Annotated in this window: 52 protein-coding genes and 1 tRNA gene (1 of these 53 running past the window's edge); 8 read left to right on the top strand and 45 right to left on the bottom strand. The window is 49.0% G+C overall.

The features are described 5' to 3' along the window. The 9 genes in view from DFQ01_RS17645 to DFQ01_RS17605 are tightly spaced (at most 36 nt apart) and all read right to left on the bottom strand, a layout consistent with a single transcriptional unit that may run on beyond the window. Positions 1-234 carry the beginning of an ABC transporter permease gene (locus tag DFQ01_RS17645; RefSeq protein WP_110045223.1) on the bottom strand. Its footprint begins 549 nt before the window's first position, so the window shows 234 of its 783 coding nt (coding positions 1-234); the start codon lies at positions 232-234; the stop codon falls past the left edge of the window. Positions 235-260: 26 nt separating this feature from the next. Then, positions 261-1,298 (bottom strand): ABC transporter substrate-binding protein, encoded by a 1,038-nt coding sequence (locus DFQ01_RS17640; RefSeq protein ID WP_110045222.1) that lies wholly within the window; start codon positions 1,296-1,298, stop codon positions 261-263. A 36-nt stretch (positions 1,299-1,334) separates the two neighbouring features. Beyond that, positions 1,335-2,003: a YcnI family copper-binding membrane protein gene (locus tag DFQ01_RS17635; RefSeq protein WP_245946776.1), complete on the bottom strand. Its 669-nt coding sequence runs from the start codon at positions 2,001-2,003 to the stop codon at positions 1,335-1,337. A 16-nt stretch (positions 2,004-2,019) separates the two neighbouring features. Further along, entirely contained in the window at positions 2,020-3,693 is a 1,674-nt protein-coding gene (locus DFQ01_RS17630) for a copper resistance CopC/CopD family protein (RefSeq protein WP_110045220.1), read from the bottom strand. Continuing rightward, a complete protein-coding gene (locus tag DFQ01_RS17625; protein WP_110045219.1) occupies positions 3,690-5,114 on the bottom strand; it encodes a 4-hydroxyphenylacetate 3-hydroxylase family protein in 1,425 nt (474 codons plus the stop codon). The genes DFQ01_RS17630 and DFQ01_RS17625 overlap by 4 nt, the downstream gene beginning before the upstream one ends. 24 nt (positions 5,115-5,138) lie before the next feature. Then, the gene (locus DFQ01_RS17620) at positions 5,139-6,017 is read right to left on the bottom strand and encodes an ABC transporter ATP-binding protein (protein WP_110045218.1); all 879 of its coding nucleotides are present in this window, start codon (positions 6,015-6,017) and stop codon (positions 5,139-5,141) included. After that, on the bottom strand, positions 6,014-7,270 hold the full coding sequence (locus DFQ01_RS17615) for a 4-hydroxyphenylacetate 3-hydroxylase C-terminal domain-containing protein (RefSeq protein ID WP_110045217.1): 1,257 nt from the start codon (positions 7,268-7,270) through the stop codon (positions 6,014-6,016). Before DFQ01_RS17615 ends, DFQ01_RS17620 begins: the two co-directional genes overlap by 4 nt. A 30-nt stretch (positions 7,271-7,300) precedes the next feature. Further along, positions 7,301-7,645 (bottom strand): 4Fe-4S binding protein, encoded by a 345-nt coding sequence (locus DFQ01_RS17610; protein WP_110045216.1) that lies wholly within the window; start codon positions 7,643-7,645, stop codon positions 7,301-7,303. Further along, a complete protein-coding gene (locus DFQ01_RS17605; RefSeq protein ID WP_110045215.1) occupies positions 7,642-9,246 on the bottom strand; it encodes an FAD-dependent oxidoreductase in 1,605 nt (534 codons plus the stop codon). The genes DFQ01_RS17610 and DFQ01_RS17605 overlap by 4 nt, the downstream gene beginning before the upstream one ends. A gap of 524 nt (positions 9,247-9,770) precedes the next feature. Between DFQ01_RS17605 and DFQ01_RS17600 the strand changes: the two genes are divergently transcribed. Continuing rightward, positions 9,771-10,550, top strand: a complete 780-nt coding sequence (locus DFQ01_RS17600) for a cyanophycinase (protein ID WP_110045214.1) — start codon at positions 9,771-9,773, stop codon at positions 10,548-10,550. A gap of 50 nt (positions 10,551-10,600) precedes the next feature. Here DFQ01_RS17600 and DFQ01_RS17595 read toward each other — a convergent pair whose 3' ends face one another. The 16 genes from DFQ01_RS17595 to nrdR form a co-directional block, all read right to left on the bottom strand. Next, the gene (locus DFQ01_RS17595; protein ID WP_110045213.1) at positions 10,601-11,086 is read right to left on the bottom strand and encodes a nitroreductase family protein; all 486 of its coding nucleotides are present in this window, start codon (positions 11,084-11,086) and stop codon (positions 10,601-10,603) included. 23 nt (positions 11,087-11,109) lie between these two features. Then, positions 11,110-11,685, bottom strand: a complete 576-nt coding sequence (locus DFQ01_RS17590) for a nitroreductase family protein (RefSeq protein WP_110045212.1) — start codon at positions 11,683-11,685, stop codon at positions 11,110-11,112. Positions 11,686-11,871: 186 nt separating this feature from the next. Continuing rightward, positions 11,872-12,723: a helix-turn-helix domain-containing protein gene (locus DFQ01_RS17585; RefSeq protein ID WP_110045211.1), complete on the bottom strand. Its 852-nt coding sequence runs from the start codon at positions 12,721-12,723 to the stop codon at positions 11,872-11,874. Positions 12,724-12,869: 146 nt separating this feature from the next. Continuing rightward, on the bottom strand, positions 12,870-13,097 hold the full coding sequence (locus DFQ01_RS17580) for a DUF2798 domain-containing protein (protein ID WP_110045210.1): 228 nt from the start codon (positions 13,095-13,097) through the stop codon (positions 12,870-12,872). Positions 13,098-13,364: 267 nt separating this feature from the next. Continuing rightward, positions 13,365-14,069: a hypothetical protein gene (locus DFQ01_RS17575; RefSeq protein ID WP_110045209.1), complete on the bottom strand. Its 705-nt coding sequence runs from the start codon at positions 14,067-14,069 to the stop codon at positions 13,365-13,367. Positions 14,070-14,497: 428 nt separating this feature from the next. After that, positions 14,498-15,823 carry an LLM class flavin-dependent oxidoreductase gene (locus tag DFQ01_RS17570; protein WP_110045208.1) on the bottom strand — a complete coding sequence of 442 codons (1,326 nt, stop codon included), beginning with the start codon at positions 15,821-15,823 and terminating at the stop codon, positions 14,498-14,500. A gap of 43 nt (positions 15,824-15,866) precedes the next feature. Continuing rightward, positions 15,867-16,415 (bottom strand): OsmC family protein, encoded by a 549-nt coding sequence (locus DFQ01_RS17565; RefSeq protein ID WP_110045207.1) that lies wholly within the window; start codon positions 16,413-16,415, stop codon positions 15,867-15,869. Between the two features lie 215 nt (positions 16,416-16,630). Continuing rightward, positions 16,631-18,481, bottom strand: coding sequence for an ABC transporter ATP-binding protein (locus DFQ01_RS17560; protein ID WP_110045206.1), 1,851 nt, complete (start codon positions 18,479-18,481; stop codon positions 16,631-16,633). Beyond that, positions 18,468-20,237 carry an ABC transporter ATP-binding protein gene (locus DFQ01_RS17555; protein WP_110045205.1) on the bottom strand — a complete coding sequence of 590 codons (1,770 nt, stop codon included), beginning with the start codon at positions 20,235-20,237 and terminating at the stop codon, positions 18,468-18,470. Before DFQ01_RS17555 ends, DFQ01_RS17560 begins: the two co-directional genes overlap by 14 nt. An 86-nt stretch (positions 20,238-20,323) precedes the next feature. Beyond that, positions 20,324-20,734 carry a MarR family winged helix-turn-helix transcriptional regulator gene (locus DFQ01_RS17550; protein WP_110045204.1) on the bottom strand — a complete coding sequence of 137 codons (411 nt, stop codon included), beginning with the start codon at positions 20,732-20,734 and terminating at the stop codon, positions 20,324-20,326. 387 nt (positions 20,735-21,121) lie between these two features. Then, positions 21,122-21,349 carry a DUF2798 domain-containing protein gene (locus DFQ01_RS17545; protein ID WP_110045203.1) on the bottom strand — a complete coding sequence of 76 codons (228 nt, stop codon included), beginning with the start codon at positions 21,347-21,349 and terminating at the stop codon, positions 21,122-21,124. Positions 21,350-21,418: 69 nt separating this feature from the next. Further along, complete coding sequence (locus DFQ01_RS17540; protein WP_110045286.1) at positions 21,419-21,970, bottom strand: MarR family winged helix-turn-helix transcriptional regulator; 552 nt, start codon at positions 21,968-21,970, stop codon at positions 21,419-21,421. Between the two features lie 177 nt (positions 21,971-22,147). Next, on the bottom strand, positions 22,148-23,629 hold the full coding sequence (locus tag DFQ01_RS17535; RefSeq protein ID WP_110045202.1) for an Lsa family ABC-F type ribosomal protection protein: 1,482 nt from the start codon (positions 23,627-23,629) through the stop codon (positions 22,148-22,150). A 303-nt stretch (positions 23,630-23,932) separates the two neighbouring features. Further along, the gene (locus DFQ01_RS17530; protein WP_110045201.1) at positions 23,933-24,829 is read right to left on the bottom strand and encodes a hypothetical protein; all 897 of its coding nucleotides are present in this window, start codon (positions 24,827-24,829) and stop codon (positions 23,933-23,935) included. A 1,436-nt stretch (positions 24,830-26,265) separates the two neighbouring features. Further along, positions 26,266-26,341 (bottom strand) — tRNA-Ala (locus tag DFQ01_RS17525). A gap of 122 nt (positions 26,342-26,463) precedes the next feature. Further along, entirely contained in the window at positions 26,464-26,961 is a 498-nt protein-coding gene (gene nrdR / locus DFQ01_RS17520) for a transcriptional regulator NrdR (protein ID WP_110045200.1), read from the bottom strand. A gap of 114 nt (positions 26,962-27,075) precedes the next feature. Here nrdR and DFQ01_RS17515 point away from each other — a divergent pair, with 114 nt between their 5' ends. Further along, the gene (locus DFQ01_RS17515) at positions 27,076-27,291 is read left to right on the top strand and encodes an alpha/beta-type small acid-soluble spore protein (protein ID WP_110045199.1); all 216 of its coding nucleotides are present in this window, start codon (positions 27,076-27,078) and stop codon (positions 27,289-27,291) included. A gap of 135 nt (positions 27,292-27,426) precedes the next feature. On the opposite strand, the gene DFQ01_RS17510 is transcribed toward DFQ01_RS17515, so the two are convergent. The 6 genes from DFQ01_RS17510 to DFQ01_RS17485 all read right to left on the bottom strand — a co-directional run bounded on the left by DFQ01_RS17510 (position 27,427) and on the right by DFQ01_RS17485 (position 34,788). Continuing rightward, positions 27,427-28,014 (bottom strand): lytic transglycosylase domain-containing protein, encoded by a 588-nt coding sequence (locus DFQ01_RS17510; RefSeq protein ID WP_110045198.1) that lies wholly within the window; start codon positions 28,012-28,014, stop codon positions 27,427-27,429. A 14-nt stretch (positions 28,015-28,028) separates the two neighbouring features. Next, positions 28,029-28,625 (bottom strand): dephospho-CoA kinase, encoded by a 597-nt coding sequence (gene coaE, locus DFQ01_RS17505; RefSeq protein ID WP_110045197.1) that lies wholly within the window; start codon positions 28,623-28,625, stop codon positions 28,029-28,031. A gap of 26 nt (positions 28,626-28,651) precedes the next feature. Continuing rightward, positions 28,652-29,365: an MntP/YtaF family protein gene (locus DFQ01_RS17500; RefSeq protein ID WP_110045196.1), complete on the bottom strand. Its 714-nt coding sequence runs from the start codon at positions 29,363-29,365 to the stop codon at positions 28,652-28,654. Between the two features lie 157 nt (positions 29,366-29,522). Further along, positions 29,523-30,419, bottom strand: coding sequence for a DNA-formamidopyrimidine glycosylase (gene mutM, locus DFQ01_RS17495; RefSeq protein WP_110045195.1), 897 nt, complete (start codon positions 30,417-30,419; stop codon positions 29,523-29,525). Positions 30,420-30,679: 260 nt separating this feature from the next. After that, a complete protein-coding gene (locus tag DFQ01_RS17490) occupies positions 30,680-33,511 on the bottom strand; it encodes a glycoside hydrolase family 78 protein (protein ID WP_110045194.1) in 2,832 nt (943 codons plus the stop codon). 14 nt (positions 33,512-33,525) lie between these two features. Then, entirely contained in the window at positions 33,526-34,788 is a 1,263-nt protein-coding gene (locus DFQ01_RS17485) for an MFS transporter (protein ID WP_110045193.1), read from the bottom strand. Positions 34,789-34,986: 198 nt separating this feature from the next. On the opposite strand from DFQ01_RS17485, the gene DFQ01_RS17480 reads away from it, so the two are divergent. The 4 genes from DFQ01_RS17480 (at position 34,987) to DFQ01_RS17465 (ending at position 39,157) form a co-directional block, all read left to right on the top strand. Then, positions 34,987-35,970, top strand: coding sequence for an AraC family transcriptional regulator (locus tag DFQ01_RS17480; protein WP_110045192.1), 984 nt, complete (start codon positions 34,987-34,989; stop codon positions 35,968-35,970). A 420-nt stretch (positions 35,971-36,390) separates the two neighbouring features. Then, entirely contained in the window at positions 36,391-37,938 is a 1,548-nt protein-coding gene (locus DFQ01_RS17475) for a spore germination protein (RefSeq protein WP_110045191.1), read from the top strand. Beyond that, a complete protein-coding gene (locus DFQ01_RS17470) occupies positions 37,935-38,987 on the top strand; it encodes a GerAB/ArcD/ProY family transporter (protein WP_110045190.1) in 1,053 nt (350 codons plus the stop codon). The genes DFQ01_RS17475 and DFQ01_RS17470 overlap by 4 nt, the downstream gene beginning before the upstream one ends. Then, positions 38,960-39,157: a Ger(x)C family spore germination C-terminal domain-containing protein gene (locus tag DFQ01_RS17465; RefSeq protein ID WP_174812581.1), complete on the top strand. Its 198-nt coding sequence runs from the start codon at positions 38,960-38,962 to the stop codon at positions 39,155-39,157. The genes DFQ01_RS17470 and DFQ01_RS17465 overlap by 28 nt, the downstream gene beginning before the upstream one ends. Positions 39,158-39,446: 289 nt before the next feature. Here the strand turns inward: DFQ01_RS17465 and polA are convergent, their stop codons facing one another. The 10 genes from polA to DFQ01_RS31950 form a co-directional block, all read right to left on the bottom strand. After that, complete coding sequence (polA, locus tag DFQ01_RS17460) at positions 39,447-42,119, bottom strand: DNA polymerase I (RefSeq protein ID WP_110045188.1); 2,673 nt, start codon at positions 42,117-42,119, stop codon at positions 39,447-39,449. Between the two features lie 169 nt (positions 42,120-42,288). Then, positions 42,289-45,315: an S-layer homology domain-containing protein gene (locus DFQ01_RS17455; RefSeq protein ID WP_110045187.1), complete on the bottom strand. Its 3,027-nt coding sequence runs from the start codon at positions 45,313-45,315 to the stop codon at positions 42,289-42,291. Then, a complete protein-coding gene (locus DFQ01_RS17450; RefSeq protein ID WP_110045186.1) occupies positions 45,312-45,545 on the bottom strand; it encodes a hypothetical protein in 234 nt (77 codons plus the stop codon). The genes DFQ01_RS17455 and DFQ01_RS17450 overlap by 4 nt, the downstream gene beginning before the upstream one ends. Before the next feature lie 83 nt (positions 45,546-45,628). Then, a complete protein-coding gene (gene phoU / locus DFQ01_RS17445) occupies positions 45,629-46,285 on the bottom strand; it encodes a phosphate signaling complex protein PhoU (protein ID WP_110045185.1) in 657 nt (218 codons plus the stop codon). A gap of 21 nt (positions 46,286-46,306) precedes the next feature. Continuing rightward, the gene (pstB, locus tag DFQ01_RS17440; RefSeq protein ID WP_110045184.1) at positions 46,307-47,080 is read right to left on the bottom strand and encodes a phosphate ABC transporter ATP-binding protein PstB; all 774 of its coding nucleotides are present in this window, start codon (positions 47,078-47,080) and stop codon (positions 46,307-46,309) included. A gap of 61 nt (positions 47,081-47,141) precedes the next feature. Further along, positions 47,142-48,020 (bottom strand): phosphate ABC transporter permease PstA, encoded by an 879-nt coding sequence (pstA, locus tag DFQ01_RS17435; protein ID WP_110045183.1) that lies wholly within the window; start codon positions 48,018-48,020, stop codon positions 47,142-47,144. 1 nt (position 48,021) lies between these two features. Continuing rightward, the gene (pstC, locus tag DFQ01_RS17430) at positions 48,022-48,978 is read right to left on the bottom strand and encodes a phosphate ABC transporter permease subunit PstC (protein ID WP_110045182.1); all 957 of its coding nucleotides are present in this window, start codon (positions 48,976-48,978) and stop codon (positions 48,022-48,024) included. 23 nt (positions 48,979-49,001) lie between these two features. Then, positions 49,002-50,033 carry a PstS family phosphate ABC transporter substrate-binding protein gene (locus DFQ01_RS17425; RefSeq protein WP_110045181.1) on the bottom strand — a complete coding sequence of 344 codons (1,032 nt, stop codon included), beginning with the start codon at positions 50,031-50,033 and terminating at the stop codon, positions 49,002-49,004. 205 nt (positions 50,034-50,238) lie between these two features. After that, complete coding sequence (locus tag DFQ01_RS17420; protein ID WP_110045180.1) at positions 50,239-51,162, bottom strand: PstS family phosphate ABC transporter substrate-binding protein; 924 nt, start codon at positions 51,160-51,162, stop codon at positions 50,239-50,241. Between the two features lie 290 nt (positions 51,163-51,452). Beyond that, positions 51,453-52,655, bottom strand: coding sequence for a methyl-accepting chemotaxis protein (locus DFQ01_RS31950; protein ID WP_110045179.1), 1,203 nt, complete (start codon positions 52,653-52,655; stop codon positions 51,453-51,455). Between the two features lie 265 nt (positions 52,656-52,920). On the opposite strand from DFQ01_RS31950, the gene DFQ01_RS32210 reads away from it, so the two are divergent. After that, positions 52,921-53,109, top strand: a complete 189-nt coding sequence (locus DFQ01_RS32210; RefSeq protein ID WP_110045178.1) for a DUF6254 family protein — start codon at positions 52,921-52,923, stop codon at positions 53,107-53,109. A gap of 278 nt (positions 53,110-53,387) precedes the next feature. Here DFQ01_RS32210 and DFQ01_RS17405 read toward each other — a convergent pair whose 3' ends face one another. The 3 genes from DFQ01_RS17405 to DFQ01_RS17395 are packed head-to-tail and all read right to left on the bottom strand — an operon-like array spanning position 53,388 to position 55,553. Continuing rightward, the gene (locus tag DFQ01_RS17405; RefSeq protein WP_110045177.1) at positions 53,388-54,110 is read right to left on the bottom strand and encodes an amino acid ABC transporter ATP-binding protein; all 723 of its coding nucleotides are present in this window, start codon (positions 54,108-54,110) and stop codon (positions 53,388-53,390) included. Then, the gene (locus DFQ01_RS17400; RefSeq protein WP_110045176.1) at positions 54,107-54,754 is read right to left on the bottom strand and encodes an amino acid ABC transporter permease; all 648 of its coding nucleotides are present in this window, start codon (positions 54,752-54,754) and stop codon (positions 54,107-54,109) included. Before DFQ01_RS17400 ends, DFQ01_RS17405 begins: the two co-directional genes overlap by 4 nt. Before the next feature lie 10 nt (positions 54,755-54,764). Next, on the bottom strand, positions 54,765-55,553 hold the full coding sequence (locus DFQ01_RS17395; protein ID WP_217490349.1) for an ABC transporter substrate-binding protein: 789 nt from the start codon (positions 55,551-55,553) through the stop codon (positions 54,765-54,767). 158 nt (positions 55,554-55,711) lie between these two features. On the opposite strand from DFQ01_RS17395, the gene DFQ01_RS17390 reads away from it, so the two are divergent. Further along, positions 55,712-56,884: a M20 family metallopeptidase gene (locus DFQ01_RS17390; protein WP_110045175.1), complete on the top strand. Its 1,173-nt coding sequence runs from the start codon at positions 55,712-55,714 to the stop codon at positions 56,882-56,884. A 157-nt stretch (positions 56,885-57,041) separates the two neighbouring features. Here the strand turns inward: DFQ01_RS17390 and DFQ01_RS17385 are convergent. Then, a partial coding sequence (locus DFQ01_RS17385; RefSeq protein WP_146216894.1) for a transposase occupies positions 57,042-57,671 on the bottom strand: 630 nt, incomplete at its 5' end.

Genomic DNA, 57,671 nt, shown 5'->3' with positions numbered 1-57,671 from the left:
TGCGATGGCTAGCAAGAGGCCGGACAAGGAACGGCGCAAGCTTGCCGTCACATGCTTCCACAGCTCGCCGTTCTGGATGAGCTTACCGATCGCAACGACGACATCCGACGGCGGGCTTAAGTATGCGGAGTTAACGATGTCCAGTCGAGGCAGCAGCTCCCAGATCACGAAGAACGAGACGATCGCCAGGCTGCGATCGACAATTTTATTTAACCGTTTGGCTTTGCCGCTCATGAAGTCCCTCTCCTCTCCCCGGGAGCCTACAACGAAGCTTTGGTTGCAAACTCGTTAAATTCGTTCGTATAGACGTCCTTGACGGACACTTTGCCTTTCGGAATCTTGTCGTATTCTTCTAAGATATCGATGTAGTACTGAATCGGCTCTTCCGTCACGACCAGATCGTCCACGTAGGCGTACCGATCCACGTACTTCACGTCTATCCCGATTCGCTTCGCGATAATTTTCTTCGCTTCCTCCGGATTGGCGTTCACCCAGTTCGCCGTCTTCGCGATGGCCGATACGAAATCTCTTACCGCTTCCGGATGGTTCCGTGCGAACTTGCCGTTTACGCTGTATGGCGCCATTCCGCCAAGACCGCCGTCCAAGTCGTAGTCGCTCCATAATTTGACCAGCTTCTCGTTGTATTCTGCCTTGCCTGAGTATGGCGCGTGGATAATGGCAAGGTCGATGCCGCCCTGCTCCAACGTTTGCTCCTGCTTGTCGTCTGGAACGACGAGGAAGTTGATCTTGCTGATGTCAACGCCCTGCTCCTTGAACCACTTCTTGGAGACGAACTCGGCGCAAGCGCCGAAGCTATTGAATCCGATCGTCTTTCCTTCCAGATCCTTCGGCGTCTTGATCGAACCGTCGTTGCGCACAAAATATTTCATATGCGGCGCTTCCTGCAGCGTCTTGCCCCCCGCGGATACAACTTTAATGTCCGCGCCGCTGGCAATTGCCGATATGACGAGCGGCACCATCCGAGCGCCGAAATCAATGTCCCCTGTTCCGACGAGCGGAATGACTTGCGGTGCAGCAACCTTACCGACGTATTTCGGCCTTGTGCTCGTACCGTCGAAGTAACCAAGCTCATCGGCCAAATAGACAAGGTCAAAGCCGGGGTTGTCAGGATATTTGAATTCGACGATTTCCTTCTCTCCTCCCGCCCCTGCAGCTCCCGTATTCGCCGCTTCTTCTTTGTTCGTGGAATTGCCGCAGGAAGATAAGGCGACCGCAATCGTAAGAATCGCGGCAAGCTTCGTCCAATTTCTATTCCTTCTCCAAACCTTATTCAACATTTGCGTTCTCTCCTTCTATTAGACAATTGGTCTACATCACGAAGCCGTATGTTTGCTCCCACGCGAGCGCTGCGTCAGCAGCAATGCGATTACACCAATAAGGAGTGCGGCCAACGATATGTAAAAGGCAGACGACCTTAGCAGGCTATCATTGATGTCATTGCTCCCGCCGCCGCTTTCTACTGAGACGTGTTCCTCATGTTCTTGCTGAGCAACGGCCGCGCCGTGATGGTCAGCTTCCCCCGTTCCAGGAAGCACCTTCGTAACGGAAGCCGGCGTCTCCGCCTCGGCTCCGCCAGCCCATTCCACGACCGTGCCGTTCGCGTAGGTCTGTACCGCTTTCCACACAAGCTCCTGCGCGTCGTCTCCTACCTTGCCTTGCAGCTTGAATTCAGCAAACTCGCCATCCTTGAGTCCCGCGCCTTCTGCCGTCCAGACGATGGACGTTTTGGCTCCATTAGAGTCGTTGCCATATACATAGCTCCAGCCCGACAGCGGCTGGACGCGGCTGATCGCCACGCCGTCAGGGAATAACAGCTCGACCTTCGTCGTCTCCGATTCCAGCTCTGTCGGCACGCGGACCGTGAACACCTCGTAAGCGCCCTGCGTCGTTTCGTTGGGCGACACCGTTACATGCGCAGATGCCGTTCCGGCCAATGCCAGTATGAGCGCGAACAGAACAACCGCTCCGACCGTCCACTTCACCAAAATGTTCCTTCTGCTATTCTGCTTCGTTCTTACTATAAAAGGTTGTGTCCGTAACAATTTCGTCGAGCTTCTCATCCTGCACCCGCACCTCCAACTTCCACTTGCCCGGCAGCGACAAGTAGTTTCCTTCCGCCTCGTAATTGTAGTCGTACAGACTCAGCTTATTGCCGTCCGTCTGCATGATCGCTAGCGGCACGTCAATCGGTGGAATTTCCGGCTGATTGATCGATTGAAGCCGCAGCGTTACTTTCCTTGGCGCCTCATTCTCTTGTGCCGAAGCTTTCGCAGCTGTCTTACCCGATGCACTCTTCCATCCACCGATCGATACATGGAACTGGTTCGACACCCCGGCTTTGTTCGGCGTAATGATCGCTGCAAGATGTACGCCCTCTACCTTCTCATGCCAGAACACTGGACCTGTCGCCGCCAAAGGATTCAAGTAGGTAAACACGGCGGTAATGCCGACTATGACGAAGAACAAGCTGCCGTCAATCAACAGCCAAGTCGACCCGCGGCGCAATTTGCCACTTCGAAGTGATCGCCGGATACAAGCGCCCGTCATGATGACGAGAACGACTGCGCCTGTCTTGACCAGCATCAGCCTGCCCCATTGCGAGTCGAGCAAACGGTCGAAGCCGTCCGTATACAATGCAGCGGTCACGAGACCGCTGACGGCCAATATTGCAATCGCGATGAATGCTGCACGCGATAACAGCGCAGCGTCTGAGCCGTCACTTTCAGTCAGTCGCTTGACGCCGACGATTGCAAAGCCGAGCAATGCACCTGTCCATAGGCTTGCTGCAGTCAAATGCAGCACATCAAGTATGTATGTAAGCTGTGCAGCAGCATAACCGACAGCATGCCCGTTGAAGCCTTTAGCCGCGAATACGAGCAATATCCAACCGGCGTCTACGATCCGCCATCTTCCAGTTAACCAGAAGCCTAACAGCGCAACAGGGATTGCTATTGCGTACGACAACCCAATTGAGGTGCCAAACAGAAGGTCCAACCTTTCGGATGAATCAAAGCCGACACGCAGCTTGCCGTAGTCCTGCCATGCGAGCACCAGCAGTGCGAGCAGATGATACCCAACCAGCAGCATGCGGAACGTGTCGTAACGCCGTCTGTTCAGGTCGCTGATTCCCGGAGCGTACGCGCGTAAGCCCACCCACCCCGTTGCAACGAGCAGCCCGACGTAATATAAACCACGCGCGATCCAGTAAGGAACATTTTTGCCAAGCTCATGTTCGTCGTGCAAACGCGATGCCGATACATACTCCGTGTTCGCTTCTGTCGTCCTTCCGACCGTGAATACGTAAGAGGCACGAACCGGATGTCCGTCCGCCGACAATAGATGATAGGCGACCGTATAGCTTCCGTCCGAAAGCGATGGCAGCAATAATCGCATCGCCCGACGGTCAGGATCGAGAGCAGCTTCGTCACCCGTGACAGGCTGCCCTTTGCGGTCGTACACTTGAATAGCGAAGCCTTTGTTCTCTAGTCGCTCGTTGAATTGCAGCACGATGGCCGAGGGAGCTGCTTCGAGGCGGCTGTCCGGCGCTGGAGCCGCGTCCGTCAACGATGAATGGGCCGATCCGATGCCGCTAGGGAGCACCAACCAGATCGCCGATATGATCGCGAGGATGACAACGAGTCGAGGCGGCCTCCAGCGGAGCGGTTCGCTCATCCCGTTCTTCGACCCGCCTTCTCGAGCAGATGCTGCTTGTCGTACTCGACGTACTGCCCGGCATAAGTCCTCACCGGATCACCTGCGTAGAACCGCTCATAGAGCTCATGCCTAGCACCGAGGCGGCTGCCAACCAGCTCCCAGCTCAACTTCAGCAGCTTCACCCGCTCCTCCGCGTCCCGGTCTGCACCACGGTACACCTTCTGCAAGTGCAAGCCGAGTGGACCGTTCAATTCAGCGATGGTCGAAGGCACCTGAAGCATGCCTGCGCCAGACAATTGCTGCAATATTTCCAGCGCTCTTGGGTAGTAGCGGTTGCCTAAGTTCTTCGCAGTAACGATTGGCTCAAGCATAGGCTCCCACACGCCTAACGGATGAAGAGTCGCCCGATGCTCAGCAGATACCAGCAGCGCTCGTATGGACTCCAATTGGAAATACAGCTCCGCAAGCTTTTCCTGAACATGTGCGAATTTGCGGATGCCAATCGACTCAGCCAATTCGGTTCCAACCGCAGCTGTAAATTCGAGTTTACTCGTCAGTCGAACGATATTCTCGTGAAGACTGAGCGCTTTCCCCAGCCGATCCGAGCGAATGCTCCAGATCGCTTCCGGATCATCCTTAATAAACACTCTCTCCCACGGAATGAGTGCGTCGTCGAAGACGAGAACGGCGTCCATCTCGTCGAAGCGCGAGCTGAGCGGGTGATCCTCCTTCCGATTGGAAGCGAATGATTCGCGGCAGATCAGATGCACGCCTGGATAGCTGACCGGAACCGCGAACATGACCGCATACCGCTGCTCGTCGTTCGTTTTCTTGCTATGAGGCGACACGATGATTTCATCCATATAAGGAGCACCGGTCGCGATCATTTTGGCCCCTCTGACGATGATGCCATCTGCCGTCTCACGGACGATTCTCAATGCCGTATACAAATCGCCGAGCTCATGAGCCAGCTTCGTCCGATCGATCTGGGGGTCATGACCAGCTGCGGTCAACAGCAGATCGTTATCTCGAACGAACGCGTAGTAATCAGCCATTTTTTGCGGAAAATACGGCTGCTCCCCGCGGATGAGATTCCGTGCGATATACCAGCACGTCAACTGCGTGCGGTAGAAGCCGCCAACCCGGCTCATGACGCCAAACGTCGCGTCCGACCAGATTTGGAGCCCGCGGCTCCGTCTGAACAAATCGTCCTTCGACTCTGGAATGAGATAGGCAATATTAGCCTTAGCTCCGGTATCAGTCACGAAGGTGACTTGCGATTCGGTCGCCGCATTATCCTGTAAATCGAGTATGGCCGCTACAGACCGGACTGTGCCCCGGAACGCCGGATCGCTGCGGATATCGGGGACGATACCTCCGTCCAGCCATACCCGACGGCCGTCATTCAATCGATCGAGATATGCCTTGCCAGCCGACATATGCGTTCTCCTCCTCCTCTCCGGTCAGCCATGGCTTACTGCCTGCTCCGGCAATTGCTCTACCTCGATCTCTGCAAATGACTGTGGCTTGACAATGGCGGCAGGCTTGCCCAATTGCTGCGATTTGTCCACTTCATCCTTCAGAATTTCCCAAGCCCGCTGACGAAGATTGACGAATGCTTCCGAGTTGCGAATTTCCGCGGCGCGCGGACGCTCCAGCGGAATATCGATCAACTCCTTCACCTTGCCCGGCCTTGCCGTCATAACGGCGACCCGATCTGCCAGATAGATCGCTTCATCCAGGCTGTGCGTAATGAAGATAATCGTGTTCTTCTTCGCCTCCCAAATGCGGAGCAGCTCCGATTGCAATATTTCCCTCGTCTGCGCGTCTAGCGCTGCGAACGGCTCATCCATGAGCAGGACATCCGGATCGTAAGCGAGTGAACGGGCAATCGCGACGCGCTGCTTCATCCCGCCGGACAGCTCATGCGGATAACGGTTCTCGAAATCCTGCAAGCCAACGAGCTGGATGTATTCCCTCGCGATCGCCTTCCGCTCTTTCGACCGGACGCCACGGATTTGAAGTCCAACCTCAACATTTTGCAGAACAGTACGCCAAGGAAACAGCGCGTAGCCTTGAAACACAACGCCGTGCTTCTTGTTGACGCCATCGATCGGCACGCCATCCACCACTATTTCGCCGGACGTCTGCTTGGAAAGCCCTGCTAGAATAGAGAGCAAGGTTGATTTGCCGCATCCGCTAGGGCCAAGCACGGCGAGAAACTCCCCTTCTTTCACATCCAGGTCGAAGTCTGCCAATACGTGGATTGCATCCTTGTTCTTCGCTTCATTCGTCGATTTGAATTGCATTTGTACCTGTCTTGCCGATATTTTGACCGTCATGTTCGCACCTCCGCATCGTTATCGCTGTCTATCGATTGCACTGTCTGCCAGAATTCGAGATAACGGTTCCGAAGCCGCTGCACAGGGTATAGCCGATGCAGCTCCTGCGATTGCAGCAGCGGATCGCCGAATGCATGCTGCTCGCGCAGCTTTGTGACCGCTGCATCGGAGCTCCCCGCAAGCTGCCATGCCAATTGGAGCAGCGTAGGCTTGCCATTGTCACCGCTAGGCGCAGCCGACACGCTTGGATCGCTTAAGAAAGCGGCAGCTCCGATATGCTGTAAGACGTTCACCGCTGTGCCATAAAGCTCGCCACCTGCTTTGCGGGCTGATTGCAGCGGCGCAAGCGCTGGAAGCAGCACTCCTGCAGGACTCAGCGCAGCTCCTATCTCTGCCGCATGCAGCAGCGCCTTCAACGTCTCAATGCCTTGAATCAGCTCGCCGAGCTCTCCTTGGATATGGAGCTCGCCACTATGACCCGTTTGCTCCGCGAGCGCGAAGGCGACGCCCGCGATCAGCTCGATTGCTTCAAGCTGTCTGGAAGCCCACTGATAATCGGCGAGAGATTTGGTAAGAGGATGACTAAGCAGCCTCTTCAGACCTTCCGCATCCTGTCCGATCAACAACCTTTCTTGCGGGATTTTAACGTCTTCGTAGAGTGCAGTAACGCTGCCTCCGGTAGAAGTCGGAACGCCGCTCACGACAGGAAGCAGCTGCAGCCCCTCCGCATTCTTCGAAATAAGTGCCGCCGTCGTCGGTTCTGCCGCTCCTTCCTCGCGGACGAAGACGAGCAGCTCCTCCGCGAGCAGCGCGTCAGACCCGAACGTCTGCCTGCCATTTAGGCGAATTAATCCATCCGAATCTGTTCGGACAATCGGATGGTCCCCACTATGACGGGCGATCGGATGCAGCGAGGTCGTAATCACCGACAGCTGCCGTGCGCTTTGCCAATAAAGCTGCTTCCATGAGCTGGTCGTTCCGATCGTATACTCCTCTTCAACGTTCTCGCCCTCACCCCGCACATATCGCTCATGGGCGTACCATCCTGCAAGAAGGGAGTGAGCGTAATCGGACCAACCGTTCGCGAAGGCGCTAGAGCCTTCCGCTAGTCCGAAGAAACCAGACCGTTTTAACCGAAGCTCTTCTGGAGAACGCGGCAGCAAATACGCTTGCTCAAGCAACTGCTCAACCCTGTGCTCCCTTTGATCGTCGCCGAATTGCGGACGCGGTTCCAACTCTTGATTAATCGCCATGCTTATCGTCTCGCCTCTTCCTCTCGAATGTTAATGACCCGGCGTCTTCTGCATCGCCTTGAACATCAAATAAGATTGGTCGTTCGCCGCCCCAGGCGTTCGTCCTTTGCCCCAGCCTACCTGCTTACGATAGCTGCCCAATAAACCACTCTCGACTAACACCGACTCGGCAGGGGCCTCCACCGGATGATCGTGAGGAGACACGAATAAAGCATCCACTGGACAATACAGCTCGCACATGAAACAAGTCTGGCAGTCATCCTGCCTTGCGATAACCGGAATGCCGCTCGGTGATATGTCGAATACGCGAGTCGGGCACGCGCTGACGCATTGGCCGCACGCGATGCATCGAGTATTGCTAACGAGTTCGATCATCTCTCATGTACCTCCGTCGTTCGATGTAAGGCTGCTTCAGGCTTCACCCACACCTCATTCAAGCCTCCGGTCAAAATCCGGTAATGCTGGGCATCGTCGGTGCCGGGATAATCGAGCCGCTTATGCATGCCCCGCGACTCACGTCTTGCTAACGCCGACGCATACATCCACCTCGCGGTCGCCGTCATCGCCTGCGCTTCTCGCAGTCTTACTGCATCGGCGGCGTTCGCAGCTAAGGCGTGCTGCACCTTGCGCCATAGGCTGTTCAACCGTCCCAGCGACTGATTCAGCGTCGCTTCTGTCCGGAACAGGTTGATGTCGAACGGTTCGACCTCCCGTTTCACAGCAGCGACCCACTCCGACACATCGTCTGTGCTTGCGAGTGCGGACACCGATCCTTGGGCACTTACTCCCTTCAGTTCCCGTCTATCGCTTCTGCTGCCGAGACCAGTCGCATATGCGGATGCAGCTTCCCCTGCCCAATACCCCGAGGACATCGCCCATGCTGCGTTATGGCTGCCGCCTCCCGTGAATCCTCCGCATATGAACTGACGCGTCGCCGCATCGCCTGCTGCATACAAACCTGGAACTGCCGACGCGCACGATTCATCGATCAAATGAATGCCTCCGGTCCCGCGAACGGTGCCCTCTAGACGCAGCGTCACCGGAAACATCTGCGTGAAAGGATCGATGCCGAGTCGGTCGAACGGCAGGAAGAAGTTCGGCTGCGCCGCACGCATCCAACGCTGCATCTCTTCCGTCGCTCGGTCAAGGCGCGCATATACGGGCTGTGTCTTCAGCGTATGGGCAATGACTGAACGGCCTTGTTGCGAGCCTGCGCCTTCAATGATTGATCCGTCCTCGTAGTAGAAGGTCGCCCACGTATAAAAGGCCGTCTTCGTAACCGTTGCGAACGTCGGGCTAATCCCATAAGCGTTGGAGAATTCCATGCCGGACAAGCTGGCTCCCGCTTCCGCCGCGATGAGGTAGCCGTCCCCCGTCAGTACGTTGCAGCCAAGCGCTTTACTTAGAAAAGCGCAGCCGCCAGACGCGATGACGACCGCACCAGCCTTGACCGTCCAAGTCTCGCCGGTCTCGGTTCGCACGCCGCTCGCGCCGCCGACGCCATGCTCGTCAGCCAGCAGCTCCAGCGCCGGACTATGGTCCATAATGATGACGCCGGCTTTCTTGACCCGTTTGCGCATCAGCCTCATATATTCCGGTCCTTGCAGGCTGCGCCGATACGATTGACCTTCATCGTCGAGTGAATAGGGATACCCAGCCAGTGCCAGATCATTCATGTTGGCGTACGTTTGGTTAAGAACCCGCTTCATCCAACCGCGGTCGGCTAGGTATCCGCCAAGCGCTTCCCGGCTTTTCATCGCTGCCTCTTGCTGTTCCTCAGTTGGCTCGACATACCAGACGCCGGTTCCTGAAGGCGCAGTCGCCCCGCTCGTTCCGCAATAGCCTTTATCGACGAGAACGACGCTTGCTCCTTGAGCTGCTGCGGTGAGCGCCGCCCAAGTGCCGGCTGGGCCACCTCCGATTACCAACACGTCGGCGATCCGTTCCACATCGGATTGAATAGCTGCATTTCCCATGTTCAAACCCTCCTGTCTGAATTAATTAAAAGAGGCCTCGTCACCCGAGCTGGGTTACAAGGCCTCCGGTTTCCCGGTCGGTGCGGTGCTCGTATTGTGTTCTTCGAAGCAGCATCCTGCCTAGAAGCAGTATGCGAGTGCGAGACTATTGTGCCAGCACCACAGAATAGGGTATAGAGATACAAAAAACCGGAGACACGCTCTCTTCAAGAGGCGGAGTCTCCGGTTTTCCGGTATCCCTTTAGTTCCTATATGTTTAATATGAATTAATTACGAAGATCCTATCATGAATGCTAGCGAGCGTCAACGATTTGTTAGGACACGACCGATCTATAGATAGGATGAGACAAATCCCTTGTCAAGGGGAGCAAGCTATGTTACTGTAATTGCGACAATACGTATTAATCACATGAATATAGTTGGATATAAATTTGACCAGTCCACTGGAAAACATAACGGAATCGTTATGTTTTTTTTGTTTTTATACACCCTAAATTACTACATATGGAGAGGAAGCAGCACATATGACAGTAAACGGATTGTCCAACGGTTCCTTGGTTATAGCAGGTGGCGGTCGTCTTCCTGAGGGGATTATTAAGCGATTCATCGAATTAGCAGGTGGACCCGATCGTTCAATTGTTGTTATTCCTACTGCACAAGAAGAAGTAGACGTGACGAAGAAAGGGCACGAGATAAGTGCGTTCGAAGAAGCCGGCGTGCACAATATTACGGTTCTCCATACGAATGATCGGGAATTGGCCGATACGGAGGATTTCACAGCCCCCCTACGGTCGGCCGATGCCGTGTGGTTCACGGGCGGGCGGCAATGGCGACTTGCAGACGCCTATCTTCATACGGAGGTTCATCGCGAGCTTCATGCACTTCTCGAACGAGGTGGTGTGATCGGTGGATCTTCAGCCGGAGCAACAATTCAGGGCTCCTATTTGGTAAGAGGCGATACGAAGACCAATACGATACTAATGGGAGATCATGAGGAAGGCTTCGGATTCCTCAAGAACGTAACGATTGACCAGCATTTGATCAGAAGGAACCGGCAATTTGATCTTGTTCAAGTGATTGCCGCGCGTCCTGAATTGCTCGGTATCGGTATAGACGAAGCGACGGCTATCGTCGTACAGGGAGAAACCTTCGAGGTAGTGGGCAACAGCTATGTTTCCATTTACGATTCCAACTATTTGAACGATCATAACGGACAGTTTTATTTCTTGTCGCCGGGCGATACGTTTAACTTAGAGACGCGCGAAGCGCAATTATCGTACAACATTCAAGCGGCTTCTCTGTAGGACTCCACTGAACACCAAAAGCACACCAGCCATGGCGTGCTTTTTTCATTTTAAAGCGAACGCCAGTTCAATACTGCTGCAGATGATGTAGGGACCACTGCTGACGATTCATTGCAGAAACCCACCTCGAGAACCGCCACTATTCTTTCTTTGTCCATCACACCAAGCTGTTGGCAGTTTCTTCGATCATACATCCATTCATAGAAACAAACATTTGCACCTAACTTCTGCTCCCAAGCAAGCAGCCTGAAATTCTGAATGAGGCAGAATACAGCTGCCAAATTCTCATTCTGTTTATTTGCATCGTTCTCATTATTCATCGTGATGATTAAATATCCTGGCGCCTGTGCCTGGATAAAATCTAGTCCCCCCGTATTGTTGCGGCTAATATAAATAAATCTCCACGGCTCCCTGTTCCGATGATTCGGAGCCCATACTGCATGATTTAGCAGCTCAAGAATGAGCGCTTGTGGAACCGGACTCATATCCCATTGGCGATTGCTTATCCACTCATTACTTCTAACCATCAGTTTCATGGGTTGTGAAGCTCCTCTCATTGCTATCTCTCATTCCAGACGAATTCGGTCCAATTCCGTTCAGCGGGCGTACGCGAGCGACCCTTGGGTGCTTTATCGAAGTAACCCATCTGCACAATACCGACAAATCGTTCTCCCTCCTGTAAACCGATTCGTTTATAGAAACGTTCATTTTGAATCATCGGGTCTGTGATCCACACCATTCCTATCCGCTCCTCCCATCCGAGCAGTTGAAGGTTCTGCATGATACGGCATACAGCGCCATAAGTTTGATCATGAATGATGGGATTTGAATCGGTTTTTGCAATGACAATAAGGCTAGCTGGCACCTCAAGAACCCGTTTATGAAGGGCATCAGTCACTTTGCTTAGAACCAACTTCACGATTTTATTATCCTGTAATTTCTCCACCATATAGTCAGCCAGCCGTTCACGCGCTTCAGGTGTACCCACGTAAACATAACGCCAGCGTGCCTCTCCATCATAAGAACATAATCGTTCAGCTTGTTGCAGCAGCTTTATAATTAAATCCTGAGATACAGGCAAGTTGTTATATTTCCGGATACTGCGTCGTTCCCTGATTAACTGTTCCAACTGCATGTTTTCTCCTCCTACGCGTTCTGACGTTACTGCGGACAGTCACATCGTATTCGAAAGGAAAATCATCGTCAACGGAAAGCGGGAAGGTGCCATAAATAGTCCGGTTAATCACCTATTTTGTCTGGATATTGAATAAAGCCGCCCTCCCGTTGCTTACACGGAAAGCCGACTTTATAGATACACGCATCAATCTTGTTTGCGAAATTCAGTCGGTGAAACGCCGACATTCTTCTTGAATAAACGCCCGAAGTAAGAGGGGTCCTTGTAGCATAATTGATTTGCAATCTCATCAACTGATGCTGCGGAGTAGCGCAGCATACGCTTGGCCTCTAACAATTTACGTTCACGAAGCACTCCTCCTGCTGACTTTCCGAGCGTCTTACGCACCGATTCAATCAAGTGATTCGATGTGACATACAGCATCGAGGCATAATCAGACATACTATTCACCGATCGAAAATGGGATTCGACCAACGTAAGAAACTGTTTCGTTAGACGAAATCCGGCTTCTTCCTTATGGGTCTGCTCTAGACTTTCATTGATTCGACCTATTTCAATTAATAACAGCTGGACGTAGCGACATACCGCGGCCACTTGGTCCTTATGTGCTAACGATTGTTCTCGTTCCAATAAAAAGAAGAGATTCTGAACAACCGAATTTTGATCCGAACTAAGCGAGTAGAACGGATTCTCTCCCATCAAATGCAACGGAGATGGTGATGGCATTTCGGTAAGCATATCCTTGGAGAAAACAAGCAGGTATCCGCTGATCTGCTCATCCGAATCACTTTCCAACCAACCGTGCATTTGACCAGGGGAAATCAGACATAGTGTATGAGGTGCGAAGCTGTAGGTTTGAAAATCGATTTGCGCCTTCCCATACCCGCTTGTAACCAAAAAGATTTCAAAACAATCATGCCGATGCATAGCCAGATGCGAAGCGAGATCATAGTCATGCTGCTTCAAACTTAAAGAGAACAGTCTGAAATTGTACGCTTCTAACTCCTCAGCAGAAATAACAGGCAACGTTTTGTTCATGATTCACCTCTATATCCCATTCTATCTTTCTCCCACACAAAATCATATAAAATTAAGCACTGCCATTAGGTAACCCGATCCGAATCCTCCACGAAACCGCAAAAAAAGCACGCCAGCTTATTGCTTGTTGGCGCGCTTCATCTTCATTATACAAACCGAACTTTCTTCATTAACTTCCTGATCCCTTTAGGTAATAAATAGGCCGTAGGAAATGCAATCACAAATGAATTTCTCCACGCAGCAAGCCATTTACTAACGAAAGACTCGTCAAAACCGAGATTAATTAGACAATTAAAAAATGAAATGATACAAGACATGCCAAATGCCATCATAAAGGTAAACAGGATAAATTCGCACTTCTTATTCAGCTTCAAATGCTTGTTCCTCTGGATTCTAGTTAAGCCTGTCTTATAGTTAGATAATTGTAAAAAACCTTCACATTCCTAGCTTTTTCGATACTGGCGTTTAATTTTACCTATATTTTGTCCAAAAGCATAGTCTCCTCATGATCCAAATCACTCATAACAGCATTCGGTATCGCTTTCTATTCAACTCATCGCCGACTCCCCTATACCTTAAGTTCATTACCCGTTTCGCACTAAGGAATATCGCTTTGTTTCACTCTATTTTCAATATTGCCTTTAACCCCTCTGGAGATCATCTAGTTCACTTAATGTTATTACTTTACTTTTATTGTTACTATAAGTACATTCAATTGTTTCATTTCTACATTCGTAAGAAGAATGTGCAGCAATGTTTCTCCATTGGTTTATAGAAATATTCTTTAGTTTGTTTTGGTCCATACTCTTGAAGTACTCAAATGGTAGTATAAGCAAAGTCTCAACTATCTCATTTAATTTTGTATCTTTTACTACGTTTTTTTTATTTGCTACTTGAAATGCAAAATATAATAGATTTGATTCACGTTTCAACATGTGTTCAACGATCTGGTGAATCATGTTAAATCTATAAGCGGTTTTCTTCCTAAAAGATATCTTTTTATCTTTCAAAAGCCTTGCTGTCGAAGTATATTCCCAAAAAAAGTGCAGCGCCTCCTCTTGCTTTTTAATAGAATCTATAACAATATCATTCATTATTTTCGAATTTACATTATACGTTTTGATAATAAACTCTACTGCATCTATTAATGTTCCACTTAGTTTATCGATTTTATTTGGATTAAGCATAATCAGAAGCCTTATCAATTTGTAATTATGAAGTGAACGGCTCATATCCATTTTATAATTAGTTTGGAAATATTCTAGTACGAACTTTGTTACTGCTTTTGAAAAATCAGTGATCTTCTTTGGAAAAAGATCTTCTTCATATTCAAAATCTACCTTCATATATATAACTCCTCACAATATTGTATTGGTGGCTATATTAAACTAACACTTACAATTAGTTAGTTTTTCTATCCTCATATTATTTTGGGTCTGTGAGAACTCTCCGTGACTAGTTGAACCTTATAATTTCTACGTTGTTTATGAAAAAGATTTACATACAAACTCTATATTATTACATATAGATATTATTTGGTTCTTTATAAGTTCCAACGTCACCCACTAAAATGCGGAAATATGTATTCCGCATTTTAGTCATCATATCAAAAACATCAAAAAAATTCATTATTGTAAATAAACACAAAAGTAAACCTTTTGGGATCCATCGCCCCTCGGAAATCAACCAATAAACAACTTGTCCAACGGGGTATCATTATTAGCTACTCACCCAAAATAATAAAAAGCACGCCTATAATGGCGTGCTTCAAAATCTACGAAACTGTATAAGAAAGTGTATTCCGGTTGCGCGGAACCGGAAGTCCAAGGTTGCCGCGAAGCGTATTGCTCTCGTACTCTGTACGGAACAAACCCCGCTGCTGCAGGACCGGTACGACCAAATCAACAAAATCGATCAAGCCATTAGGCACGGCCGTATAGATATTGAAACCATCCGCCGCTCCCCCTTCGAACCATTCTTGTATTCGATCGGCCACCTTGTCCGGCGTGCCGAAAAACGCCGTACGAGGCGTAGAGACCCGAAGCGCTATTTGACGAAGCGTCAGCTTCTGGTCCCTGGCATCACGCTTGATCATATCAGTCGTGCTGCGGAAGCTGTTGCTGCCCACATCGCCGATATCGGGAAACGGCTCATCCAATGGGAATGCAGAGAAATCGAAGTGATCGAAGAAACGTCCCAAATAATTAAGGGCTTGATTGATCTCTACCAATTCGACGATCTCCTGATACTTGCGTTCGGCCTCTTCTTCGGTTCTGCCGACGATCGGACTCATACCCGGGAAAATCAAGATATCCTCAGCCTTCCGTCCATGCGCCACAGCTCTTGCTTTGACATCCTGATAATACGCCTTCGCCTCTTCGAATGTTCCATATGGCGTATAGATGGCATCCGCGGACTTGGCGGCGAGATCTCTTCCAGATTCCGAAGCTCCGGCTTGAAACACAATGGGATATCCTTGCTTGGATCGTCCTACATTTAGCGGTCCCCGAACCGAGAAATGAGTACCCTTGTGATTCAGGGTGTGCATTTTGGATGGCTCGAAGAAAACGCCCTTCGTTTTGTCCCCGATAAAAGCATCGTCTTCCCACGAATCCCACAAGCCCTTGACAACCCCCAGATGCTCTTCCGCTATTTCGTAGCGCAAGCCGTGATTCGGGTGCTCGCCCTTGCCGAAATTGTGTGCCGAGCCTTCCAATGACGAAGTGACTACGTTCCATCCGGCCCGTCCTCCGCTCAATTGATCGATCGATGCGAATTGCCGGGCAACCGTGAACGGTTCGCTATAAGATGTAGAAACCGTCGCAACAAGTCCGATGTTCGATGTAGCTCCAGCCAAATTGGACAGCAGCGTCAACGGTTCAAATCGGTTTAGAAAATGAGGATTGGATTTCTCGTTAATAAACAACCCGTCTGCGATGAATATAAAATCGAATTTGCCTTCTTCCGCCTTCAACGCCTGCTTCTTGTAATATTCAATGCTTACACTGGCATTAATCGGGATCTCCGGATGGCGCCAGAAGGCGATGCTGTTGCCCACTCCGTTTAATTCCGCCCCTAGCCTTAATTGTCTTCGAGACATCGATATCCTCCCATATATTCATGCGTAATGACCGCCGCAGCCTCTACAACACGGATTCTGAGCTCAGACGGTTCACAACCAATTGGCCTTCAATTTGCTGGGGATTGCGAAGCAGATTGAAGATCGGGCAGACCTGTTCGATCGCTTGATGGAACGCCCGCAGCGTTTCCTCTGATTCATCGGATTGTATAATCAGCTTGTATTGAATGTTATGAGGGTGAATCGGAATATGCTCGTAGCCAGGACGACCAGCCAGCGGGTGCATCTCTCCTGTTACTTCAACCTCAAGCGAGTGGAGAGAGACTTGTCGTTCGGCCGCTTGAATTAACGCGATGTGCGTCAAGCAGCTTCCCAGCACCCCAAGCTGAAGCTCTGGGGAGGAAGGGCCAAGATTATAACCTGCAAAATCCGGCGGACTGTCGCTGATCACTTGAAAATCGCGAATTCGGATTTCCCGAACACCGCTTCTTCCCGCTGCTCTTACCTTGGCACTGAACACAGAGCGAGCTTGATCCGGCTGTCTCTCTGCATTAGCCCTGCGCTCAAGCAGCGCTTCTCTTTTCTGCTGCAAATATTCATTAAGGGTTCCCATGCTTCTCCTATCCCCTTCCTATGCCTATGTACTCAAACAAATCAAATAATCCACCTAGAAATAGTTGGTTATCAATAATATAGAATGATCTAACGGCAGCGTCTAATATAAAAGATCAATACGAGCATCTTACATTTCTATACGAAGGCTTCGCCCATACAAAAAAGCACGCCAGCTTAAGGCGTGCTTTCTCTTGCTCCACATTGTCATATGTTCTAAGAAGCGGACTCGAATTGGCTGTTGTACAGATCGGCATAAAATCCGTGTTTGGCCAGCAGCTCCTCATGGCTTCCGGTTTCTAATATATCTCCGTCTTTCATGACCAGAATCAGATCCGCATTCTTAATGGTCGACAGCCGATGAGCTATGACGAACGAGGTTTTGCCGACCATCAACTGATCCATCGCTTGTTGAATCTGCACTTCCGTTCGTGTATCAACAGAGCTTGTTGCTTCATCGAGTATTAACATAGGCGCATTCTCAATCAATGCCCGAGCAATCGTTACAAGCTGCTTCTGCCCGACAGACAAATTGACTTTATCATTCAGAACCGTATCATAACCGTTCGGCAAAGCTTGAATGGTATGATGGATACCAACCGCTTTACATGCTGCAACTACTTCTTCATTCGTCACATTTGGTTTGGAATATATGATATTCTCACGAATCGTCCCTTCGAAGAGCCAGGTATCCTGCAGCACCATGCAGAACATTTGATGCACCTGTTCACGCGTTAATTGATGAGTAGGCAAACCATCAATCGTGATTTCCCCGCGATTGATCTCGTAGAATCGCATCAACAGGTTCACCAGCGTCGTTTTTCCGGCTCCTGTCGGTCCAACGATCGCAATTTTTTGACCTGCCTTGACATCTAAGGAGAAGTCTTTAATGATAAGCTTGTCATCCAGATAACCGAACGACACGTTCTTAAACGCAACATCACCTTTGACATGTTTAACTTTCAGCGATTTATTCGTTTCATCTTCAAGCTCTTCTTCTTCCATGAATTCAAATACACGCTCACTTGCTGCGGCAGTCGATTGTAAATTGGTCGCTGCTTGTGCGATCTGTGCAAGAGGTTGTGTGAATAGTCGAATATAGACCATAAACGCAACAATGGTACCGATCGAAATAACATCATTGGTCACAAGCAATCCACCGACAATACATACCGCAACATAGCCGAAATTTCCGATAAATTGCATGATCGGCATCATGATACCGGATAAAAACTGCGATTTCCATGCGTTGTCATACAGGCGATCATTAATCGCGTGGAATTTTTCTTTTGCTTCTTTCTCACCGTTGTACACTTTCACAATCTGATGTCCCGCATACATTTCTTCAATATGACCGTTAATATCTCCGAGCTGTTTCTGTTGTTGAACGAAATACTTCTGGGAATTCTTCATAATCACGGTCATCAGCATAAAGCCGATCAGCGTGGAGAAAATTGCCGTTAAAGCCATGACCCAGTTCGTATAGAACATCATGATCAGTACGCCGACAAAAGTTGCCGCGGAAGTAACCAATTGTCCTAAACTATTGTTTAACGTTTGACCGATTGTATCAATATCATTTGTAATGCGGCTTAATACATTACCAATGCTTGTTTTATCAAAGTATTTCAATGGAATCCGATTCATTTTCTCTGATAATTCGGTACGCATTCTTTTCGTAATCTTTTGGGTTACTGTCGCCATAATGTAGCCTTGAAAATAACTGAAGATGAAGCCTAGGCCATATAGCGCAGCCAAGATGAAGCCGACCCTCTGAATCGCAGACAAATCAATCGATGCCGTCAGGCCTTCTTGAATAAGGTCTGTCATATCGCTTAATAAATGGGGGCCATAAACGTTAAACGCGGATCCAACAAATGCCAGCAGTAATGCAATTAGAATAAAAAGCATATACGATTTACAGAAAGCGACTAGCTTCTTCATCGTTCCTTTAAAGTTGTTAGCCTTTTGACCTGGCCCCATATTCGGACCAAAGCCGCCTCCTGGCGGACCTGGGGGTCTCATCTTTTCATCGTGACGCTCGTTCGGCACTTTATTTTTTGACATGATCCAATTCCTCCTCCGAAAGCTGTGAATAGGCAATTTCTTGATAAGTCGTACAGCTTTCCATCAATTGTTCATGCGTACCTTTACCGATAATTTCTCCATCTTCTAAGACAATAATTTGATCCGCTTCTTTAATCGTTCCAATTCGCTGCGCCACAATGAGCGTAGTGGCATTCGCCGTCTCTTTGTTCAGTTCACTGCGCAGCGCTCGATCGGTCTTATAATCTAACGCAGAGAAAGAATCATCGAAAATATAAATGTCGGGCTTCCGATAAATCGCACGTGCGATCGATATACGCTGTTTTTGCCCGCCGGATACGTTTTTTCCTCCTTGCGCAATTTCACCTTCATACTGGCCATCAAAGTTCTCTACGAATTCCTTGCCTTGGGCGATTTCGATAGCTTCCTTCACTTGTTGCAGACCCTGTTCCGTCTGATTCGCATTGCCATAAGCGACATTGGATGCTACGGTACCTCTGAATATCACGGCGGATTGGGAAACATAACCTATTTTCTCGTGTAGCGCTTCTTGGGCATACTCCCTGACATTCACGCCATCCACTAACACTTCTCCTTCAGTAGCATCGTAGAAACGTGGAATCAAATTCATCACGCTTGATTTGCCGCTGCCCGTTGCGCCGATAAATGCGACAACTTCACCTCTCCTTGCCTTAAAGCTAATATTCTGAAGGATCGGTTCGTCCGAGTCCGGATAAGTGAAGCTGACATTTCTAAACTCAACTTCCCCAATAGAACCTGGATGTCCCTCTGACACCTTACCATCGGTTATCGAAACGGACATATTCAGCACTTCCAGAATACGTTTGGCAGATACCGCGGCACGAGGCAGCATAATGAAAATCATACTGACCATCATGAAGGCCATCACGACTTGCATGGCATACGACGAAAACACGACCATATTAGCGAACAGCGGCAATCGATCCATCTGTCCTGTGTTATTAATTAAATAGGCGCCAATCCAATAAATCGATACGCTTAAGCCCGACATAATCAAGGTCATTCCAGGACCCATAAGTGCCATCATACGATTCGCAAATAAGTTCGTCTTGGTAAGGTCCAGATTGGCTTGTTCGAACTTTTGCTGCTGATAGTGTTCCGCATTATAGGCGCGTACAACTCGAATGCCTGTTAGATTCTCGCGTGTCACACGATTCAAGTTATCCGTTAACGTCTGAATGATCTTAAATTTAGGGATTGCAAAAATGATAATGACAGCAAGCATAATACAAAGCACGAGAATCGCGAGCCCTGTTGCTGTCGTCCATTCCAAGTTTTTATTCGCGATCTTAATGATCGCCCAGACGGCTAGAATTGGAGCTTTGACGATGACCTGCATGCCCATCGCTACAATCAATTGAATTTGTGTAATATCGTTGGTTGAACGAGTAATTAAACTTGACGTCGAGAAGCGATTCATCTCGGCCATCGAGAATGATAATGTTTGTTCAAATACTAATCCACGAAGTCGTTTCGCCAGGCTCGCGGCAATTCGGGCTGCAAAGTAACCAACAATGACCGCTGCAACCATACTGCCAACTGCACAAAGCAGCATGTAACTGCCTGGTACGACCAGATCAGACATCGTTGTCCCTTCGGCTTGGATAAGCATCGTAATATCCGCCATATAATCTGGCAGCCTTAAATCCAGAAAAACCTGGGCAACAATGAACACGACGCTGACTAAGATTAGAAGCCAATCTTTTTGTGTGAGATACTTAAATATTTTCAGCATGCTGTCTCTCCTTTTATCTTATACTATAAGATATTTGATCTAATAAAAGCCGTCACGAATTAACGGCATGTATGACCACTCGAATTTTATGAGAAAAACCGCATGGACAGCTCTACAAATTTCTTCGCATCTTCTTCCCCAAGCTTCTCCAAGCTTTTCTCCATTCGCTCAATCGCTTCTTCGTGCTTCTTCAGTATTGTACTTCTTCCCTTATCTGTAATAAAGACATTCACCCGCCGTTTATCGGACAGATCCTCACGTCTTTCGATAAGCTGTTTTTTCTCCAAAGTTTTGAGCGCGCTCGCGATTCGTCCCGTACTTACATGGAGAGCCTCACTCAATAACCCGGAAGTGACACCATCTTTTCTAAACGCTAAATGAATTAATATGCCCACTTCTCCACGAGAATAATCTTTGGGATCCGGAGGCTCCATGGGCCCGATATTTGTTGTAACCATATAATCGAAAAAATGTTTAGCTAATTGCTTGTAGTACATGCTGCTCACCCCTTTAAATTTTGTTTCGTGATAATATCTTATACTATAAGATATTATTTTTCAACTCAGCCAAAAACCTGCCAATCAGTGCCAGGTTTGATTCGATGACAACTATAACATTGGATCTCATCCCTGTACCAATCGCTCGACTAGCCATATGCCTCCCCGCATAAAGGCGACTGTTTATAAGGGTAACTTCCTCATAACACGGATGACGGCATCCACAAACATAATCAAGAACGAGATTTGTTAATACCGTGTAAAATCATAAAAAAGTAATCCCTTTGTAAGGATCACCTTTGCTTCATTCATGTTCAGTTACCGATCAACCCATCACAAGGTACTTGTGAACCATAGCAAATCCGAACCCCGACCACTTCGATGCCCTTATACAAACTGTACTTTCCTTAACAATTTCCTTATTCCTTTAGGTAAGAAATAAGCGGCAGGAAATGCGATCACAAATGATTTCCCCCATGCTGTAAGCCACTTCTCTAGGAGCATGGACTGGAAGCCGAAATTGATTAAGCAATTAAAAAATGAAATGATACAAGACATGCCAAATGCCATCAAAAAGGTAAAAAGGATAAATTCGAACTTCTTATTCAGCTTCAAATGCTTGTTCCTCCGAGTTCTAGTTGTGCTTATCTTCTAGTTAGATAATCTAATTATATGGTCAAAAAATTATCTTCCCATTCCCAGCTTCTTTTCGATACCAGCGTTTAACTTTACTAATATTTTGTCCAAAAACATAGTCTCCTCCTGATCCAAATCACTCATGACAGTGGAGCATGCGGACCAAAATGTGGGCAAGGTTTTATCCAGTAGTTCTAAACCTTCAGCTGTAATCTTGACGTAAACCATGCGCCGATCGAGCTTGCTTTGCTCACGGGCGATTAGATCCCGCTTCTCCAGCCACTCCAACAATGCCGTAACCGAAGCTCGCCTGATTCCCAGCCTGTCTGCAAGCGAAGATGGAGTAATCCCTTCTCTGTTCTCATGAAGTTTAAGCAGCAGCAGCAAATCCAATTTGCTTTCGGTAATGCCAAATGGTGATAACGCCAAATCGACGGCATCCAAATAATTATCACTAAACCATAGCATTAATAGTCCCAAACGAGCAGATGCGCCTTTGCTCTCATGCTTAGCAGTTGTTTTCATTAACTCCAAATAAGGCTGAATTCCGAGCTTGGGCAGTTGTTCTGAGCAATGGTCCTTGTTATTTTTCATTATGATCATCTCATTTGACATATAATTAGATTGTCTAACTAAAATTAATATATCGAATTTCGCCCATGTATGCAATAGTCAAACGAAAAAGCGATGTGAACCGCCTCACTGAATTAGAAACGGTTCACATCATCATCTACGACTTCAATCTCCATCCCTTTCATCCTCCTAGAAGTGGTTTATCTATTTCAATTCCACCGTTTTTGTTGCGATATGCTTGCAAAACTCGCTGTCATGCTCTACAAAGAGGATCGTTGGAGAATGCTCCAGCAGCACTTCTTCGATTTGCATCCGGGAAATAACGTCGATAAAATTGAGCGGTTCGTCCCAAACATGCAAATGAACCTTCTCGCAGAGGCTTTTCGCGATCAGCACCTTCTTCTTCTGACCGCCGCTAAATGAGGCAATGTCCTTCTCGAATTGTAAACGCGAAAAATCGAATTTCCTTAATATCGATTTGAATAAGCTTTCATCAATTCCACTGTTTCTGGCGAAGTCCGACAAATTGCCATGCAAGTATGAGGTGTCCTGCGAAACGTAAGATATTTTCAACTGGCTCCCAATTCGGAGAATTCCGGAATAAGGAATATCCTCACCGCAGATCAATTTGAGCAAGCTGGATTTTCCCGAGCCGTTCGGGCCGGAGAGCACAATGCGGTCCCCTTGCTCGACAGTAAAGCTTATGTCGCGGCAAACTTTCTTCTCGCCATAATGAATCGAAACGCGGTCGAGCTCGATTAATTGCTGTTTGTGATACGCTAGCTGAGAAATTTTCAAACTCTCTGAGCTTTCAACGTTGTTGAGCAGCCGGGATCTTTCCTCGATCTGGGATTGCTGCCTTTGTTCGATCGATTTGGATCTCTTCATCATTTTGGCAGCCTTGTGACCAATGTACCCTTTATCGACCTTAGAGCCGGAGTTGCGGGTGCCGTTCTTCGTTTTCTCCACTTCATGCGACCAGTTACTCGTCCGCTGGGCTGCTTCCGATAGACGCTTAATGTCCTTCTTCAGTTTGTCGTTCTCGGCCAGCTCAAAGTTATCCTGCCGTTGTTTGGTCTCCCGCCAGTCCGTAAAATTTCCTTTCTGGATTTCGATACTCGTCTTGTTGATCGACAGAACATGATCCACGCAGTTGTCTAGAAACGCCCGGTCGTGCGACACCAATATAAAACCGCTTTTGCCTTTCAAATAATCGCTGACCAGCTTCCGAGCATGGATATCCAGATGGTTGGTCGGTTCATCAATGAGCAAAAAATGGTTTTCCTTCAAAAACAGAGCCGCCAGCAGCACCTTCGTTTGTTCTCCATTGGACAGCGATTCGAATGGCCGATATAACACATCATCCGACACATTCAACAGCGATAACTCGCGAAGCAGCTGCCAGTGCTCATAGTCCGGATCGATGTCGGCGACAACGTCGATGGTATTCATCGCTTTGTCTTCCACATGGAATGGAAAGTAATCAAAACTCACGTTGGCCGAAATCGTTCCGCTGTATTCGTGCTTACCGAGCAGCAGATTAAGAAACGTGGTCTTGCCTCGGCCGTTTCTCCCTGTAAAGCCTAATTTCCAGTCGGTATCAATTTGAAAGCTTACATTCTCAAAAATGTTGTCATAACTGCCGTCATAAGCAAACGTCAGATTCGTTACCCTGATCAATGACATATGTGGGCAACCTCCTTTGTCATAATAAAAAAGAGCCACAAGAAAGTTACCCTTCTTGTAGCTCAAAAAATATGACAAATCCAACCCACGCAGGGCAGGAAAAGGCTATATTTTAAGAGTCAAAAAGAATAAGGTAACTTTCTTGCCCATAGAGAATAAAACATATGCTGCTCTATTCTTCAGAAAAGTGGCAAGAAATATTACATTATCCTCTTCAACTCCAATCGTTAAATGTAAGACCGATTTTAGCATAGCCGGAATTACATTACAAGCTTGGTTCATCATCCGACCCACTCAGACTTTTTAAGTATCAGATTTTCTGAATACCTCTAAATAAGTCCCCAGTATCCATGCCGTAAACCCAAATAGACTCCAATAAAAAATCGCCCAAAATGAAAAATCCCATTTAATAAGCCAAAATGCAAACAAAATCTCACAAGCAATAATTCCAAAAGCATTACCATGTTCACGCAAATGTCTATACGATTCAATATACTGCTCTCTGGCTTCACCAAATTTATTGTCTTTACTTGACGCCCTAAAACTACTTATTCCTTCATAAGAGGCTTTAATATAAGAACCCCTTTTGAAAGAAATCACCCATAACGAAATTAATAACATAATACTAAAAATATGATTAAACAACATATCTGGTATACTAGACGATATTAGTTTTGAAATTAAAATTAAAATAAAAGCTCCAAGCAAAAAGATAATCACGCATTTTGAAAGCGAATAAGATTGCAGTGCTTTTTGTTTTTTGACTGTTAAGATGATTAATCTCAATCGTTCAAAAACTACAAATCTTAGTCCATGAATAACTAATATGATCATACTCGAAAAATACATATACAAAAAACCAGATATCGCAATAATAATAGCTGCTAATATTGGAAAGCCAGATTGTTTGACTTGAACAACATCATTCTTCACTGTTAAGTCTGGTATAAAACCCTCACTTTTCTCATTAAACAACTTAGCGATAATATTTGCATCGCTTTTATTAATACTGTATGTTGTGTCATATAAGAGGCTCTCGATATGCTCCATGATACTTTGGGGGTGGTCAACATGAAAAAAGAATCTGTTTGTGAGTTCTTTATTATAATTGATCACCAAAAAGAAGAGAATGATAACTCCAAAAATTGTACCAAGTAAGTATCGAACCAAATAAAACTCCCAAAAACGACTACCTTTCATGACTCTCCTCCGAGATATTCTTTGTTTTTGAACTCATATATCAGCTCTTTATTAGTTCTATCTACTTACATTCACAAGCACTATTATACTACCGCTGTCCCAGTTTAGCGATATATGGAAAAATACATAAAAACACGGCCCCACCAAAGTACAGTGAAAGCCGTTTACATTGATGGGATTTGCTTTCCTAGGACGCCATCGTAAAAACCTATAAAAATATGCCAACCAGAAATCTTTGTTTTATGGTGGAGCCTAGGGGGCTTCATCTCGCTCAGTTCGATGATCCATCATGGGATGTATGAATCCTTATTGTAGACTGACGAATTCCATCCTTCGCAGACTTTAGCAGTAGATTCAGACGCCGTGCTCGTCCGTTCGTTGTTTCCCTTTGAAGCTTACTCACTCCACTCCCTCCGCGCGGACTGAACCCCGGGGTATCGAAATTTTTTATTTATTGTTCCATGATGCGCACTCAATGAAGAAGATCAGCGGTAAATTTCGATGCCGTGCTCCTCCGCTACGCTCCTTCCGCGCGGTCTGCCCCCTTTAACGGCTCCACCAAATACAAAAAACACGCCTTAATTAGGCGTGTTTAATTTTGTATTTGGTGGAGCCTAGGGGGTTGTATCAATCCTTATTGTAGGCTGACGAAGCCCATCCTTCGCAGACTTTAGCGGTAGATTCAGACGCCGTGCGCCTCCGTTTGATGATCTATCTTCGAAGCATATACACTCCGCTCCGTCCGCGCGGACGAACCCCATTAGGGTTTCTCACCCCTAGGCAGTCCACCAATAAACAAAAAACCACGTCCGTTGGACGTGGTTCGATTGTTTATCTTGGTGGAGCCTAGGGGGCTTCATCTCGTTCAGCTCGATGATCCATCATGGGATGTATGAATCCTTATTGTAGGCTGTCGAAGCTTATCCTTCGCAGACTTTAGCGGTAGATTCAGACGCCGTGCTCGTCCGTTTGATGTTTTCTCTTAGAAGCTTACTCACTCCACTCCCTCCGCGCGGACTGAACCCCGGGGTATCGAATTTTTTTATTTATTGTTCCATGATGCGCACTCAATGAAGAAGATCAGCGGTAAATTTCGATGCCGTGCTCCTCCGCTACGCTCCGTCCGCGCGGTCTGCCCCCTTCATCGGCTCCACCAAACAACAAAAAAGCACGCCAATCAATGGCGTGCTTCATTTTTGTTGTTTGGTGGAGCCTAGGGGGATGTATGAATCCTTATTGTAGGCTGACGAAGCCCCTCCTTCGCAGACTTTAGCGGTAGATTCAGACGCCGTGCTCCTCCGTTTGATGATCTATCTTCGAAGCATATACACTCCACTCCGTCCGCGCGGGCGAACCCCATTAGGGGTTCTCACCCCTAGGCAGTCCACCAATAAACAAAAAACCACGTCCGTTGGACGTGGTTCGATTGTTTATCTTGGTGGAGCCTAGGGGGCTCGAACCCCTGACCTATTCGCTGCCAGCGAATCGCTCTCCCAGCTGAGCTAAGGCCCCGTGGGCTGCTCACGCAGCCAAAATGTTGTCAGCAGGTAAATTCTAGCACGCAACCTAGAAAAGCGTCAATCTCCAATCACTCTTCATGAATCGCGCAAATCAATCCAACGCTGACCTTCATCTTACTCCTTCGACCCGCCTATCGCACCTGCGCCGCCCGACAATGGGTGCTTGGACAACAGCGTATTAAGCTCCTTCATGAACATGTCGATGTCCTTGAACTGGCGGTAAACGGACGCGAAGCGGACGTAAGCGACTTCGTCGACGGGATAGAGCTGTTCCATGACAAGCTCGCCAATGATGCGGCTTTCGATCTCGGCATGGGCCGTTGTGCGGAGCTCCTTCTCGACCTCGGAGACGACGACTTCAAGTCGTTCGGCCGGGACTGGACGCTTCTCGCAGGCGCGGATCAAACCGCGCAGCAGCTTCTCGCGGCTGAATTCTTCGCGGCTGCCGTCCTTCTTGATGACGATGAGCGGTGTTTCTTCAATCATCTCGAATGTCGTGAATCGGCGGCTGCACTTCTCGCACTCACGTCTGCGACGTATGGATTTGTTCTCGTTGGCCGGCCTCGAATCGAGCACCTTGGAGCCGGCATAATCACAATATGGACATCTCATTTGGCGAATCCTCCAAGACGCTTTAATATTTTTTTACAATTCCAATCGTTACCTGTAATGAAGTTCGAAATAACGCACATAATACAGTTACCAACCGCAAGGAGGTGAACGACAATGAGCCAAGGTAACAGTAACCAACTGGTTGTGCCACAAGCTTCTGCAGCACTCGACCAACTGAAATATGAGGTTGCAGCCGAATTGGGTATTACCCTTTCGCAAGACGGCTACTATGGTAACCTCACGACTAAAGACGCAGGCTCCATCGGGGGCAGCATCACGCGTAAGCTCGTGCAAATCGCTGAGCAATCGCTCGCAGGCACGACTCGCTAATATCTTCTAGATATGCTTGGGACAGCCCATTAAGACGTGCATAACGTCTTGATGGGCTTGTCCGAGGCCTTTATTGCATTTTACCCCGACAATACGCCTTCTAAGCGACAATGCTGCATTTGTACGTCCGCCTACCTAACCGACTTCCTGTTCAGCGAACTCCGGATACAATTGTTTATATTTATTATAATAATAAAAGACCCGTTGTACATAGTGCCGCGTCTCGCCGTAAGGAATATCGCTCACCGCTTCCTTCGTACCATCCCATGTTCCGTTGTTTAACCACTTGTTCACATTACCCGGTCCCGCATTATAGGCTGCGACCGCAACCGTTGTGTTGCCATCAAACTGTCTATGCAAGCTGCTCAAATACCACGATCCAATTTGTATACTTACATCAGCGCGGTGCCGCAGCATATCTTCTGATACGTTGGAGAATCCTGCCTTCTCTATGACCCAATCGGCCGTATCCGGCATGATTTGCATCAAGCCAAGCGCGCCCTTCTTGGATTCCTTACCTGTCGAAAAATTCGTCTCTACCCGTATGATCGCTGCAATGAGCAGCGGATCCAGGTCGTAATTCAACGCGCTGGCCCGTATATCTGCTTGGTAATGAATCGGATACATCCATTTGCCTATCCAATCCGATCGGATGAACAGGAATGCAAGGAACCCAATAATGAGCAGCAGCAGCAGTCGCTTTCGCTTCCGACGTCGTCTCATACCTTTAGCCCCTTTTACTTTCTCCTAAGCGAATTCCACAGCTGCTCCACTTGCTTCCGTGTTTCTTCCAGCGTCCCGCTGTTATCAATGACCCAGTTGGCCATGCTGCGCTTGCGCTCGATATCCATCTGCAGCCCTATCCGCCGCTCTGCTTCTTCTACCGCGAGTGAATTCCGTTTCATTAATCGGTCACGCTGCACCTCATGCGGGACGTATACGACGATAACGCCTTCATAGGAGGATTGCTGCTCGGTCTCGTATAACAACGGAATGTCCGCCACAACGATGGGATCCGCTTCAAGGCTCTCAGCCTGCTCCATCTGTGCACGCATTCGCTTCCGAATCGCCGGGTGTGTAATAGCCTCCAACTCCCGCAGTCGATCAGCTTGTCCAAACACAATGCTGCCCAGCGCTGGCCGGTTCAATGTTCCATCCTCGCTGAGCACAGCTTGTCCGAACTTCTCCACAATCGCTTGCAGCGCCGGCTCCCCGGGAAGGACCACCTCTCTGGCCACCCGGTCGGCATCGACTACATGTGCGCCAAGCTCAGTGAGCATTGCAGATACTGTGCTCTTGCCGCAGGCGATGCCGCCGGTTAACCCGATTCTCATACCTGTACCCCTCTCGTCAATGACCACTAGAACAGCTTTATAATTCCCATCACAATGAGCATCATTCCAGGCAGTGCGGACAATGCTTGCATGCCCCGCCAGCCTGCATATTTGAATCCTACCCGCATCCCTGCGACTAGAAACACCGCACTGGATAGCGCTATTGCAATCGCGGTTATGGTTGGCTGAAGGCCAATCATGGCCGCGCCGAGACCTGCGCCGAATGCGTCGAATGACAAGGCAACACCTAGCAGCAATGCCTCCGATGCCGAGATGCTTCCTGACTTATCGACGTCGGCAACTTGTGGCTTTCGCAAAATCTGAATGACAATGCCCAGCTGCTTCAGTTCCAAGCTTACAAGCGTTTTCCCGCTGGCTGCATCGTACTCAGATTCCACAGACACCATCGCAGCTTCAACTGCCTTGTCATTCTCGTTCTCGGCTTCTTCCTGTGCACGGTCCCGCTCCCGATTGCGCTTCAGCTGCATCAATGCCCACAAGCCAATTGCAATTAGAATGGATGCGCCAATGATACGAGCAACAACAGGTGACAGATAGTCCGTAATAAACCCGCCAACTGCCATCGACAACCAGATCACAATGCCGGAGCAGCAAGCAATGATGACTACAGAAATAATTGGAATTCGGATGCGCCGCAGTCCATACGTTACGCCAACGCCGAAGCCGTCAAGGCTGACGGCGAACGACAGTAGCAGCAGTGATGCCAAATGCGCGAACAACCGTTGTCCCTCCCCGCAGAGGATCGTTCCATTCCGTACGCTGAAGCCTATGCGAACAGCTGTGCGTGGAACAATCGCCTATGTCGATAGACCATCATATGCGGGGATTACGCGCATGTGCCAACCGTGGCAATCCGTCTGGGCTGACAGCACATCCTTAATGAATTTTTGGTGAACTGCCCTTCGGTCTCTCTTGCCGGCCGGCGATCTTCGCTGAAGCGCCGCGCGGCTTAGGTTGACACTTCGGACAAATATGCGTGCCGCGACCGCTAAGAACAAACTTCTCGATCGTCGTTCCACAGGTTCGGCAAGGCTCGCCGCCGCGTCCATAAGCTAGCAGCGAGTGTTGGAACATCCCCATCTCGCCTTGCCCGTTCACGTACGACTTGATGGATGAACCCCCCGCTTCGACCGCTCTGCCGAGTGTATCGCGAATGGCATTATACAATCGATCCCACTCCGCAGCCTTAAGTGAATCCGCTGTCCGCTCGGGATGCAGTCCCGCCTGGAACAGCGCTTCATCGACATAGATATTGCCTAGACCAACGACATACGCCTGATCCAGCAGCAGCGGCTTTATCTTCGTCGACCGTTTGCCGAGCGCCTCACGAAGTGCTTGCAGCGTGAACGTCTCATCCAATGGCTCTAAACCAAGCTTATTCAGCGGAGGCAGTACCCATTCCTCTCCCGGCGCGAATAAGTCCATTGTGCCAAACTGGCGTACATCTTTATATCGAAGCTCTGTCCCATCGGTAAAATGAAATATGACATGCGTATGCTTCTCGACAGGCTCGTCCGATTGATACAAACCATACCGTCCCTCCATCCGCAGATGAGAGACGAGAATGAGATCGTCCAAGACGATCCGAATAAATTTGCCCCGACGCTCAACCGAGCGCATCGTCTGACCGGCAAGTGCGCCGGCGAATTCGACTGGCTCATCAGGACGTCTTATAATACGCGGCAAGCTCACCGTAACGTTCGCGATTTTCTTGCCTGCGACCAATTGATTCAATGTTCGGCAGACCGTTTCTACCTCTGGCAATTCTGGCATGATGTCTTCACCTCATTGCCTATTATACCGCATCATAAAGCGCAGATGGATGTTACATAACATTAATCCTTCAGAACCCTCTGGCAATTGGTATTGTACATGCTTTCGCTGGTATTAATTATAGATTGTTTTACAAGCACAGTACAGTTAAGGAATGCCGTATCATTCCAAATCCAACACAAAAACCGCTATTCAAATAGCGGTTTTGTCCTGCTCATCTTTATTGCCCATCCATATCCGCTTGCGGACATTTCTCGCTTCTAGTTTACGAAGTACTTAAATTGATATTTCCCGCTTCCCGCTTGAATGGTCAATCCTCCCTGGTGTAAGGAAACCGCAAGCTCCGGCACAACCGAGAGCGCTGCTCCTGATTCCTGGATTTGATCGATGCTTGCTCCTGACAGTACAATCTCTGCTGTCGTGTTCTCAGGAATTGTCACGTCTACGGTCATTATATTCCCTTCTTTTCTCCAACTCGAAAGGATCGTTCCGTACATGCATTCGTGATAAGCTTCTGCCCAAGTCATCCCACAGTCTTGATGCGGGTGTATGATAAAATGTTTGTAAGCGGGTTCTATTGCTTTAATTCCAGCAATGTGCGTATAAAGCCAGTTGCCCACGCAACCAAAAGCATAGTGGTTTTGTGATACAGGCAGCACGGTGCCATTCGGCATAATCGTATTCCATGCCTCCCAGATGGTCGTTGCACCTTTCTCGATTTCATACAACCACGACGGACATTGTGTTTGATACAACAGCTTGTAGGCAACATCCGCACGTCCATTATTGCTTAATACATCCATTAAGAACGGAATGGACATAAACCCTGTATCCAGTCGATAACCATTACCTTCAATCAATCCAACAAGATGGTCCAGCAAGCGTTCTCTTTGATTATCGGGAATCATTTGATGCTGTAAAGCAAGTACATAAATCCCTTGTAAATGTGCTTTTAGACTACCATCCTCATGCAAGTATTCTTCCGCGAAAGCTTGTCGTACACGATCACTTAGCTGCCGATAGCGTACGGCATCCTCCTCATAACCTAGAATCTCTGCGGTCTTCGCGAGAAGACTGGTACTATATGCATAAAAGCAGGTAGATACAAGCTCACTCGTCTGGAAAGCACTCTTCATCATATCGACTCGTTCGCCATCGAGACTCATGCTTAGGCTTGGCGTGAGCCAGTCACCAAAATGAAATCCTGTATTCCACAGATATTTCTGTCTCTCGAGCCGCTCGGGATCCTCACAATCCTTTAAACGATTCGGTATATTATCCGCTGACGCTGTAATAACATACTCGACCCATTTCACCATGGACGAATAGCTAGCTTTAAGAAGACTTTTGTCCCCATAGGCCTCATACATTCTCCAAGGTACAATGACAGCAGCGTCTCCCCAACCGGCGGAAGACACATTCAAGCTCTCGTCATGTTCCCGATCACTTCGGTTCCATGGTACCGTGTTTGGCACTTGCCCATCCTCTCGCTGCTCTAATCTCAAATTGTCCAGCCAACGAGAAATGATCGACTGCATTCCCATATTCAAAGCAGCGGTAGGGGCAAACACCTGAAAATCGCCCGTATATCCTTGTCTTTCACGTTGAGGGCAATCGGTCGGAATCGAAAGCATATTACCGCGCTGACTCCAGACGATATTGTTCTGAAGCTGGTTTATTCGTTCATCGGAACAATGAAAATGTCCGGTTTGACGCAGGTCCGATGCTAAGACAACCGCTTTGAAGCGATCCGTAGTTAATTCACCAGGATAGCCTGTAACCTTTACATACCGGAACCCGTGGAACGTGAACTTTGGTTCGAACGTTTCCTCCTCGCCTCCACGCAGCACGTAAATATCCTTTTGATGCTTATGCCGGCCGTTAATGTTAAATAAATAATTCCCCTCTTGGTCGAGCGTTTCACTATGTTCCAGTACGATCTCCGTTCCAGCTGATCCAGAGACAGTCATACGAACTCTGCCGGCTATGACCTGACCGAAATCGACGATTGTTTCACCATTCGGCGTCACGAGAACTTTGTGTGCGTCCAGCGTCATTACAGCACGAACGGGCTCTCCGGCGTCAGCGATCAGATTGTTAAGCGAGTAGCTTGCTTCATGAACCGGAAGCCAGTCTGAATCATTAAAGTCCGCCGTGCTGAAGCCCAATTGTTCGAGACGAGCGTCGTACTTTTCTCCGATGAATATATCCGAATAGATCCAAGGACCCCTACTTGAACGAAACGTATGATCAGAAGAAATGATCTCCGTTGAACCGTCTGCATATTCCAGCTCCAGCTGCGTAAGCAAACCAAGCCGGTCTCCATACTGACAGCTGCTTCCGGTTAAACTGACCCGACCAGCATACCAGCCATCCGCTAGAACAACTCCTATCGCATTGTCACCAGCATTCAGAAGCTCCGTCACATCATAGGTCTGCACCATCAAATATTTATGGTAATTCGTAAATTCTGGCGCAAACTCACGGTCACCAACCCGCTTCCCATTAAGCTCCATATGATAAATGCCATGAGCCGTCGTATATATTCTCGCTCGAACGACCTCTTGGTTTGCATGGAATGACCTTCGCAGCAATTGACAAGGATGAAGTCTGTCCGTCACCTCTGGATCGTTATTATATTTGCCGCTGAACATGACAAACAGATTAATGGTTTCCTCTGGCGTGACCGGTGTTTGTTCGGGTTCAATCCATTTCGCCTTCCAGTCTTCTTCCCGCAGCAATCCCATCTCCCAGCTAGCCGAACGACTCCATTCCGAAGCTTCGCCTGTGGAGCTCCAAACCATGACCTTCCACACATAACGCCCCCGAGAAATAACGGACCGACCTTGGTACTCGAGATGAATCGATTGATCCGATAACACCTTGCCACTGTCCCACAATAAATTCGTCTCCAGACTTAAATCCGAATCATTCCCTGCGACGATAATCCGGTAAGCCCCTTGCAGCATGCCTCTTGCGGATGATTGGATTTTCCAACTAAGCTTGGGTCTTAGAACGCCGATCCCCATCGGATTGCGAAGGGACTCGACTGTTAAATCTACAGGTATCATTTCTTCTTTATTCATATCCATTGCTCACTCCATTCTTAATCCGTTGGTTCCGGCGACATTTCAGGTATTGGCGCAACCGCGGCCGCACTTAGTAGTCCAGCAACTGCCAGGATACCGAAGAACAATGGAAACCCGCCTAACGCAACCAATGTGCTCGAGAACGTAGGCACAATAGACGACGGCAAATTCCCCGCGATGTTCATAATGCCAAAGTCCTTAGCAGCATTCTTCTTGTCTGGTAAAATTCTCGTAATTAGCGCGATATCAACTGCGATGTACGCTCCGTATCCAAGCCCCAGCACCGCATTGGCAATGTATACATAGATCAAACTTGGCGCTAGTGCCAGGATGAATATTGCAATTGCAACGACAATCGCTGCGCCGGCCACAAACGGTTTTTGCTTGCGCAGCTTGTCCGACAGCATGCCGCCTAGAACACCCGACAATGCCAAAAATACGGTCTGAATGAGCGTTACAAGTGAGACGATTCCCGTCACCTGCTCTTGTGGAACATTGAACTTCTGAATAACGAATAGCGCGGTGAACGTTTGCGTCGAGTAAGCTACGCCAATTAGAAAGCGTGTCACAAAGCCCCAGGTGAAAGCAGGATATTTCTTAGGACTTGGAAAGAAAGCGCTTTGGGATTTCTCCTTCCGACGATCTCCATATTGCTGCGGCGATTCCTTAATTAAACAGCAAGCAATAATTGCTGTCACAACAGATACTGCTGCTAAGACGTTAAATTTCATAGCAAGTGGAAGATTGTTGATTGCCGTCATGAGCATCATGCCCATCATGATCGCTACCGGGGTAAAAATGCCGAGAATTCCTGATGCCGTACCACGCTTCGATTCTTCAACCTGGTCCGGCACTAAAGCGCCAACAGCCGCAATACCGAAGTAATAGAACGTCAGCGCAAGGCTCCAGCAGAGGCAGACAGCCCAAACGGAAGTTGCCAGGCCAATCCCAACCATGCTGATTGCGCCTACAAGGTTGCCGATAAAAATCCAAGAGCGTCTGCGGCCAAATGACCATCGGGTCCGATCGCTGATATATCCCCCCACATAGTTTGCGACGATACTAACAAAGGAACCGATTCCCGCACACAAACTGAAGTTAGCGGTTACATTTTGTGGCGTAAGCTCGATGAATTTGAATGTCAGCAATATAAGAGTTGGTACGATCGTTGCCATGTACACCCCAAAGTTGCCGAATACGAGCCCTGTAATAAGTCTAACAAAAGGCGTTGCGTCGCCTCGCTTTGTCGTTACACTCGTGACTGATGCGGAATTATGCATAGGTCTCCTCCTCAAAAGAGCATGAATATTTTAGCAATTTCAATCAGTTCGATAATCAGTTGATGTAAGCGCTTATACGGTTATATTAATACATATCTTCGTTAGTAGAAATAACAGAAACATTGAAGTTTTTATATCGTTTTCAAACCTAATTCGTTGTGACATAATAGGATTTATAATCAGAAAAGGGGCATCTAAATGGAGGAAATGGACTTAAGGGCTCTGTTGTTTGAGCTCAGTGATATAGAACGAGAAGCCTTAATTGACCCTCATGTCCCAAGGTTATTCTCGACGAATGAAGATACCTACGTGCTGTCGAGGCTCGAAGAAGAAATTTTCAAATCTGATCAAAAAATCGCATTTATGAAGCATCCCCGCTACATGATTACAACCGAACACAAACATGACTTTCTTGAAATGAACTATGTATTTGCCGGTCGCTGCACGCAGAAGATAAACGGCAAGCAGGTTATATTAAAGGAAGGCGAGTTCTGTCTTCTTGACACGGACGTCACTCATTACATTGATCCCGCGGGTGAACAGGACATTATTATTAACTGTCTTTTCCGCAAAAATTATTTTGATGCTGATCTATTGAAACGTTTGTCGGGTAACGATTTGATTTCAGAATTTATTACGGCTACCTTCTACAAGAAGAAAGCCAGCAACCAGTATTTCGTTTTCCCTTCTGGCGACAACCAGAAAATCAAGCACATCATGAACGAAATTCTTGCCGAATATTTCGATCCTGGCTTATGTTCGGAGGAAATCATTACGAGCTACCTCGTGATTCTGTTCGCTGAACTGCTTCGTCTATACAAAAACTCATCCGAAATAAGTCGATCTTCCGGCATCCAAAAGGTTCAAATAACGGATGTTCTGCTGTATATCGAACAAAACTATATAGAAGTTACACTAACGAGCGCCGCCAAACATTTCGGATTTCATCCCAATTATTTAAGCCGCCTGCTCAAAACACATCTTGGTGTCACTTTTATCAAAATTGTTCAAGAGGTAAAGCTCAGTCGCGCTTGCTCCATCCTCGAAAACACAAATATCCCCATTGCAAGGCTTGCGCAAGAGGTCGGGTTCTCAAACATTAATGTCTTTTATGATTTGTTTAAAGAGCATTATGGATTAACACCAAGGGAATATCGGGTAAATAAGCGGCAAATGGTTTAGACAAAAAAAGGCAGCCTGAACATCATACGGACCACAACAAACAAAAGCGCCCAATCTTGCAATGCTGCAAGGTTGGGCGCTTTTGTTTCGTATGATCAGCCGCGGTTGTAACGAAACTTCCCGATCGTAATAGGCATATTAAATCGATAACCTTGTAAGCGAAGCTCAGGCAAGATTGGGTGCCCCCGCTGTTGCTGCAGTCAATTGGACCCGAACATTGTGTAATCGCCTACGTAAATATAAGTATCATCGAGGAGAGCAGCCTCTAATATGGACGCACATTCACAATCCCCCCCCCCCTGCATGACGAAATTTCAATATATATGTCGTATTTGCCATTTTATGAAGAAATCCGTTGATTCCTAACGTGCGCATACAAACGACAAATTGTGGAAACTATTTAGTCATGGGGTGAGTAGCATGAATTTATTTTCTTGGCTTGGACGGAAGAAATATTCGCACACAACCAAATCAAAGCCAGATCATCCTTTGCCACCATCTGCCCGTTCCGAACCAATCTCGCTCAGTCTGGAACATAATCTTCATAAGCTTGGCGACTTGTTTACAGATACGCCAGATATGATCATTCGCACGCTCGTACTGCCCGATACGGGAGAACAGGCGGCACTTGTCTACTTGGAAGGGTTATCCGACAAGAACGCCATTAACAATAACGTCATCAAGCCGATTGCAGGCGGCATTGGCAGCATCGAATCTGCCTCCGTCACCGTCGGGCGAGTCGGCAGGCTTCGGGAATGGGGACCGATCACAAACGCGATTCTGAAAGGAAGCAGCGTTTTATTCATCGATGGAAGAACAGATGCGATATTATTGGGGACGGAAGGATGGCCTCAGCGTGCAATCGAGGATCCTCAGCTAGAAACCTCGCTCAAGGGCGCTCATCAAGGGTTCATCGAGTCCAGTGGGCAGAATATTGCGCTCTTGCGTCGATATCTCCCGCATCAGGAGCTCAAAATCCGCGAGCATCAAGTTGGCCGCAGGGGGGATACCCGGGTTAGTATAATCTATATTGCAGATGTTACCAACCCTGAGGTGCTCAAGGAACTGGAGGATCGTATCAGGCATCTCGATGTCGATGTCATCATCAATACAGGAGAGCTGGCGGAGCTAATCGAGGATAATCCATATTCGCCTTTCCCGCAACTGCTCTTGACCGAGCGTCCGGATACGGCGGCATCCCAACTCGTTCAAGGGAGAATCGTCGTCCTTGTCGACCGCTCGCCTAGCGTCATCGTGGGACCCGCTACCTTTGTTTCGTTCTTTCAATCGGTTGATGACTACAGCACACGCTGGTCGATTGCTACCTTTATCCGCATGCTCCGCTTCTTTGCTTTTTTTGTGGCCATCTGCTTACCGGCGTTCTATATCGCAGTCAGCTCTTACAATTTCGAGCTTATTCCGGTCAAGCTGCTGCTTACGATCGGCGAATACAGGGGCAGCGTGCCGTTCTCTCCATTTATTGAGGCGATCTTTATGGAGATCACACTGGAGATGATGCGTGAGGCCGGTGTCCGTCTGCCCGCTCCCGTTGGTCAAACCGTCGGCATCGTTGGCGGCATCGTCATTGGCCAAGCGATCGTCCAAGCAGGTCTGATCAGCAACATTATGGTAATTGTCGTATCGTTTACGGCAATCGCCTCATTTATTCTCCCCAACTACGATTTTGTCGCAGGCGTAAGGATAATCCGATTTCTAATGATGATCGCCGCTTCGTTCTTCGGTTTGTTCGGCATCGTCGTCGGACTAATGACGCTTACCGGACACTTGATCTCACTCGAATCGCTCGGCACGCCGTTCGGCAGCCCATTTGCACCAATGCGCTGGTCTGATTGGAAGGACACCTTCGTTCGAGCTCCGCTGTGGAAGATGATAAAACGACCGGTAAGCACGAAAGCCTTACAATCCATTCGACAAGGCGATAATAAACACAAAGGTGAGGGATCGTGAAAAAATATAAGCTGAACGAGATTACGATGATGCAATATATCATGTTCAACAGCGGCATGGCGGTCAGCTTCGCTTTTATTGATATTCCGACCATTATGGCGAACAAAGCCGGTACCGATGGATGGATCCCTATCTTAATCGGCGGTCTCGTCACCATGCTCGCAAGCGTGATCATCATTCAGCTCATGAAGAGGTATCCCGACGGCACCTTGTTCGACTTACTGACGCATTATGTTGGAAGATGGGCCGGAATAACCGTTGCGGCTATCTTTACCATCTATTTTTTGCTGTTCTCTTATGTTGGAATCGTCTATACGGTGCGGTTGATTAAAGGCCGGCTGCTTATCGAGACGCCGGCCATTCTAATACTAGTGATGCTTATGATACCAACCTATACTATTGCCCGCAGCGGACTTCGCATTATCGGCCGGTATGCGGAATTCGTCGTTTTCATTTCACTGTATATTCCATTCATATACATCTACACGTACAAGAATATGCATCCGCTCTTTCTACTTCCCATACTGAAGGACGGATGGCAGCCGGTCTTATCCGCCGTGCCGAGCACCTTCTTCGGTTACATAGGATTCGTAAGTTCTATTATCCTGTATCCGTTCTTGAAAAATAAAAAGCAGGCGTCTGCCGCAATTCTAATCTCAAATGGCTTAACAATGTTGGCCTATTTGTTTATTACACTTGTCTGCTTCGTCTCTCTTAGCCCGGATGAAAGCATGAAAATTCACCAGCCAACCATCTACGTACTCAAGTCGATCGAGCTGTCCTTCATCGAACAGGTTGAAGGTTTATTCATCGCCTTCTACACATTCATTTTCTCGATGTCCTGGATACCGACCTTGTTCATGATGGCCTTCTCCTTTACCTGGATCATCAGGAAACAGGATCATCGGCCGACTCTAAGGGCAGTTATCGCGTTGATCGTTGTGAGTATGCTATTTTTCTTTCCCACATACGATCAGCTCCTGACGCTTATCAAACTTTCGAGCTTGCTTGTGGCGATGAAGTGCGTAAGCAACTGGAAGCGTTATTGAAGAAGCTCCAGAAGAATAAGCTTGATCCGATCGGGATCGGCGACTATGCAAGAGCCTATGAATACACAGCTTTCTCAAAGGTACAGGAGCATTGGGAAGACGCATTCAAAGAAGCGGAGATTCATTACGACGTACGGGTTACCTTAGCCGATGTCGGAGCGATTGAATAACGGGGGTATATCAGAAGAAGTTCCCTCGGTCAGCAACGATTTGTATCTCCCAAGCTAACATCCAAACGGATGTCCGGCTTATTTGAATGTTATTCCAAATCTATGAAAGAAACTTCGACAGATGATGCTTGCCTGAGCACTCGGATGTCCGGCCATACATTGAGGAGGATATTAGTATCTTCGAGACCGAAGAACAGAGTAAAACAGTACTTAAAAACGAAGAAAGAGCACTTCGGACTTTAGCCTGAAGTGCTCTAAAACAAATAGGTGCTGGTTCCATTGGCCAATCCTACTTCGCTTCGTACCAGTTGTGCCCGTAGCTGACGTCTGCCTTCAGCGGAACATCCAGCTCAATCGCGCTCTCCATCACTTCCGGCACGAGACTCTTCATCATCTCCAGCTCGTCTTCTGGCACTTCGAATACAAGTTCGTCATGCACCTGCAGCAGCATGCGGCTCTTCAGTCCGCGGTTGCGAAGCTCTTGATCCATCTTAACCATTGCAAGCTTAATAATATCTGCAGCCGTACCTTGGATCGGCGTATTCATCGCGGTCCGTTCAGCGAACGAGCGCAGGTTGAAGTTCGATGCCTTGATCTCTGGCAGATAACGGCGGCGCTCCAGCAGCGTTGTCACATAACCATCGTGACGTGCTTGCATGACGATGTCGTCCATGTACTTGCGAACCCCTTGGAATGCGGCAAAATATTGCTCGATGAACTGTGCCGCTTCCTTCCGCGTAATGCCGAGGTTGTTCGAGAGACCGAAGTCGCTAATGCCGTAGACGATACCAAAGTTAACCGCCTTTGCTTGGCGGCGCATATTCGAATCAACATCTTCTGGTTGAACGCCGAATACGTCGGATGCCGTCTTCGTATGGATGTCCATATCGTGCAGGAATGCATCCTTCAAGCCTTGGTCACCCGAGATGTGTGCGAGCACGCGCAGCTCGATCTGCGAATAGTCGGCAGCGAGCATGTACCAGCCCGGCTCGGATGGCACGAACGCTTTACGGATCTTACGTCCTTCTTCCAGACGGATTGGAATGTTCTGCAGATTCGGATATTGACTGCTCAGACGTCCCGTCGCGGCGATCGTCTGCCGATAGAACGTATGGATATGTCCGGTATTCGGACGAATTTCCTTGAGCAAGCCTTCCACATACGTCGATTGCAGCTTAGACAGCTGGCGGTACATCAGAATCGACGGAATAATGTCATGGTACGGCGCCAGCTCTTCGAGCACGTCCGCATCGGTAGAGTAACCCGTCTTTGTTTTCTTTTTCACCGGCAAACCAAGCTTCTCGAACAACACTTCACCAAGTTGCTTCGGCGAACCAATGTTGAACTCCATACCCGCAAGCTCATAGATTTTACCTTTCAGCTCCAGCACGCGGCCTTCCAGCTCCGCACCAAGCTGCTCAATAACGGATGCATCGGCCTTAATGCCCTGCAGCTCCATACCTGCAAGAACACGAGACAACGGCTGCTCTAGGTCGTAATACAGCTTGTACATGCCCGACTTCTCCAGCTCCGCACGCTGCTTGTCCGCTAGATGGCGAACCGCATCCGCCTTTGCTGCGATGAACGCATGCAGTGCTTCTGTTTCTGGCAGCTTGAACTTCGCTCCCTTGCCGTAGACCGCTTCATCCGAAGCGACACCTGGCAGGCCATATTTGCCGCATAAGCCGCTGATCGTCTGTGCCGAATCCGTCGACGTTGGATCCAGCAGGTACGCAGCAAGCTGCACATCAAATGCGATACCCTTGATCGACACGCCATGCCAAGCGAGCGACAGCTCGACGCGATGCATATCGAAGCCGGTCTTAGACGCATCCGCCGACGCAAGCCATTCGCGGAAGAACCCGAGTGCCTCCGTCTGCACCTCAGCAAGCGGCACCACATGAATCACATCAGGCGATGCGACTGCAATGGCAACCGTCTCGCTCTGATGCGGGTTATCGCCAATCACTTCGGAGTAAATGCTCTCTACCTTCGGGAGCATGCTCGCCAGTGATGCGAGTGCATCGTCATCTTCAGCGGTTACAGATACGATGGTCAGATTCGCCGCTTCCTGCGCAGCACCCTCTGCTCCAACCGCTTCTCCCGTCAGATCAAGACGCTCCATCAGCGATTTGAACTCCAGCTTACGGAACGCCTCAGCCAGCACCGGCTTCTCGTAGCCGCTGTACTTCATTTCCTCGACACCCTGCTCCAGCGGCACCTCGCGGAAAATCGTCGCCAGCTTCTTGCTCATGATCGCATCGTCTTTGTGCTGCTCGACCTTCTCCTTCATCTTGCCTTTCAAATCACCGGAATGCTCGAGCACCTGCTCAACCGAGCCGTATTCATGCAGCAGCTTTAGCGCGGTTTTCTCGCCGACACCCGGAATGCCCGGGATGTTGTCGGACGTATCGCCCATAAGACCTTTCAGGTCTATAATTTGCAGCGGCACAAGACCGTACTTTTCTTGAATTTCAGCTGGCGAATAGCGCTCAACCTCACTTACACCTTTGCGTGTGATCGCAACCGTTACTTGATTAGAAGCGAGCTGCAGCATATCCTTATCGCCGGATACGACAAGCGCTTCTGCACCTTGTTCGTCCGCCATGCGCGTCAGCGTACCGATAATGTCATCAGCCTCATAGCCGGATAGCTCGAACTGGCTGATGCCAAACGATTTGAGCAGCTCTTTGATAAGCGGGAATTGTTCGGATAGCTCGGACGGCGTCTTCTGACGCCCACCTTTGTAATCGCCATACCCTTCGTGACGGAACGTCACCTTGCCGGCATCGAAAGCGACTAACATGTGAGTCGGCTTCTCTTCCTCTAACAGCTTAAGCAGCATAGTCGTGAAGCCATATACTGCATTCGTATGTAATCCGCTTGCATTCGTCAGCGGCGGCATCGCGTAGAAAGCCCGGTTAGCAATACTGTTGCCGTCGATCAATATCCACTTGTCCATTGGCGGCATCTCTCCTGCATCATTAATAAGTACATTTCTGCCTTTTACTGCTTACTATCATACCATAAATGGACATCGCTCTGCCTCGTCATCGCTTTGCCTTCGAAGAGCAAAGAAAGCCGTAACATCCCGTGCATACGCGCAGGATGATACGGCCGTCTATTAATCGTTATTGAAGAGATTGAAGCTGTTGAAGCAGGCGATACATCAGAACTGCTGCTTCTCCGCGATTCGCTTGATCTTGCGCACCGAATGTTCCATTCGGACGGCCTTGTACAATACCCGCTTGCACAAGCTGTTCTACAGCGTCCGCCGCATAGGCAGCAATGGAGTCAGCGTCCTTAAATGCGGAAGATGTTCCACTACCAATGCCATCAAGCGTATAACCTTTGGCTTGCAGCGCACGAAGCAAAATGACACACAGCTCTTGTCTAGTAATCGGCCGATTCGGATCGAAATTCCCATTGCCGCCGCCAGTAACGATTCCCGCTTCCTGCGCTGCTCCGATATACCCTGCATACCATGCTGTAGATGCTACATCATTGAAGCTGGACGTACCGCCGGGTTCAATGCCGAGTGCCCGTAGAATCATCGTAATAAACTGAGCGCGAGTAAGCTGAGCTTGTGGAGCGAATGTTGTGCTCGTAATACCATTTACAACCCCCTGCTTGTACAAATAGTGAATCGCATCCTGCATCTCTGTCGACAGCGAACCAATGTCCTTGAACGAATCTGTTGGGAGATTATTCGACTCTTCTCCTCCGCTCTGATCAATCGGATTCGTCGTGCCCTGACCCGAATCAGTCGAATCTGCTGCTACAAACCGTCCACCCGATGTCGTCGGTGTTGTTGGTGTTGTCGGTGTAATTGGATCTGTTGGCGTCGTCGGGTTCGGAATCGTCGTATCACCGACTACAATACCGAATCCGTTCGTTGCGATGTAGACGCGTCCGTATACATTAGGATCGCCTGTAATGGCACGATTAGCGTTCGCATATTGATGCTGGTCATCATTAATTCGGACCCAAGTCGATCCTCCGTCGTTCGAACGATAGAAGCCATAGTTTCCATCCAGCTTCGCGTTCATATAGATGGCCGGGTACGTTTGATTCGGAGCTGCCTTACCGAAACCAACCGTTGCTGCTTCTACAACAGAACTCACCTTCGTAAACGTGCTTCCTGAATCCGTAGAGTGGAACAAGCCATATGGAAGCTCTGGATGATCTTCGTTCTTCGCTCCAGCAATCCAGATGTCGCCTTCTTTGCCCGGCACAGCTTTGAACTTGCTATTTAGTCCTTCTGGCAGTCCCGTCGCTTGAGCCGAGAACGTAGCGCCGCCATCCGTACTGACATAGAAAGTGCCTTCGTACGTGCCATAAATCTTGTTCGGATTAACGCGGTCCGAGGATACGACTGCTCCTTGCGGAATGCCTTGCGATTCCGTCCACGTCGAGCCAAGATCGGTAGAATAATTAACAGGATCATTAGATGACGACCATACGATAGAACCGCCGTTCGCGCTGACTGCAACCCAGCCTGCGCCGGATTGCGAACCAACATTCGTCCCCGGCGTCCATGTTACACCGTTATCCTGCGAGATGCCGATATCCGGCGAGTCACCATCAGCATAACCAACGCGGACAACAATATTCGAATTGAGCTCGGCGTAATCAATATCGGTTGCCGACCCAATATACGGATTCGTAATCATCGATGGTGCCTTCGTAAGATCTTCATGCCGGAAGCCTCCGATGTCGCCCATCGCACTGAGCAGCGAGGCTCCTTCAGGCGTACTAATCAGACCATTAACCGCCGTCTCTTCAATTCCGCTCGCCATCACTTCAATATTAACGTTCTCATCTGAATCAAGTGCAGTCGCATTAAGCGATCCGTACAACGTTGCGCCTGTTCCATACATCATCCGATCCGAGTTGAATGGATCGATCTCCAGATCACCCATCATCCAACCCAGCTTCGGACTGCGCTCTGGTGTCTGCGTTGGATCCTTGATTTCGCCCCAATCGAGCCAAGGTGCCTTACTGTAATCGATCGTATAGTTGTTATCGCGTGCCGGCGGCCAGCCTACTGAATAGTCTAGCGTGAAGAATGGCTTCCATGTTGCGCCGCCGTCTGTACTGCGATAAATATTATCGTCCGGGTACCATTTGTTCAACGTCGACACCATAATCGTATCTGGATGCTGTGCATCAACCGCTAATCCACCGTATGGATTCTCCGTATTGCCTACCCCACTAGGGCTAATGTCGGTCCATACGCCAGTCGTCGTATCGAACTTCCAGACCGATCCCGTTCCACCGTCATAAGGACCGATTTCAGAGTTATACGTAATGTACAGCTGGCCGGTGGAGGACAATACGCCATGATGCGGCAAGAAGCCCTGCTTCGGCTGGTCTGGTACCGGTTCCCACGTTGTACCGCCATCTGTGCTTCGATAAATGCTTGTATCTCTATCAGCTACCCCGACATAGATCGTTTGAGTCGTTTGACCAGCCGAGCCCGTTGTAGGATCGAATGTAATCCATACAGGTCCTACCGTTCCGCCATAATATTCCTTCACATCTGTTGGTGCTGTGAAGCTCTCAACCTTACTCCATGTTGCACCATAGTCTGTACTACGCCAGAGCCCATTGTCGTTACGCGCTCCAAAATAGAGCACACTGTTATTGTTCGGGTCAATGACCAACCGTTCACCCATCGAGCGTCCTGGCATGTTGCCGCCGAACTTGAAAGGCAGTTCGGTTCGCTGCCAGGTCTCGCCTTTATCCGTTGAACGAAGCATGACGCCGTTCATTTTCGTAAAGTCATTCGAATACGTACCCGCAGCAACATACAGTCGATTCGGTTCAACCGGGTCAGTCGCAAGACTTTCGACCCCCATCATATTCCACTCTTCCATACTTACGAAGTCAAGCAGCTGCTTCCATGTGCTCGTTGCAGCATCCCAGCGGTATGCACCGCCCATATCCGTCCGTGCGTAGATGAGATCCTTTTCCTTCTGGTTGAAAATAATACCCGGAATGAAGCCACCGCCTACAACGGTCGCTCTTCCCCAATTGTACTGCTCGCTTGCAATCGACTGATCAGCAGCCGATGCCTTCGGCGCAGCGCCAGTTAAACCGATTGAACCGGTTAACAGTACCGCTGCAACGCTCACACTTAACCATTTCTTGATCATGCTGTGCATTCCCCCAACAAATGAATTTGTCTAGCACGCCAATCACCTAAAAGCGCTGTTCTTGTCATTCTATTTCTGTTCCCACACTCAATTCCGAAATCGTTTTCGAAAATGACTGCAAAGATAGCGCTTACAAAACGAATTATAGCAACAACTACCAATATTGTATAGCCCCTTCTTTCCATTCCTAAAAAATATAAAAGCGTTTTCGTTACAACGCGTTTTTCCATATCTTTTCAGCATCCTTCCAGATAGAAAAAGACCGGCCAACAGCTCAAATCCAAAGCTGCTAGCCGATCCTCAAAACCATATTCTAGTTCAAATCCGGGCGCTTACCCGTTACGAGATACACAACGCTCTCACCAATGTTCGTCGCATGATCGGCGATACGCTCGATGAAACGACCAACGAAGTTCAGCTGCATCGATTGTGAGATCGTCTGCGGATTCTCGAACATGAGAGACCACAGCTCGCGCGTGATTTGCTTGTACAGGGCGTCAACATGATCGTCGTCCTTCGCCATTTTGTAAGCAAGACCGACATCTTCTCTAACGAACGATTGGATCGATTCGTTGATCATCACTTGTACGATTTCTGCCATGCGAGGCAGGTCGATCAACGGCTTGATCAACGTTTGACCTTCGAGGCGCAGCGTTACTTTCGCGATATCGAGCGATAAGTCGCCCATCCGCTCCAGGTCGCTGGCGATCTTGAATGCGGACAGAATGCGGCGAAGATCCTTCGCTACCGGCTGCTGCGTCACAATCAGCTTAGAGCCGAGTTCTTCAATTTTCTCCTCGAGGCGGTTAACCTCTGGATCGGATGCAATAACGCTCGTTGCACGGGCCGTATCCAATGTTTTGAGCGATTCCATCGCCTCGCTCAGTGCACGCTCTACTCGTTCACCCATCTCAACGAGCATTGCATGGAGCTGGTCCAAACCATGGTCAAATTCTTTACGCGGTGTCATCCAAATACAACTCCTTCAAGCTTAGCCGAAACGGCCGCTAATATAATCTTCTGTTCGTTGATCCGTCGGGTTTGAGAACAGCTTCTCCGTCTCGTCATATTCAACAACTTCGCCATTGAGGAAAAATACCGTTTGATTCGATACGCGTGCTGCCTGATGCATGTTGTGCGTAACCATGACGATCGTGTAGCGGTCCTTCAGCTCTTGCGCCAACTCTTCAATTTTCAATGTCGAGATGGGGTCAAGTGCCGATGTTGCTTCGTCCATAAGCAGAATGTCTGGATTAACGGCCAGTGCACGCGCAATGCACAGACGCTGCTGCTGACCGCCCGACAGACTGAATGCCGAACGCTTCAGGTAATCCTTCACTTCTTCCCACAGTACAGCGGAGCGAAGCGACGTCTCGACGATTTCGTCGAGCTTCTTACGGTCGTGAATACCATGCAGGCGTGGACCGTAAGCGATGTTGTCGTAGATCGATTTGGGAAAAGGATTCGGCTGCTGGAACACCATGCCGACCTTCTTCCTCAGCGTCTCGACGTCCACATCACCGGAATAGATGTCCGTTCCGGAAATCGCAATCCCGCCCTCAATGCGAGTGCCAGGGATCATGTCGTTCATCCGGTTCAACGTCCGCAGGAGCGTCGATTTACCGCAGCCGGATGGACCGATGAAAGCGGTGATCGCTTTCTCAGGAATACGAAGCGATACGTTCTTCAGGGCATGGAATGCGCCGTAGAACAGGTTTAATTGGTTAATTTCGATTAAGGTTTGATTTTTAGTTAGCGTTTGCATCGGATGACCTCCGCGTTATAGATAGTTCTGGACCAAATTACTAAGAAACGTGACAAGTGAATTACATGTGCTTGTTATATTTGTTGCGAAGCAGAATCGCTGATAAGTTCATAAGCAGCAGCATGACGAGCAGTACGATAATGCCGGATGCAGCAAGTGCTTGGAACGAAGCTTGCGGCCTCGATACCCAGTTGTAAATCTGGATCGGCATAACCGTGAACGAATCCATAGGCCCTGTTGGTAAGAAGGCCACGAATGTGAGTGCACCGATCATAACGAGCGGCGCCGTCTCGCCGATTGCCCGTGACATCGCGAGGATGACACCTGTCAGGATGCCGGAGATGCTAGATGGAAGCACCGAACGCGATACCGTCTGCCACTTCGTTGCGCCAAGCGCGTACGATGCGTCACGACGCGACTTCGGCACCGCACGAATCGCCTCCTGCGCCGATACGATAATGATCGGCAGCACGAGCAGCGTCATTGTGAACGCGCCAGCCAGCAGGCTGCGGCCGAGATGAAGTTCGCGAACGAACAGCGTCAGGCCAAGAATACCGTAGACAATCGACGGCACACCTGCCAGCGTACTGATATTAAGCTGGATCATACGTGTAATCCGATTTTTCTTCGCATACTCTTCCAAGTAGATTGCAGCACCTACACCTAGCAGGAACGACAGCGGCGCCATAATAAGCAGCATGTACAGGGAGCCAACGATAGCTGACTTCATGCCAGCCTCGCTTGCCCGTCTGGACGGGAAGTTATTGAACAGCTCCGGCCGCAGCATCGATATGCCATCACTGATGATGTCGATAAGAAGCGCCATCAAAGCAATGACGCCAATTGACGTCGCGATCAGGAAGAGCAGCCGCAAAGTAAAGTCGATTCGCCGGCGTCCGGCAATCTGCTTACGATTGGCATCTACAAAGATGTTGTTCATCTTAGTACTCCTCCCGGAAACGTCTTGCTACATACTGTGCAAGGATGTTGAGCAAGAATGTAATCACGAACAGCGTCATACCGACTGCGAAGATCGTGCCGTACTCAACGCTGCCATGCGGCGTATCGCCAAGGCTGACTTGCACGATGTAAGCCGTCATCGTCTGAATACTTTCAAGCGGATTCGCCGTCAGCTTCGGTGTCGAACCTGCAGCAACGGTCACGATCATCGTCTCGCCGATTGCGCGGGAGAACGCAAGTACAGCAGAAGCGACAATACCGGAGAACGCGGCTGGAACGACGATCTTCAATGCAACTTCGAACCGTGTAGCCCCGAGTGCGTAAGCGCCATCGCGCAAACTGCGCGGCACTGCCGTCATCGCATCCTCACTAAGCGAGCAGACCATCGGGATGATCATGATGCCAACCACGATGCCGGCAGACAGTGCATTGAACACGCCGGCATCAGCGAAAATGCCGCGAACCATCGGTGTGATGAAGCTAAGTGCGAAGTAGCCGTAGACGATCGTTGGAACGCCGGCGAGTATTTCGAGAATGGGCTTCACGATATTGCGTACCTTCTTCGGCGCATACTCACTTAAGTAGATGGCGCTTGCCAGTCCGAGCGGAACGGCAACGAGGCAGGCAATAACCGTGATCAGCAGCGTGCCGCAGATGAGCGGCCAGATACCGAAGCTCTTCGGTTCAATAAGCGGTGACCATTTGGTACCCGTTATAAAATCGACGAAAGGAACTTGCTCGAAGAAATGATACGTTTCGCCGATCAGTGTAGCAACGATGCCGATCGTCGTCGCGATCGATAGTGCTGCGCACAGGAACAACGCGACCGGCATGATTTTATCCATAAGATGAGACTTCTCATTGCGGAATGCGTGATTCCGCTTCGCAGCATCTACGAGCTGCTTCGAGCTATTCGTGCTCAGCGCCTCGTTAGGCATGTACGTTTCTCTCCCTGCCTGGATTAGTGAAGCTTCGTGGCTTCTTCGCTATATTTGTCATCAGGCAGTGGAACGTAGCCAACCTCGCTAGCGAGGCTACCGATATTGTTGATGTAGTAATCTGCGAATGCGTACACTTCCGGGCGCGAAATTTCAGCTTTGTTCACATAGATGTACAGCGGGCGGGACAGTGGTGCATACGTGCCGTCTTTGATCGTCTCTGGGGATGGAGCAATTGCGCCTTTGCCAGCATCGATCGGAACAACTTTCAGCTTGTCAGCATTCTCTTCATAGTAAGCGAAGCCGAAGTAGCCGATAGCGTACTTGCTGCCTTCTACACCTTGAACGAGTGTGTTGTCATCTTCGCTGAAGGAGATTTGCGTATCGTTACGGATCCCTTTCTTGGCAAGAATCGTTTCGTTGAAGTAATCGTACGTACCGGATTCTGCACCTGGCGAGTACATCAGGATTTTCTCAGCGGGCCAGCCAGCACGAACGTCAGCCCAAGTCTTAACAGTCGAGCCCGTCGTAAAAATTTTGTTCAGCTCTTCTACTGTCAGATGGTCGATAAAATCATTGTCTTTGCTTACAACAAGCGACAGTCCGTCATACGCGATCGTCAGATCGGAGTACTCGATGCCGTTGTCGCTGCATGTTTTGGCTTCTTCGTCCGTAATTGGGCGCGATGCATCGCTGATTGCCAGTTCGCCTGCACAGAAGCGCTTGAAGCCGCCGCCCGTACCGGAAATCCCTACTGTAACGCGAACTTCAGGATTGAATTTGCCGAAATCTTCAGCAACAGCTTCCGTCAGCGGGTATACCGTACTGGAGCCGTCAATCTCGATCTCGCCACCCATTTCAACCTCTACATCCTCATCGTCGGCCGACTCATCATCAAGAGCCGTATCTTCGCTTTGATCATCGCTCGTCTGCTCTGTATCGCTCGAACCATTCGATGTCGAATCCTCCGCTTTATTCCCGCAAGCTGCTGTCAGAATCAGCAGGCCCATCATCATGATCATCATCAAACTTTTAAGGCCTTTACGCTTCAACAACACGACCACTCCTCAAGGTTTCTATGTCAGGTAGTTATGAACAAGTTCTTCTTGGTCCTAATAGTAAGAGATGATTGTAAATCGGGTACAAGTAGAATGTTAACTATATGTAAAAATCGACTCTATCCATTACATATTCTTCACAAAATACAAGAAGACGGCTGGCGCCGTCTTCTTGTACGAACGTTTCTTAGGGGGTTATCGATTATTTCAGCTTGCTCGCTTGCGAAGTGTAGAAGCCTTTGGAGAGCGGGATGTAGCCAACTTCCTTCGACAGCTTACCTGCGTTCTCCAGGTAGAATTGCGAGAAAGCTTTAACCTCTGCACGATTAGCCAGATCCGCTTTGTTTACATAGAAGAAGATTGGACGGGAGAGGAAGTACATGCCTTTAGCAATCGTTTGAGCCGAAGGACCTACAGCACGCTTGCCATTGTCAACAACAACCGCTTTCAGCTTCGCTTTGTTCTCAACATAGTAAGCATAACCGAAGTAACCAATTGCATATTTGTCGTTTGTAATACCTTCAACGAGTACGTTGTCGTCTTCGCTGAACGTGATTTGGCTGTCGTTACGGCTCGACTTGGATTTGCCGTTCACTTTTTCAGTGAAGAAGTCGAATGTACCGGAGTCACTGCCTGGCGAGTAGATTTTAATTTCTTCATTCGGGAAGCCTTTACGAACATCAGACCATTTTTTCACTGTGGAGCCGCTTTTGAAAATCGATTTCAGCTCAGCCGTTGTCAGCTTTTGAGCCCACGTGTTGTTTTTGTTGATTGCGATCGTGACACCGTCATAAGCTACCGTAATATCCGTATACGTAATGCCTTTTGCTTTACAAGCTGTTTTCTCAGCATCCGTAATTGGACGCGATGCGTCAGCGATTGGAATTTCACCATTGCAGAAACGTTTGAAGCCGCCACCCGTACCGGAAATACCGACCGTTACGCGAACGTCCTTGTGAACTTTGCCGAACTCTTCTGCTACAGCTTCCGTGATCGGATATACTGTACTGGAACCATCGATTTCAATCGTGCCTTTCAGGTTGTCAGCAGCGCCTGCTTGACCCGTCAACAGAAGCGACAAGCTAGCCGCAACCACTGCAAGCTTCAAAGTCAATTTCTTAAACAACAAAGACCACTCCCCAATTAGTATCGTACATCTTATGTACAAGCCTAATCTTAGAGGTGGTCTGTTAAGGGAAAATTATCGCGTTATGAATAATTAGTAAAGTTTTCCTATAAATTCATGTTCAAAAGTACGGTTTTCAGCACCAAGAAGGTTGGATTAAGCGGGGAATGAGGATCGGAGCGTAGTGATGTGCTACGTGAGAACCGGAAGTCTCAGCTTGATCCAAGATTCGATGCCGAATACTCTTCTTGTGATGCTTCGTGATCAAAAGCGGACTTTTTGAACAACCTCTATAATGCCTTTAATCGTTCTTGTACGCTTACGGAATGCGTATAGGCCTGGTTTGTTAGTTGTGCAACAAGTCGACTGCTATCGTGGTTATGCTCAGCCGATTCGCATAGCTTGTCGAATGCTGCAGCAGCGGACGCTACAAACTGATTGCTAGCTTTCGTATCCGCTTGACTTTGATCGTGTAAACGACTTGTCTCCTCGATCGCACGTTGAATACCGCGCACAAGTGAAGCGATCATATCGGCGGATTGCTTCGTCTGTACGGCAAGCTTCATGACCTCGTCTGCGACAACCGCAAAGCTGCGGCCATGCTCGCCCGCTCTAGCTGCTTCAATCGCAGCGTTAAGCGACAGAAGATTCGACGATTCTGCTAAATCTCGAATAAGCGATGTCACTTGTCCAACATCCTGCGCACACTGCTTCAGCTCGCTGTAATGCGTCTGCTGCGCAGATGAAAGCTGTGTCAGCCTCTCAAACATCGCTTTTACTTGATCCAGCTCCGTCTTTCCCTGCTGCGTCATGTAGACCATATCGGTAGAAAGGCTTGCACCGTCTGCTGAAGATTGTTTAACCTCTGCAATTTCACGTTCAATGGAGGACATTAGTCCCTGCGTCTCACGCAATACAACGGATTTCTGCTGTACAGCGGCGTCTTGAATATCGCGTGAGATTCGCAGCAAATCGCCAACTGTCAGCACACCTGCAAACTTGGCACCTTCCGTCACGATAACACAATTATACAAGGTCGCTTCGTCGCGGCCGAGTGCCTGTCCGATCAAATTCGAAGGCTCCATTGCAATATCGATCTTTAATGGGTCCGCATCCATCAGTTTCGTGACAGGTTTGTTGTAATAAAGCTCGGATCCGAATCGCTGGCTGAGATAATGATAAAACCGATTACGCATAATAAGTCCAAGTGGCTCGCCAGCTTGCCCCGTTACGACAGCACATTCCTCATGTACGCGATTCTTGAACAACCGGAGCAGTTGCAGGCAGTCCGTATCAGTCGACACGGTCAAAGGATGGCCCAAGTAGGCTTCAAGTTGGATAGATGGGATAATGGCGGGTTCCGGTTCAGCTGCGTTTGCCAATCTGGCAGCTTCCACTAATGTAGGTGCAGGTGCAGGTTCAGGCGTTTTAACCTCTGCGATTTCTGGCTCTGGTGCAGGTGCCGGCTTTGATCGTAGCATTAGCATTTGCATGGTTATCTACTCTCCACTCCATCGACAATTTCTGTATCTTTGTACCCACTATAAACTGGCAAATTAAATAACAATGCAGCATTTTGTAATTGGAGTGTAAACTTTCGACAACGTTCGCAAAATTGTCGGATGTTTACTAACGATTGCTTGAAGGTGCGGCACATGATTTGCACCGTTTGGGACGATGATAGTGGAGCGGCAATAACCACAGCCGCAGACGCTTGAACAGCACTCATTTCTTATAAGCGGAAGGGAGCCATTATTAATGACGACTTCGAAAAACCGCCGCCTAAACGCTTGGCACCAACGGAAGCACAATCAACAGCCTCACGGCAAAATCAAATCGTTCGCCGAGCTTGCTGAAGAGCCTGGTACACTGACGGCTGCGAATGCTACGACAGCTAAAGCTTATGAGCATGCGAAGCAGGCTATTCAGCAGTTTCCGTCGACCTAGGGGATTCTACCCACCTAGAGATTTTCTACCCACCTAATCCTCCCTGCTAGGGAGGACCCCAGGGAACTCCCGTCCCCTGGACCCCGGAAGGTTGGCGATTGGTGGAATTGAGGTGCTGGGTAAGATGATGCGTGCTGGGACTCGCGTGCCCCTGTGGGGCAAAGCTTACTTGTTGCGCGTGAAAAAGATTTAAACTTACTTGGCTTAATAGAAAGAAGCTGTCGCCTGTGGCGACAGCTTCTTTCTATTGGGATGTCTGAAAACAGACAACCGTCTTGCTACAATACTTTGCTAAGGAACAGTTTGGTGCGGGGCTGCTTCGGATGGTCGAAGACCTCTTCTGGTGTACCCTCTTCAATGATTTGGCCCTGATCGATGAACAAGACGCGGTCGCCTACCTCGCGAGCGAAGCCCATTTCATGGGTAACGATGACCATCGTCATCCCCTGGGCAGCAAGCTTCTTCATGACGTCGAGCACTTCGCCAACCATCTCGGGATCGAGTGCTGATGTTGGCTCATCGAACAGCATAACGCTTGGCTGCATCGCGAGTGCACGCGCGATGGCGATGCGCTGCTTTTGTCCGCCGGACAGTTTGGCCGGATAGGTGTCTCGTTTGTCAGCCAGGCCGACGGAAGCGAGCAGCGACAGCGCTTGAGCCTCAGCCTGTTCTTTGCCCAGCTTCTTCAGCTTACGCGGCGCGAGCGTCACGTTCTCAAGCACCGTCATGTGCGGGAACAGATTGAACTGCTGGAACACCATCCCCATCCGCTGGCGGATTTGGTTCAAGTCACGCTGTTTGCCTGTAACGAGCTGCTTTTCGAACCAAATCTCGCCGCTCGTTGGCTCCTCCATCCGGTTCAAGCAGCGAAGGAATGTACTTTTACCAGAACCGCTTGGCCCGATGACAACGACAACCTCGCCTTTGCTAATCTCGGTATCGATACCCTTCAATATTTCATGTTTACCGTATGATTTGTGCAAACCTTGTACGTGGATCATTGATTATTCAACTTCCTTTCCAGCAAACCGAGCAGCCTAGACAGGGTGAATGTCATGACGAAGTATACAGCTGCAGAGACGAGCAGCGGCTCAAGCGGCTTGAAGGTCAGTGAGGATACTGTATTCGTGTTGTACATCAATTCTGCAATACCGATTGTAGAAACAAGCGATGAATCTTTTATAATGACGATAAACTCGTTCCCAATGGCTGGCAGCATGTTGCGAAATGCCTGCGGCAATACAATTAATCGAAGGGACATTCCATGTGTCATACCAAGTGACCGCGCGGCCTCATTCTGCCCTTTATCAATCGCATTAATGCCCGCCCGGAATACCTCTGCCATATAAGCTGCACTATTGATCGTGAGCGCAATGACACCGGAAGTAAAACCAGGCAGATTGATGCCAAAATTCGTTAAACCATAGTAAATAATAACGATCTGAACGAGCATCGGCGTTCCGCGAATAACCTCGATGTAGACCGACGCCAAAAAACGCAGAATACCGATTTTTGATATTCGGAGCAATGCAAAGCCTACGCCAAGCAATGTCCCGAACAATACGCCGAAAAACGACAGCTGAAGCGTCAGCCAAGCGCCTTTGAGAAAGTACGACCAATATTCCGATAAAAATCCAAAATCCATCGTCGGCTCCTTACTCGCTCAGCAGCTCGTTAGCGTCAACGATATATTTATCGAGCGAGCCGTCCTGCTTCAGCTTATCCAGCGTAGCGTTAAGCGCATCGACGAGCGACTTATTGTTCTTCTTAACAGCAATAGCTGCGCTGCCTTCCTCGGAGGTTGGGACAGCAATGTTCGTCAGCTCGAGTGTAGGTTGGTTCGCTGCGTATAGCTTCGTAACAGGCATTTCGGCGATAACAGCGTCAACACGGCCGCTTTGCAGCTCCATGACCAGATCGCTAATTTTACTCAAAGAAGTAAGCTGGGCGCCTTCGATACCTTTCGCTATGCCTTCTTGAATACTGCCCTTTTGCACACCGATACGTTTGCCCTTCAGGTCGTCGAACGATTGGTATGAAGCGGCGGCGTCCTTTTTGACGAGAACCCCTTGTTCTGCCGTATAATAAACGTTAGAGAAATCAACGCTCTTCGCGCGCTCTTCCGTCGGTGTCATACCAGAAATAACGAGGTCTACTTTGCCTGAGTTGAGTGCGAGCAGCAGTCCATCGAACTTCATGTCTTGAATTTCGAGCTCTACGCCAAGGTCCTTCGCTATTTGCTGCGCGATCGCGATGTCGAAACCAACGATCTCGTCTTGTCCGTCCTTCGTGTGATGGAACTCGTATGGCGGATAATCCGCGCTTGTCCCGAGCACGAGCTTGCCGCTTTTTTGAATTGAAGCGAGCTTGTCCTCTTTGCTTCCGCACGCTGCGATTGTAAAGACCATTGCAACGGCCAGCAGCATCATTAACCAACGTCTCATGATGTTCTCTCCTCTTGATGTAGCTTGGCAACAACTCTACAATTATAATGGGCAATTCGACAAAAACAAGTACATTTCGACATCATTCGAATGTGTTAATTATACCCAACCCATCAATTGACAGAAGGCATCTATAGTACAAAAAGGAGTGATTTCCAATGACTTTGAAATCTGCTATTTTCGAAACAATCGATAAGCATGCCGCCGACTGGACTACGATGTCGCTCGACATCGGCGCTCACCCAGAGCTAGGACACGAAGAATTCCGTTCCTCTGCCCTGCTGGCCGATGAACTGGAGAAACACGGCTTCACCGTCGAGCGCGGGACGCTTGGACTGCCAACCGCTTTTATCGGCACTTACGATTCCGGTAAACCGGGGCCAATTGCCGCGTTCCTGTGTGAATATGATGCGCTGCCTGAGATTGGACATGCATGCGGTCACCACATCATCGGCGTAATGGGCGTTGCGGCAGCAGTAGGCCTGAAGTCCGTCATCGACGAGACCGGCGGCATCATTCGCGTGTATGGAACCCCCGCCGAAGAGACGAAAGGCGCGAAGGTGACAATGGCGGAGGCTGGATTGTTCGATGACTGCTCGTTCGCGCTTATGGCGCATCCGTATCACGCCTACGAGAAGTCCGGCGAATCGCTGGCGATGGATGCGGTGCAGTTCGAATTTTTCGGCAAAACGGCGCATGCGGCAGCCAATCCACATGATGGCGTGAACGCACTCGACGCGGTCGTTCAGTTGTTCAACTCGTTGAACGCACTTCGCCAGCAGGTGCGCAGCGACGCAAGGCTGCACGGCATTATCGATGCCGGCGGACAAGCGCCGAACATCATTCCCGACTATGCGTCGGCAAAATTTTATTTCCGCTCCGCCGATCGCGCGTACACGAACGAGCTGACACAGCGCGCGCTTCGCTGCGCAGAAGGTGCCGCGCTGCAGACAGGCTGCACGCTCAAGACGAATGCATACGAATATTCATACGACGAGCTTCGAACGAACGAGACGTTATCCGGCCTGTTCTCGGCTAACTTGATCGCAGGCGGCGTTCCAGCCGATGCGATTCAATCCGGCAAAGACAACGGCTCGCTTGATCTGGGCAACGTCTCCGTTCGCTGCCCGGCTATCCATCCTTATGTGCAAGTTGTCGATGATCCGTTCCAGCTGCACACCATCGAGTTCCGCGACGCGGCAATGCAGCCGCGCGCGATGCAAGGTCTGCTGTTCGGGGCGAAGATACTCGCCGCAACGGCCTACGATGTATGCGCCGATCCGGCGCTGCTCCGCCAGGTGCGCGAGGAGTTCGAGCGCACGAGGAAGTGAAATGAATAAAGCGGCGATCCCTTGATTGATCGCTGCTTTTTTGTTGAAAAGACATCGCCGATGGTTTGGCTGTATGGGGCTGTCCCAAAAGTAGGTCAGCTTACTTATAATTCAGCCCAATTTATTGAAAAAAGCAAGAAAAGACGGTTCAGGGAGGTCATTCCTGAACCATCTTTTCTATTTTTCTATCGGCTGCCACCTTCTTGAGCAAATTATGGGCAAGCGAAAGCCACCCGACCTCAAGGCTTACTTTTTGCAAGCCTCGAAGCAGAAACCGCCGGAATCCCCGGTTATTCTTTATTTGCCCAAACACACTCTCCGGTTCGATCATTCGCCTTACTGATAATGCGTAGCCTTCCTCGCTCCGAAGCTTTTCCCGTGCCTGCTCTTTGTAACGCTTGTATGCGAGACTTATACTAATTTCTCGGTCTCCTTGCGCTTTGGTGCAATCTGCTCTAAGTAGGCACCCTTCACAGCTTTCACTTCGGTAGTGACGCTTTCTGATTTCGAATCCACTTTCGGTCTTTCCCTTGCTTTCATAGCGAAATAGCAGTGTGCGTCCAGCTGTACATGTCCATGTATCTTCAGACTCGTCGTACTGCCAGTTGTCTACCTTGCTGATATCTTTCTGCCAGCTTTTCGTTTTTTCCTTGTGGTAGGTACTGTACTTGACTAAGGCTTCAAGGTTTTCATTTTCCAAATACGCGTAGTTTTCTTCACTGCCGTATCCTGCATCGGCGATGATGGTCCTCGGCAGCTTACCTAACGTTACTTTAACTTTCTCCAA

It is taken from the genome of Paenibacillus cellulosilyticus, assembly GCF_003182255.1.
In the GTDB taxonomy this organism is placed as follows: Bacteria; Bacillota; Bacilli; order Paenibacillales; family Paenibacillaceae; genus Paenibacillus_T; species Paenibacillus_T cellulosilyticus.
Note: the sequence above shows the minus strand (reverse complement) of the source record. Positions and strands in the feature narration are given on the sequence as shown.

Coding starts and splice junctions, on each gene's coding strand:
- DFQ01_RS17570 (WP_110045208.1), bottom strand. CDS start 15,823: ATGTCTCGAAGACAATTAAGGCTAGGGGCGGAATTAAACGGAGTGGGC.
- pstB (WP_110045184.1), bottom strand. CDS start 47,080: ATGCAAACGCTAACTAAAAATCAAACCTTAATCGAAATTAACCAATTA.
- DFQ01_RS32210 (WP_110045178.1), top strand. CDS start 52,921: ATGACGACTTCGAAAAACCGCCGCCTAAACGCTTGGCACCAACGGAAG.
- DFQ01_RS17615 (WP_110045217.1), bottom strand. CDS start 7,270: ATGGCGATTAATCAAGAGTTGGAACCGCGTCCGCAATTCGGCGACGAT.
- phoU (WP_110045185.1), bottom strand. CDS start 46,285: ATGACACCGCGTAAAGAATTTGACCATGGTTTGGACCAGCTCCATGCA.
- DFQ01_RS17560 (WP_110045206.1), bottom strand. CDS start 18,481: ATGTCAAAAAATAAAGTGCCGAACGAGCGTCACGATGAAAAGATGAGA.
- DFQ01_RS17450 (WP_110045186.1), bottom strand. CDS start 45,545: ATGGAAAAACGCGTTGTAACGAAAACGCTTTTATATTTTTTAGGAATG.
- DFQ01_RS17605 (WP_110045215.1), bottom strand. CDS start 9,246: ATGGGAAATGCAGCTATTCAATCCGATGTGGAACGGATCGCCGACGTG.
- DFQ01_RS17620 (WP_110045218.1), bottom strand. CDS start 6,017: ATGACGGTCAAAATATCGGCAAGACAGGTACAAATGCAATTCAAATCG.
- DFQ01_RS17610 (WP_110045216.1), bottom strand. CDS start 7,645: ATGATCGAACTCGTTAGCAATACTCGATGCATCGCGTGCGGCCAATGC.
- DFQ01_RS17600 (WP_110045214.1), top strand. CDS start 9,771: ATGACAGTAAACGGATTGTCCAACGGTTCCTTGGTTATAGCAGGTGGC.
- mutM (WP_110045195.1), bottom strand. CDS start 30,419: ATGCCAGAATTGCCAGAGGTAGAAACGGTCTGCCGAACATTGAATCAA.
- DFQ01_RS17485 (WP_110045193.1), bottom strand. CDS start 34,788: ATGCATAATTCCGCATCAGTCACGAGTGTAACGACAAAGCGAGGCGAC.
- polA (WP_110045188.1), bottom strand. CDS start 42,119: ATGGACAAGTGGATATTGATCGACGGCAACAGTATTGCTAACCGGGCT.
- DFQ01_RS17575 (WP_110045209.1), bottom strand. CDS start 14,069: ATGAAGGTAGATTTTGAATATGAAGAAGATCTTTTTCCAAAGAAGATC.
- DFQ01_RS17530 (WP_110045201.1), bottom strand. CDS start 24,829: ATGAAAGGTAGTCGTTTTTGGGAGTTTTATTTGGTTCGATACTTACTT.
- DFQ01_RS17510 (WP_110045198.1), bottom strand. CDS start 28,014: ATGAGACGACGTCGGAAGCGAAAGCGACTGCTGCTGCTGCTCATTATT.
- DFQ01_RS17395 (WP_217490349.1), bottom strand. CDS start 55,553: ATGAGACGTTGGTTAATGATGCTGCTGGCCGTTGCAATGGTCTTTACA.
- pstA (WP_110045183.1), bottom strand. CDS start 48,020: ATGAACAACATCTTTGTAGATGCCAATCGTAAGCAGATTGCCGGACGC.
- DFQ01_RS17585 (WP_110045211.1), bottom strand. CDS start 12,723: ATGAACAAAACGTTGCCTGTTATTTCTGCTGAGGAGTTAGAAGCGTAC.
- DFQ01_RS17390 (WP_110045175.1), top strand. CDS start 55,712: ATGACTTTGAAATCTGCTATTTTCGAAACAATCGATAAGCATGCCGCC.
- DFQ01_RS17555 (WP_110045205.1), bottom strand. CDS start 20,237: ATGCTGAAAATATTTAAGTATCTCACACAAAAAGATTGGCTTCTAATC.
- DFQ01_RS17455 (WP_110045187.1), bottom strand. CDS start 45,315: ATGATCAAGAAATGGTTAAGTGTGAGCGTTGCAGCGGTACTGTTAACC.
- nrdR (WP_110045200.1), bottom strand. CDS start 26,961: ATGAGATGTCCATATTGTGATTATGCCGGCTCCAAGGTGCTCGATTCG.
- DFQ01_RS17480 (WP_110045192.1), top strand. CDS start 34,987: ATGGAGGAAATGGACTTAAGGGCTCTGTTGTTTGAGCTCAGTGATATA.
- DFQ01_RS17515 (WP_110045199.1), top strand. CDS start 27,076: ATGAGCCAAGGTAACAGTAACCAACTGGTTGTGCCACAAGCTTCTGCA.
- DFQ01_RS17535 (WP_110045202.1), bottom strand. CDS start 23,629: ATGTCATTGATCAGGGTAACGAATCTGACGTTTGCTTATGACGGCAGT.
- DFQ01_RS17590 (WP_110045212.1), bottom strand. CDS start 11,685: ATGCAGTTGGAACAGTTAATCAGGGAACGACGCAGTATCCGGAAATAT.
- DFQ01_RS17625 (WP_110045219.1), bottom strand. CDS start 5,114: ATGTCGGCTGGCAAGGCATATCTCGATCGATTGAATGACGGCCGTCGG.
- DFQ01_RS17405 (WP_110045177.1), bottom strand. CDS start 54,110: ATGATCCACGTACAAGGTTTGCACAAATCATACGGTAAACATGAAATA.
- DFQ01_RS31950 (WP_110045179.1), bottom strand. CDS start 52,655: ATGCAAATGCTAATGCTACGATCAAAGCCGGCACCTGCACCAGAGCCA.
- DFQ01_RS17550 (WP_110045204.1), bottom strand. CDS start 20,734: ATGTACTACAAGCAATTAGCTAAACATTTTTTCGATTATATGGTTACA.
- DFQ01_RS17400 (WP_110045176.1), bottom strand. CDS start 54,754: ATGGATTTTGGATTTTTATCGGAATATTGGTCGTACTTTCTCAAAGGC.
- DFQ01_RS17490 (WP_110045194.1), bottom strand. CDS start 33,511: ATGGATATGAATAAAGAAGAAATGATACCTGTAGATTTAACAGTCGAG.
- pstC (WP_110045182.1), bottom strand. CDS start 48,978: ATGCCTAACGAGGCGCTGAGCACGAATAGCTCGAAGCAGCTCGTAGAT.
- DFQ01_RS17630 (WP_110045220.1), bottom strand. CDS start 3,693: ATGAGCGAACCGCTCCGCTGGAGGCCGCCTCGACTCGTTGTCATCCTC.
- coaE (WP_110045197.1), bottom strand. CDS start 28,625: ATGAGAATCGGGTTAACCGGCGGCATCGCCTGCGGCAAGAGCACAGTA.
- DFQ01_RS17640 (WP_110045222.1), bottom strand. CDS start 1,298: ATGTTGAATAAGGTTTGGAGAAGGAATAGAAATTGGACGAAGCTTGCC.
- DFQ01_RS17565 (WP_110045207.1), bottom strand. CDS start 16,415: ATGGGAACCCTTAATGAATATTTGCAGCAGAAAAGAGAAGCGCTGCTT.
- DFQ01_RS17595 (WP_110045213.1), bottom strand. CDS start 11,086: ATGAAACTGATGGTTAGAAGTAATGAGTGGATAAGCAATCGCCAATGG.
- DFQ01_RS17475 (WP_110045191.1), top strand. CDS start 36,391: ATGAATTTATTTTCTTGGCTTGGACGGAAGAAATATTCGCACACAACC.